Source organism: Gilliamella sp. wkB72, assembly GCF_001693745.1.
Classification (GTDB): Bacteria; Pseudomonadota; Gammaproteobacteria; order Enterobacterales; family Orbaceae; genus Gilliamella; species Gilliamella apicola_E.
In genome coordinates this window covers 57,672-115,342 of record NZ_LZEI01000011.1, presented here as the reverse complement: position 1 = coordinate 115,342, position 57,671 = coordinate 57,672, and the positions used below count along the sequence as shown (strand labels likewise).

At 33.8% G+C, this 57,671-nt stretch carries 54 protein-coding genes, 1 tRNA gene, 1 pseudogene and 1 riboswitch (2 of these 57 cut by a window edge); of the genes and pseudogenes, 40 read left to right on the top strand and 16 right to left on the bottom strand.

The genetic code is table 11. From position 1 onward, the window contains the following. The 21 genes from feoB to A9G07_RS06320 form a co-directional block, all read left to right on the top strand. A protein-coding gene (feoB, locus tag A9G07_RS06420; RefSeq protein ID WP_065734512.1) for a Fe(2+) transporter permease subunit FeoB crosses the window boundary here: on the top strand, positions 1-473 show its end. The gene continues 1,828 nt to the left of window position 1, outside the view; only the last 473 of its 2,301 coding nucleotides appear in the window; its start codon lies beyond the left edge, outside the window; the stop codon is at positions 471-473. 15 nt (positions 474-488) lie between these two features. After that, positions 489-725, top strand: coding sequence for a FeoC-like transcriptional regulator (locus A9G07_RS06415; protein ID WP_065561719.1), 237 nt, complete (start codon positions 489-491; stop codon positions 723-725). Positions 726-1,464: 739 nt separating this feature from the next. Then, on the top strand, positions 1,465-2,415 hold the full coding sequence (gene tal, locus A9G07_RS06410) for a transaldolase (protein WP_065734511.1): 951 nt from the start codon (positions 1,465-1,467) through the stop codon (positions 2,413-2,415). 115 nt (positions 2,416-2,530) lie between these two features. Continuing rightward, a complete protein-coding gene (gene tkt, locus A9G07_RS06405) occupies positions 2,531-4,537 on the top strand; it encodes a transketolase (RefSeq protein ID WP_065734510.1) in 2,007 nt (668 codons plus the stop codon). A gap of 299 nt (positions 4,538-4,836) precedes the next feature. After that, positions 4,837-6,951 carry a BglG family transcription antiterminator gene (locus tag A9G07_RS06400; RefSeq protein ID WP_065734509.1) on the top strand — a complete coding sequence of 705 codons (2,115 nt, stop codon included), beginning with the start codon at positions 4,837-4,839 and terminating at the stop codon, positions 6,949-6,951. Positions 6,952-6,956: 5 nt separating this feature from the next. Continuing rightward, positions 6,957-7,430: a PTS sugar transporter subunit IIA gene (locus A9G07_RS06395; protein WP_065734508.1), complete on the top strand. Its 474-nt coding sequence runs from the start codon at positions 6,957-6,959 to the stop codon at positions 7,428-7,430. Positions 7,431-7,450: 20 nt separating this feature from the next. After that, a complete protein-coding gene (locus A9G07_RS06390) occupies positions 7,451-7,732 on the top strand; it encodes a PTS sugar transporter subunit IIB (RefSeq protein WP_065734507.1) in 282 nt (93 codons plus the stop codon). Between the two features lie 66 nt (positions 7,733-7,798). Continuing rightward, positions 7,799-9,073 (top strand): PTS galactitol transporter subunit IIC, encoded by a 1,275-nt coding sequence (locus A9G07_RS06385; RefSeq protein ID WP_065734506.1) that lies wholly within the window; start codon positions 7,799-7,801, stop codon positions 9,071-9,073. 58 nt (positions 9,074-9,131) lie between these two features. Next, a complete protein-coding gene (locus A9G07_RS06380; RefSeq protein ID WP_065734505.1) occupies positions 9,132-10,181 on the top strand; it encodes a galactitol-1-phosphate 5-dehydrogenase in 1,050 nt (349 codons plus the stop codon). Between the two features lie 4 nt (positions 10,182-10,185). Next, positions 10,186-11,217: a zinc-binding dehydrogenase gene (locus A9G07_RS06375; protein WP_065734504.1), complete on the top strand. Its 1,032-nt coding sequence runs from the start codon at positions 10,186-10,188 to the stop codon at positions 11,215-11,217. A 108-nt stretch (positions 11,218-11,325) separates the two neighbouring features. Next, the gene (rpiB, locus tag A9G07_RS06370; protein WP_065734503.1) at positions 11,326-11,766 is read left to right on the top strand and encodes a ribose 5-phosphate isomerase B; all 441 of its coding nucleotides are present in this window, start codon (positions 11,326-11,328) and stop codon (positions 11,764-11,766) included. Positions 11,767-11,773: 7 nt separating this feature from the next. After that, positions 11,774-12,451 carry a ribulose-phosphate 3-epimerase gene (locus tag A9G07_RS06365; RefSeq protein WP_065734502.1) on the top strand — a complete coding sequence of 226 codons (678 nt, stop codon included), beginning with the start codon at positions 11,774-11,776 and terminating at the stop codon, positions 12,449-12,451. A gap of 13 nt (positions 12,452-12,464) precedes the next feature. After that, on the top strand, positions 12,465-14,468 hold the full coding sequence (gene tkt / locus A9G07_RS06360; RefSeq protein ID WP_065734501.1) for a transketolase: 2,004 nt from the start codon (positions 12,465-12,467) through the stop codon (positions 14,466-14,468). Positions 14,469-14,477: 9 nt separating this feature from the next. After that, positions 14,478-15,125, top strand: a complete 648-nt coding sequence (gene rpe, locus A9G07_RS06355) for a ribulose-phosphate 3-epimerase (protein WP_065734500.1) — start codon at positions 14,478-14,480, stop codon at positions 15,123-15,125. Between the two features lie 23 nt (positions 15,126-15,148). Beyond that, positions 15,149-16,099, top strand: coding sequence for a transaldolase (gene tal / locus A9G07_RS06350; RefSeq protein WP_065561718.1), 951 nt, complete (start codon positions 15,149-15,151; stop codon positions 16,097-16,099). Between the two features lie 481 nt (positions 16,100-16,580). After that, positions 16,581-17,528, top strand: a complete 948-nt coding sequence (locus tag A9G07_RS06345; RefSeq protein WP_065734499.1) for a sugar-binding transcriptional regulator — start codon at positions 16,581-16,583, stop codon at positions 17,526-17,528. Between the two features lie 217 nt (positions 17,529-17,745). Further along, on the top strand, positions 17,746-18,993 hold the full coding sequence (locus A9G07_RS06340; RefSeq protein WP_065734498.1) for an NAD(P)H-dependent oxidoreductase: 1,248 nt from the start codon (positions 17,746-17,748) through the stop codon (positions 18,991-18,993). Positions 18,994-19,072: 79 nt separating this feature from the next. Further along, positions 19,073-19,459, top strand: coding sequence for a transcriptional regulator GutM (locus A9G07_RS06335; protein WP_065734497.1), 387 nt, complete (start codon positions 19,073-19,075; stop codon positions 19,457-19,459). Between the two features lie 45 nt (positions 19,460-19,504). Continuing rightward, positions 19,505-20,026, top strand: a complete 522-nt coding sequence (gene srlA, locus A9G07_RS06330) for a PTS glucitol/sorbitol transporter subunit IIC (protein WP_065734496.1) — start codon at positions 19,505-19,507, stop codon at positions 20,024-20,026. 12 nt (positions 20,027-20,038) lie between these two features. Continuing rightward, on the top strand, positions 20,039-21,064 hold the full coding sequence (gene srlE / locus A9G07_RS06325) for a PTS glucitol/sorbitol transporter subunit IIB (protein ID WP_065734495.1): 1,026 nt from the start codon (positions 20,039-20,041) through the stop codon (positions 21,062-21,064). Between the two features lie 18 nt (positions 21,065-21,082). Further along, positions 21,083-21,436: a PTS glucitol/sorbitol transporter subunit IIA gene (locus A9G07_RS06320; RefSeq protein ID WP_065734494.1), complete on the top strand. Its 354-nt coding sequence runs from the start codon at positions 21,083-21,085 to the stop codon at positions 21,434-21,436. 120 nt (positions 21,437-21,556) lie between these two features. Here A9G07_RS06320 and A9G07_RS06315 read toward each other — a convergent pair whose 3' ends face one another. The 4 genes from A9G07_RS06315 to A9G07_RS06300 all read right to left on the bottom strand — a co-directional run bounded on the left by A9G07_RS06315 (position 21,557) and on the right by A9G07_RS06300 (position 27,139). Next, positions 21,557-22,648 (bottom strand): phosphoethanolamine transferase, encoded by a 1,092-nt coding sequence (locus A9G07_RS06315; protein ID WP_176713956.1) that lies wholly within the window; start codon positions 22,646-22,648, stop codon positions 21,557-21,559. Positions 22,649-23,328: 680 nt separating this feature from the next. Then, the gene (locus A9G07_RS06310; protein ID WP_065734492.1) at positions 23,329-24,717 is read right to left on the bottom strand and encodes an MATE family efflux transporter; all 1,389 of its coding nucleotides are present in this window, start codon (positions 24,715-24,717) and stop codon (positions 23,329-23,331) included. Positions 24,718-24,726: 9 nt separating this feature from the next. Then, positions 24,727-26,043, bottom strand: coding sequence for a 30S ribosomal protein S12 methylthiotransferase RimO (gene rimO, locus A9G07_RS06305; RefSeq protein ID WP_065734491.1), 1,317 nt, complete (start codon positions 26,041-26,043; stop codon positions 24,727-24,729). Between the two features lie 196 nt (positions 26,044-26,239). Then, positions 26,240-27,139: a siderophore ABC transporter substrate-binding protein gene (locus A9G07_RS06300; RefSeq protein WP_065734490.1), complete on the bottom strand. Its 900-nt coding sequence runs from the start codon at positions 27,137-27,139 to the stop codon at positions 26,240-26,242. Between the two features lie 194 nt (positions 27,140-27,333). Here A9G07_RS06300 and A9G07_RS06295 point away from each other — a divergent pair, with 194 nt between their 5' ends. From A9G07_RS06295 to A9G07_RS06285, 3 genes are all read left to right on the top strand, one after another. Continuing rightward, positions 27,334-29,307, top strand: coding sequence for a TonB-dependent receptor domain-containing protein (locus A9G07_RS06295; RefSeq protein WP_065734489.1), 1,974 nt, complete (start codon positions 27,334-27,336; stop codon positions 29,305-29,307). Between the two features lie 634 nt (positions 29,308-29,941). Continuing rightward, positions 29,942-31,501 carry a hypothetical protein gene (locus A9G07_RS06290; RefSeq protein WP_065734488.1) on the top strand — a complete coding sequence of 520 codons (1,560 nt, stop codon included), beginning with the start codon at positions 29,942-29,944 and terminating at the stop codon, positions 31,499-31,501. A gap of 547 nt (positions 31,502-32,048) precedes the next feature. After that, entirely contained in the window at positions 32,049-33,014 is a 966-nt protein-coding gene (locus tag A9G07_RS06285) for a sugar-binding transcriptional regulator (protein WP_065734487.1), read from the top strand. Between the two features lie 52 nt (positions 33,015-33,066). On the opposite strand, the gene pssA is transcribed toward A9G07_RS06285, so the two are convergent. Both pssA and ydiK read right to left on the bottom strand, forming a co-directional pair. Beyond that, entirely contained in the window at positions 33,067-34,422 is a 1,356-nt protein-coding gene (gene pssA, locus A9G07_RS06280) for a CDP-diacylglycerol--serine O-phosphatidyltransferase (protein WP_065734486.1), read from the bottom strand. A gap of 132 nt (positions 34,423-34,554) precedes the next feature. Beyond that, complete coding sequence (gene ydiK, locus A9G07_RS06275; protein ID WP_065734485.1) at positions 34,555-35,607, bottom strand: AI-2E family transporter YdiK; 1,053 nt, start codon at positions 35,605-35,607, stop codon at positions 34,555-34,557. A gap of 102 nt (positions 35,608-35,709) precedes the next feature. Here ydiK and eco point away from each other — a divergent pair, with 102 nt between their 5' ends. From eco to ribB, 6 genes and pseudogenes are all read left to right on the top strand, one after another. After that, positions 35,710-36,204 carry a serine protease inhibitor ecotin gene (gene eco, locus A9G07_RS06270; RefSeq protein ID WP_065563276.1) on the top strand — a complete coding sequence of 165 codons (495 nt, stop codon included), beginning with the start codon at positions 35,710-35,712 and terminating at the stop codon, positions 36,202-36,204. A 305-nt stretch (positions 36,205-36,509) separates the two neighbouring features. After that, the gene (locus A9G07_RS06265; protein WP_065734484.1) at positions 36,510-37,619 is read left to right on the top strand and encodes an extracellular solute-binding protein; all 1,110 of its coding nucleotides are present in this window, start codon (positions 36,510-36,512) and stop codon (positions 37,617-37,619) included. 100 nt (positions 37,620-37,719) lie between these two features. Next, positions 37,720-38,856 (top strand): putrescine ABC transporter ATP-binding subunit PotG, encoded by a 1,137-nt coding sequence (potG, locus tag A9G07_RS06260; RefSeq protein ID WP_081303362.1) that lies wholly within the window; start codon positions 37,720-37,722, stop codon positions 38,854-38,856. A 312-nt stretch (positions 38,857-39,168) separates the two neighbouring features. Further along, a pseudogene (gene potH / locus A9G07_RS06255) lies at positions 39,169-40,053 on the top strand (putrescine ABC transporter permease PotH); the annotation flags it as partial. Between the two features lie 243 nt (positions 40,054-40,296). After that, a complete protein-coding gene (locus tag A9G07_RS06250) occupies positions 40,297-41,055 on the top strand; it encodes an ABC transporter permease subunit (protein WP_081303377.1) in 759 nt (252 codons plus the stop codon). A 109-nt stretch (positions 41,056-41,164) separates the two neighbouring features. Continuing rightward, positions 41,165-41,303: riboswitch (FMN riboswitch) on the top strand. A 146-nt stretch (positions 41,304-41,449) separates the two neighbouring features. After that, the gene (gene ribB / locus A9G07_RS06245; RefSeq protein WP_065734483.1) at positions 41,450-42,088 is read left to right on the top strand and encodes a 3,4-dihydroxy-2-butanone-4-phosphate synthase; all 639 of its coding nucleotides are present in this window, start codon (positions 41,450-41,452) and stop codon (positions 42,086-42,088) included. 42 nt (positions 42,089-42,130) lie between these two features. On the opposite strand, the gene A9G07_RS06240 is transcribed toward ribB, so the two are convergent. From A9G07_RS06240 to A9G07_RS06230, 3 genes are read right to left on the bottom strand one after another with little or no spacing between them, the layout of a single operon-like run. Beyond that, on the bottom strand, positions 42,131-43,231 hold the full coding sequence (locus A9G07_RS06240) for a M20 peptidase aminoacylase family protein (RefSeq protein WP_065734482.1): 1,101 nt from the start codon (positions 43,229-43,231) through the stop codon (positions 42,131-42,133). Positions 43,232-43,245: 14 nt separating this feature from the next. After that, positions 43,246-43,719 carry a YjiG family protein gene (locus tag A9G07_RS06235; RefSeq protein ID WP_065734481.1) on the bottom strand — a complete coding sequence of 158 codons (474 nt, stop codon included), beginning with the start codon at positions 43,717-43,719 and terminating at the stop codon, positions 43,246-43,248. Then, positions 43,712-44,368, bottom strand: coding sequence for a nucleoside recognition domain-containing protein (locus A9G07_RS06230; RefSeq protein ID WP_065734480.1), 657 nt, complete (start codon positions 44,366-44,368; stop codon positions 43,712-43,714). Before A9G07_RS06230 ends, A9G07_RS06235 begins: the two co-directional genes overlap by 8 nt. 599 nt (positions 44,369-44,967) lie before the next feature. Here A9G07_RS06230 and A9G07_RS06225 point away from each other — a divergent pair. The 3 genes from A9G07_RS06225 (at position 44,968) to A9G07_RS06215 (ending at position 45,802) form a co-directional block, all read left to right on the top strand. After that, the gene (locus A9G07_RS06225; protein ID WP_065734479.1) at positions 44,968-45,291 is read left to right on the top strand and encodes a DMT family transporter; all 324 of its coding nucleotides are present in this window, start codon (positions 44,968-44,970) and stop codon (positions 45,289-45,291) included. 23 nt (positions 45,292-45,314) lie between these two features. Then, the gene (locus tag A9G07_RS06220) at positions 45,315-45,629 is read left to right on the top strand and encodes a DMT family transporter (protein WP_065563283.1); all 315 of its coding nucleotides are present in this window, start codon (positions 45,315-45,317) and stop codon (positions 45,627-45,629) included. Between the two features lie 97 nt (positions 45,630-45,726). Next, positions 45,727-45,802 (top strand) — tRNA-Lys (locus A9G07_RS06215). A 465-nt stretch (positions 45,803-46,267) separates the two neighbouring features. Here the strand turns inward: A9G07_RS06215 and A9G07_RS06210 are convergent. Beyond that, entirely contained in the window at positions 46,268-46,465 is a 198-nt protein-coding gene (locus A9G07_RS06210) for a hypothetical protein (protein ID WP_065734478.1), read from the bottom strand. Beyond that, positions 46,458-46,727 carry a hypothetical protein gene (locus A9G07_RS06205; RefSeq protein ID WP_065734477.1) on the bottom strand — a complete coding sequence of 90 codons (270 nt, stop codon included), beginning with the start codon at positions 46,725-46,727 and terminating at the stop codon, positions 46,458-46,460. The genes A9G07_RS06210 and A9G07_RS06205 overlap by 8 nt, the downstream gene beginning before the upstream one ends. Positions 46,728-47,268: 541 nt before the next feature. On the opposite strand from A9G07_RS06205, the gene A9G07_RS12085 reads away from it, so the two are divergent. The 4 genes from A9G07_RS12085 to A9G07_RS06195 all read left to right on the top strand — a co-directional run bounded on the left by A9G07_RS12085 (position 47,269) and on the right by A9G07_RS06195 (position 49,685). Next, positions 47,269-47,457: a hypothetical protein gene (locus tag A9G07_RS12085; RefSeq protein WP_218060019.1), complete on the top strand. Its 189-nt coding sequence runs from the start codon at positions 47,269-47,271 to the stop codon at positions 47,455-47,457. A 60-nt stretch (positions 47,458-47,517) separates the two neighbouring features. Continuing rightward, entirely contained in the window at positions 47,518-47,706 is a 189-nt protein-coding gene (locus A9G07_RS12195) for a phage integrase (protein WP_442903363.1), read from the top strand. A 413-nt stretch (positions 47,707-48,119) separates the two neighbouring features. Beyond that, positions 48,120-48,230, top strand: a complete 111-nt coding sequence (locus tag A9G07_RS12190) for a hypothetical protein (protein ID WP_218060018.1) — start codon at positions 48,120-48,122, stop codon at positions 48,228-48,230. 1,122 nt (positions 48,231-49,352) lie between these two features. After that, a complete protein-coding gene (locus A9G07_RS06195; protein WP_065563209.1) occupies positions 49,353-49,685 on the top strand; it encodes a DMT family transporter in 333 nt (110 codons plus the stop codon). A 149-nt stretch (positions 49,686-49,834) separates the two neighbouring features. Here the strand turns inward: A9G07_RS06195 and A9G07_RS06190 are convergent, their stop codons facing one another. Continuing rightward, complete coding sequence (locus A9G07_RS06190; RefSeq protein WP_065563210.1) at positions 49,835-50,437, bottom strand: peroxiredoxin C; 603 nt, start codon at positions 50,435-50,437, stop codon at positions 49,835-49,837. Between the two features lie 125 nt (positions 50,438-50,562). After that, complete coding sequence (gene srmB / locus A9G07_RS06185; protein WP_065734476.1) at positions 50,563-51,873, bottom strand: ATP-dependent RNA helicase SrmB; 1,311 nt, start codon at positions 51,871-51,873, stop codon at positions 50,563-50,565. 243 nt (positions 51,874-52,116) lie between these two features. Here srmB and trmA point away from each other — a divergent pair, with 243 nt between their 5' ends. The 3 genes from trmA (at position 52,117) to A9G07_RS06170 (ending at position 55,645) form a co-directional block, all read left to right on the top strand. Next, positions 52,117-53,217 carry a tRNA (uridine(54)-C5)-methyltransferase TrmA gene (gene trmA / locus A9G07_RS06180; RefSeq protein ID WP_065734475.1) on the top strand — a complete coding sequence of 367 codons (1,101 nt, stop codon included), beginning with the start codon at positions 52,117-52,119 and terminating at the stop codon, positions 53,215-53,217. Positions 53,218-53,568: 351 nt separating this feature from the next. Beyond that, positions 53,569-54,255: a heavy metal response regulator transcription factor gene (locus tag A9G07_RS06175; protein ID WP_065563213.1), complete on the top strand. Its 687-nt coding sequence runs from the start codon at positions 53,569-53,571 to the stop codon at positions 54,253-54,255. After that, positions 54,233-55,645, top strand: coding sequence for a heavy metal sensor histidine kinase (locus tag A9G07_RS06170; protein WP_081303361.1), 1,413 nt, complete (start codon positions 54,233-54,235; stop codon positions 55,643-55,645). Before A9G07_RS06175 ends, A9G07_RS06170 begins: the two co-directional genes overlap by 23 nt. On the opposite strand, the gene A9G07_RS06165 is transcribed toward A9G07_RS06170, so the two are convergent. The 3 genes in view from A9G07_RS06165 to rfaF are tightly spaced (at most 37 nt apart) and all read right to left on the bottom strand, a layout consistent with a single transcriptional unit that may run on beyond the window. Next, positions 55,638-55,838 carry a YaeP family protein gene (locus A9G07_RS06165; protein ID WP_065734473.1) on the bottom strand — a complete coding sequence of 67 codons (201 nt, stop codon included), beginning with the start codon at positions 55,836-55,838 and terminating at the stop codon, positions 55,638-55,640. The genes A9G07_RS06170 and A9G07_RS06165 overlap by 8 nt on opposite strands. A 37-nt stretch (positions 55,839-55,875) precedes the next feature. Continuing rightward, positions 55,876-56,838, bottom strand: coding sequence for a lipopolysaccharide heptosyltransferase RfaC (gene rfaC / locus A9G07_RS06160; protein WP_065734471.1), 963 nt, complete (start codon positions 56,836-56,838; stop codon positions 55,876-55,878). Positions 56,839-56,840: 2 nt separating this feature from the next. Further along, positions 56,841-57,671: the 3' portion of an ADP-heptose--LPS heptosyltransferase RfaF gene (gene rfaF / locus A9G07_RS06155; protein ID WP_065734469.1), read on the bottom strand. It continues 210 nt past the right edge of the window; the window shows 831 of its 1,041 coding nt (coding positions 211-1,041); its start codon lies beyond the right edge, outside the window — the gene reads right to left on this strand; the stop codon is at positions 56,841-56,843.

The window sequence follows — 57,671 nt, the reverse complement described above, 5'->3', positions numbered from 1 at the left end:
CAGCTTTTTCCACGATTCCTGCTCATCTTATTGATTTAGCAAACTCAATTGGCGATCCACTTGGGCTCGTTAATCAAGATAGCCGACAAGATGAATTATCTGTTGATTCGATTACGATAACTAAAATAAGCAATTCTTTCATTACTTCAACATCTGCCATTGCTTATCTCATTTTTATTCTACTATACACACCGTGTGCAGCAGCTTTAGGCACCATTTATCGTGAGGCAGGGCTAAAATGGATGATCTTTGTCGCAGTTTGGACATTTGTTATTGGGTGGTTATGTGCAACGATTTATTACCAATTTAGTTTATTAGGTCATTCAACATTTGCACCATATTGGCTAACTGGTATAGGGGTATTTATTATTCTGACTTTTGTTGTTATGCGTAAACTTGGGAATCTGCCATGCTTTAATCATTATCAGTTACCTAAACCACGCTCACACAATAAATCGGCTTGTTGTGAATAATAGACTTTAATTTTTATGCTGATAACATCAATCCGAGATTATGTTCAATTACGAGGGCGAGCCAATTTGCTAGATGTGGCTCGTCACTTTCGTTTACCTGAAAGCGCCGTTGAACCGATGCTTGATTTTTGGGTAAATAAAGGAGTCATTAAATTAGTAAATAATAATTTATTAACTTGTGCTGGTAAGCAGTGTTCTGCATGTATTAGTTGTAATTTAGCCGTTTATCCCAATTATGTTTGGGTTCAATAATTTATCTTCTTTTAACAATCTTAATTAATTAAATCAGGTTAATCTGCCTTAAATATACTAAATGTATCAAATGTATTAATCTTTAACCTTTGATTAAACCCTGTCACTTTTTTAAAAATTTAACCGCTTATTTTTGCCTATTTTTGTTATCTTTTAAATAAAAAGGTCAATATATTTTTTATTCAATATCTTTTTTCGAGACTTACATCACAAAATTGAATTTATTTATACCTCAAAGTAACAAATGATATTAATATGAACGCATGTTCATTTTGGTGTGATAAAACACAAAATATAAAACATGAAGCTATTGGTGCAGATGATGCTGTATGTAAAGTGAGACAAAGCGTTGTAGAATATTAAAACAGTATTTTAGTTTACATTGCTTAAATAAAGTCATGAAATACATGCAGTATAAGCCGTGATAGATTATCCGCCGTGAAAAATAGTGATCACATTATGGCAATGGATGGAAAAGGGTTGAATTTGCTAAAAATTGATTCAACTGAGATAAAAATCATAATTTAAAAGTGGTCTATTTTCTGAAGAAGTAGAACGTTTTTTATTACGATGAGTTTTAAAGTAACGAGTTGTTGAATTACGCTTAAATTTAGCTTTGTTTTTATACTATTTTTGATAAAAATAGCCTGAACTGAAACGACTTTATCCTGTCGTTTTATTACTTAATAAATGTTATTATAATTATGTTTAAAAAACATGTAGTAGAGGAATTTGAAGTATGAGCCAATTAGATGAATTTAAAAAATTAACTGTCGTGGTTGCCGACACAGGTGATATTGATTCGATTAAACAGTTTTCTCCAGAAGATGCAACGACTAATCCATCGCTTGTGTTAAAAGCAGCTCAACTTCCTCAATATCGTTCTTTAATTGATTCAGCTGTTGATACTGCTAAAAAATTAGGTGGCAGTAAAGAACAACAATTGGTTAATGCTTGTGATCAAGTTGCGGTGAATATAGGCGCCGAAATTCTAAAAACAGTTCCAGGCCGAATTTCAACCGAAGTCGATGCTAGATTGTCGTTTGATAAACAGGGATGTATTGAAAAAGCTCGGAAAATTATCGATTTATATAAACAAAAAGGCATTGATAAATCGCGAATTCTAATCAAAATCGCTTCAACTTGGGAAGGAATTAAAGCAGCGGAAGTTTTAGAGAAAGAAGGTATTAACTGTAATTTAACTTTACTGTTTTCTTTTGCTCAAGCGCGAGCTTGTGCAGAAGTTAATGCATTTCTAATCTCACCATTTGTTGGACGTATTTATGACTGGTATCAAGCAAAGAAACCAATAGAACCTTATGTTGCCGATCAAGATCCGGGCGTAGTATCTGTTCGTAATATTTATAACTATTATAAACAGCATGGTTATAAAACAATTGTGATGGGAGCAAGTTTCCGTAAAGTCGATCAAATATTAGCGTTAGCGGGTTGTGATCGTTTGACCATTTCACCAAATTTATTAGCGGAAATGCAACAATCAAATGCGCCAGTAGAACGCAAATTGAATCCGAATCAAACAATTGTAGAGCGTCCATCGTTAATGACTGAAGCTGAGTTTAGATGGCAACATAATAGTGATGCAATGGCAGTTGAGAAATTAGCTGAAGGGATTCGAGCCTTTGCGGTCGATCAAGGTAAACTTGAAGATATGATCAGGGCACTGCTTTAATTATTAATAAAAGGGGAGATAGTTCCCCTTTTTAATTTTGTTACAAACCTGTTTTATTTGTCTGCTGATAGCAGACTATCAATGAATTATTAAATATTTTTTGGAGATCATTATCATGAATGCAACCACACTATCCCACCGCGAATTAGCAAATGCGATAAGAGCATTAAGTATGGATGGCGTGCAAAAGGCAAAATCAGGTCATCCAGGTGCACCAATGGGGATGGCTGATATGGCTGAAGTACTTTGGCGTGGATTTTTAAAACATAATCCAACCAATCCAAATTGGGCAGATCGTGACCGATTTGTGTTATCCAACGGTCATGCTTCAATGTTGATTTATAGCTTGTTACATTTGACTGGTTATAACGTAACGCTTGATGATTTAAAAAGCTTTCGTCAACTAAACGCTAAAACAGCAGGTCACCCTGAATTTGGTCATGTTCCAGGTGTTGAAACCACAACAGGTCCACTTGGGCAAGGTATTGCTAATGCTGTAGGTATGGCAATAGCTGAAAGAACATTAGCTGCTCAATTTAATAAATCTGGCCATACAATTGTTGACCACAATACTTATGTATTTATGGGTGATGGCTGTATGATGGAAGGGATCTCTCATGAAGTTTGTTCTTTAGCGGGAACCCTTAAATTAGGCAAACTTATCGCTTTTTACGATGATAATGGTATTTCAATCGATGGTGAAGTTGAAGGTTGGTTTACTGATGATACTGCTAAACGTTTTGAATCTTATGGATGGCATGTGATTCGCGGTATTGATGGACATGATGCGAAAGCGTTAGCTGAAGCTATCGAACAAGCACAAGCTGTAACTGATAAACCATCATTATTAATGTGTAAAACTGTCATCGGTTTTGGTTCGCCTAATAAAGCCGGTAGCCATGAAAGTCACGGGGCTCCTCTTGGTGATGCTGAAATTGAAGCAACACGTAAAGCATTAGGTTGGTCTCATCCTGCATTTGAAATTCCAAAAGAATATTATGCTGCATGGGATGCAAAAGCTAAAGGTAAACAACGCGAAGATGAATGGAATGCTCGTTTTGATGCCTATGCTAAAGCTTATCCTGATTTAGCGAAAGAATTTAAACGCCGTATGAATGGCGACTTACCAAGTAATTGGCAACAAACAGCCAAAGATTTTGTTAATAAATTACAAGCAAATCCAGCAACAATTGCAACTCGTAAAGCGTCACAAAATGCCATTGAAGCCTTTGCTCCAGTATTAACTGAATTCTTAGGTGGTTCTGCTGACTTAGCGCCAAGTAATTTAACCATGTGGTCTGGTTCTAAAGAAATTTTAGCCAACCCTGCTGGTAACTATATCCATTATGGTGTGCGTGAGTTTGGTATGTCAGCTATTATGAATGGTATTTCTTTACATGGTGGCTTTATTCCTTATGGTGCAACCTTCTTGATGTTTATGGAATATGCTAGAAATGCAGTACGTATGGCAGCATTAATGAAGATTCGCTCTTTATTCGTTTATACTCATGATTCAATTGGATTGGGTGAAGACGGCCCAACACACCAACCAGTAGAACAAATGGCAAGCTTACGCGTGACACCAAATGTAAGTACTTGGCGTCCTTGTGACCAGGTTGAATCAGCCATTGCTTGGCAATATGCGGTTGAACGAAAAGATGGTCCAACTGCACTTATCTTCTCAAGACAAAATCTTAAACAACAAGAGCGTACAGCTGAGCAATTAGCTAATGTTTACCGTGGTGGTTATATCTTAAATGATTGTAGCGGTACGCCAGAACTTATCCTTATTGCAACAGGTTCAGAAGTTGAGCTAGCTGTTGAGGCTTATCACAAATTAACCGAAGCAGGTAGAAAAGTAAGAGTTGTTTCAATGCCATCAACTGATGCATTTGATAAGCAAGATCAAGCTTATAGAGAATCAGTATTACCATCTTCAGTAACAGCTCGCATCGCTATTGAAGCTGGTATTAGTGACTATTGGTTTAAATATGTCGGTTTAAACGGCAAAATCATTGGCATGACAACCTTCGGTGAATCAGGCCCAGCAGAACAACTATTTGCTAAGTTTGGTTTCACGGTTGAAAATGTTTTAAATCAAGCCAAAAGTCTATTGAAATAAATCATAGTTTCATTAACAAAATAAAACTTCGCTAATAACTTTAGCGAAGTTTTTTTATATTTCTATTTTATATTTTTTAGATCCCAATTCTTAAATCCCCCTTTATCTATTACATTTGTCGCTAATAACTCCATAACCAATTTATAACATTCTTTTTATAACTTAATATTTTTTATAAGGTTAGATATTTTTCTCCCATCTTGGCACAATCAAAATACCACACATTGGACCCAAAACAATTATCACTTTATTTCAAGCTACTTTAGACTTTTTATTAACAAATATGTGGAGGATGACACATGTATTTAGATGAACGAAGTGCTATATTGCTGAAAGAGATTTTGTCTCATCTCAATATAACTAGCATGGATTTGCAGGCAAGATTGAATTTAACCAGAAGGCAAATTGATTATAGTTTCAATAAAATTAATAGCTGGTTAGAAAGGCAAACTTATCCAAAAATACACCGAAGTTCAAATGGTCAATTTGTTGTTGAACCTGATTTATTTCAATTAGTTTCAGATTTAAAACCTCAAGAAAAAGCGAAACAACGCTACATTCCTTCTGAAAAAGAACGTATTAATTTAATTATTTTAATGTTAGTTGCGAGTAATGAAAAACTATCACTCAATCATTTTATTTTTGGTTTATCAGTAAGTAAAAATACTGTTTTAAGTGATTTAAAACTAGCACAAAATACTTTAATTAAATATAAATTAGATATTTGTTATTTTCGAAAAAAAGGTTATCAAATTAAAGGTGATGAGTGGCGAATTCGTACTGCTTTTATTCATGCACTTGAACATATCATGGACAGTTTTTGCGGTGAATTAGCTGTTAGTGAATTCACTGGTATAAATACAGACACCATCAAAAAACATCGTCAAAGTTTAGAACAAGTTGAGGAACAATTAAAAATCCGCTTTATTGACAAAAAAATGCGGGTTTTACCTTACATATTAGAAACAATTTTTAGGCGAATTGAAAAAAATTGGATCATTACAGCTGATTTTTTAATAGATTATAAAGAATTATCAGATACACGAGAATATAACGCGACTGAAATCCTTATTGGTAATCGAAATAATATCCCTCAACCAGAAAGATTTTATATTACCCTTCAATTATTGATTTCGAACGTACTTTTAGAACAATTACAAACCTCTAAGCCAACTAATAAATATAAACAAGAATTACGTGATGCATTAGTCAAAATTATTAATGAATTCGAAAAAAATGCTGTCGTTGTTTTACAAAATAAAGAACTCTTATTGGAAAAGCTTTATGCACATATTAAGCCCGCCTATTATCGAATCAAATATAAATTAGCTTCTGATTATACGGACGCATTTGATGAAATTGATAGTGAGTTCAATATTATTCACTTTTTTGTAAAACAATCTTTAAAACCCTTAGAAGATGTTATTGGTAATAAGATTCCTGATAATGAAAGTATGCTGATAGCATTGTTTTTTGGTGGTCATTTAATCGAGATAAATGAGAATTTTAATTCTCCTATTAAAGCCGTTATTGTTTGTTCTGGTAGTTTATCCATTATTCGAATTATGGATAAGACATTGCGATCTATTTTTCCAGAAATCATGTTTTATCCGGCAATGTCTGCCCGTCAATTTGAGCAAACCAATGTAATTTATGATGTGGTTTTTACCACTATACCAATTTATACCTCTAAAACGATGTTCTTTATTAATCAAGTCATGAGCGAAAAAGAGCAATATGATTTGAGATGTCGAGTAATGCGCACTGTATATAACATTGAAAGCAATATTATCGGTGTAGAAGAACTGATGAAATTAATTGATAAATATACAATTATTCAAGAAAGAAAAAAATTAGAAAGAGCAATCGTCGAGTCATTAGCATCAACGTCAAATTTGCAGGAACCCCCAAAAGAAGCTCAAAAAAGTCTTGCCGAGCTTTTAACATTAACACATATCACCAAAACCGATAGTGTTGAAACTTGGCACGATTCAATCCGTTTAGCTGCACAACCATTATTAAATGAAAATTTAATTTCGCAAACTTATGTAGATGCAATGATTTCTCGATATCCAGAAATCAGTGAAAGTATTGTTCTTCGACTAGCAATAGCTATTCCTCATGCTGAAATTGAAAAAGGTGCAAATCAACTCTGTATGAGTCTTTTACATATTAAACACGGTATTTATACAGAAAAACTAGGAAAACTCCATTTTGTCGTAGTTATTGCTGCGACAGATAGACGGTCACATTTTACAGCATTACTGCAATTAATGGAGTTAGCTAATGATCGTTCAATATTAAATAAACTGCATGATACCACTACTTCCGAACAGCTGTACCAAGAAATACAAATGTTTGTATCTCAAAATGATTTCAAATTAAAACAACAAATTATATTACAGGAGAATTAATTTCTATGTATTTAATCGATTTCTTAAAAGAAAAAATGATCTGGTTGGATAACCGGTGTCGTAACACGATTGAACTTTTTCAAATGGTCTCTGATCAAGCTTTACAACTTGATTTAGTTACAACCTCTTTCTTATCTAAGATTAATGAACGAGAAAGTTGTTTTCCAACTGGAATTCAACTTAATGGTTACGGTATTGCAATTCCACATACCGATCCAGATTGCATTAAAGAGCAATTCATCGGAATTATTATTCCACAAAAAACTATCTCGTTTAAGTCAATGGAGAATGAAAAGCAGGTGGTAAATGTCGATCTTATTTTCATTCTAGGTTTAAACCAACCTCATTGTCAATTAACTGTTTTACAACAAATTATGAGAGTAATACAAAATAAAAATCATGTTAATCAATTAGTTAAAGCGAAAAATAATAATGAAATAATTCAAATATTTCAGAATATTTCATTGGAAGATAAATAATATCATTAGGAGAGTTAATCATGAGCAAACTTAAAATATTAGTCGCATGTGGCGCAGGAATTGCAACTTCAACTGTTGTAACAGATAGAGTTGAACGTTTAATCAAAGAGCATCAAATTGATGCAGAAGTAAAACAAATAAAAATTGCAGAAGCTGCTTCACAGCAACATCAAGCAGATCTTATTGTTTCTACCACTATTTTACCAACCACTTATCAAATCCCTGCCATCATTGCTACAGCATATATCAGTGGTATTAACGAGGAGGCATTAGATGAAGAAATATTGTCTTATTTAAAATAAAAAAATTGAGTATCTAGGTAAGTCAATTTACCTAAAAGTTAAATATTACTGAGCAAGGAATAGAAAATGGATACATTATTAGCTAGCGTGCAATATGTACTTGGTTTAGGCCCTACTGTTATTTTACCAATTGCTATATTTATTATCGCTATTATTTTTAAAGTCCCTGTGGGTCGAGCTATTCGTTCGGCAATTATCATTGGTATTGGTTTTGTTGGCATCAATCTTGTCATTGGTTTACTTTCACAAAGTTTAGGACCAGCAGCCCAGCAAATGGTTGAACGATTCGGTTTAAGTTTAACGATTATTGATGTTGGTTGGCCAGGTGCTGCAGCCGGTTCTTGGGCATCTCCTGTTGCGGCTATTTTAATTCCTATCTGTTTAGTCGCAAATCTTATCTTAATTTTCTTCAAAATGACAAAAACTTTAGATGTTGATATCTGGAATTATTGGCATTTCATAGCAGCTGGTGCAACAGGTTTTATTGTCACAGGTGGAAACTGGTGGTTTGCGATTTTATGTGCACTTATTTATGAAGTGTTATGTCTATGGATGGCTGATAAAACCCAAAATCTGGTTGAAAATTTCTATGGTCTTAAAGGGGTCTCATTACCAACGGGATCAACTGCAGCGTTTGGTTTTGTCGGGATACCAATTGGTTGGGTAATTGGAAAAATTCCTGTTATTAAGGATTTACATGTAGATCCAGAAACAATTCAAAAACGATTTGGTATTTTTGGTGAACCAATGATTATGGGGTTGATATTGGGGATTGTCATTGGTTTGCTAGCTGGTTATGAAATTGGTGAAACATTTAAACTAGGTGTTTCTATGGGAGCTGTAATGTTATTAATGCCACGGATGGTAAAAATTCTTATGGAAGGTTTAATTCCAATTTCAGAAGCAGCCCGTGACTACATGAAATCACGATTTAAAGGACGTGAACTTTATATAGGTTTAGACGCAGCATTATCAATCGGACATCCAGCTAACATTTCAACTGGTTTATTGCTTGTTCCAATAACACTTTTTTTAGCGATTGTTATTCCTGGTAATAAAGTTTTGCCATTCGGTGATTTAGCTACTATTCCATTTTATGTCTCATTTGTTGTCGCATCTCGTAACGGTAACATTCTGCACTCCGTTCTTAGTGGTACGGTTGTTATTGCTTTAGCGTTACTGATGGCGACTGATTTTGGTGCAGTACATACAGCAATGTTAGATGGTGTTTATAAATTCCCTGAAGGTGCAAGTGAGCTTAGCACTTTAGATATGGGAGGCAACTTTTTTAACTGGATTATTCTTAAATTCTCTCAATTGTGGGAAGCGTTTTTTAATTAATTGTTAATGAGTATTTATATTTTAATTAAATGTTGGAATTAAGTGGTAAGGAAAAAATATGAAAGCAGCGGTTCTTTATCAAAACAAGATTATCAATACAGAAGATGTTAATCCTAAATTATGTGGTGCTGATGATGTTAGAGTCAAGGTTATGGCAGCTGGCATTTGTGGATCTGATATTCATAAGATGCAAACTCAATGGAAGTATCCATTACCAGCAGTAATGGGACATGAGTTTTCTGGTGTTATTACTGAGATTGGTGGAAATGTTAAATCATTATCAATTGGGCAAAGAGTAGCAGGTATCCCATTTTTACCATGCTATGAATGCTTCAATTGTAAAACAGGTAAGTATTCTCTTTGTGAACATTATCAAATGTTAGGTTCTCATTTCTTTGGAGCTTTTGCTGAAAATGTTGTTTTAAATGCAAATAATGTTGTTCCTATTGATGATCTTGATTTTGAAGAAGCGGCAATGCTGGAACCGCTTGCTATTGCACTTCATGCAACGTTAGGTATTCAACCTCAATTAGGTGATACCGCTGTAATTTTTGGTATGGGCGTTATAGGTATGTTAACTGCTCAATGTTTGATAACAAATGGTGTAACAACTGTTATTGCTGTTGATATTAGTGATAAAAAATTATCTTTTGCAAAGAGTTTAGGTTGTCACTATACCCTTAATCCGATTAAAGAAGATTTAAAAGGAAGGATTAATGAGATTACTCACGGTATTGGTGCTGATATTGTAATGGAATGCGCAGGATCAAGAGTGACACAAGAACAGTGTTTATTAGTGAGTAGAAAAGGTGGAAAAATTGGTTATGTTGGTATTGCTTATTCTGATGTGTTATTGCATGAAGAAGCATTTGAAAATATCTTTCGTCGTGAATTGATTCTTAAGGGATTTTGGAACTCATATTCAGCACCCTTTCCAGGTAAGGCATGGACGACAGCCATTGAACTTATTCGACAACAACGTATTAAGTTGAAACCTCTCATATCCCATCGTTATCCACTAGCGGAAACTAAAGAAGCATTTGACATGATTTTATCTGGTCAACATGACTATAACAAAGTTCTCATTTTGCCTTATATGGAGAAATAATATTATGAAAGCATTAGTAAAAACAGCTTCAGGTTATGATCAAATGGAATTAAGAGATATTGACGAACCTGAAGTATATGGAGATAGAGTAAAAATTAAAGTCGCTTATACTGGTATTTGTGGCTCAGATATTCATACATTTAAAGGTGAATATAATAACCCTAAAACACCCGTCGTATTAGGACATGAATTTTCTGGTGAAGTTGTAGCTGTTGGTCCTGATGTTAAAAGTATCAAAGTAGGGGATCGTGTTACGAGTGAAACAACTTATGAGACTTGTGGTACTTGTCCTTATTGCCTAAAAAAAGACTATAACTTATGTGGAAATCGTAAAGGTATTGGTACTCAAATTAACGGTAGTATGGCTGAATTTGTTTTGTCACGTGAAGAAAGTTGCCATGTACTTCATGACAATATTAGCTATAAATCAGCAGCACTTACTGAACCTTTAGCATGTTGTGTTCACGCAGCTTTAGAAAAAACAACTATATCACCAACAGATATTGTCCTTATTTTTGGTCCCGGTCCTATCGGTTTGCTTCTTGCTCAAGTCGTTAAATCACAAGGTGCAACAGTCATTCTGGCAGGTATTACTCGAGATCAACCCCGTCTAGAGCTGGCAGTTGAACTTGGCGTTGATCACATTATCGATCTACAAAAAGAAGATTTAACAAAATTTGTTTTATCAATAACCAATAATATTGGTGTTGATCGCATTTTTGATTGTTCTGGTGTGATTTCAGCTGTAAATCAAGGTTTACCTTTAATTCGTAAAAAAGGCGACTTTGTTCAAGTTGGACTATTTGCTAAGAAAAATAATGAATTAGATGAAGAGTCTATCATTCAACGTGAAATTAATTATATTGGTTCACGTTCTCAAAAACCTAGTTCATGGATTACCTCATTAGATTTATTAGCAAAACATAAAATTAATACTGAAAAGATGATCACTAAGATTTATGACCTTCGTGACTGGCGAAAAGGATTTGAAAAAGTAATGGAAGGTACTGAAATAAAGGTATTAATAAAATCATAATTCAACGTATTGATAATGTGGGCCTTTTTTTAAATTGATAACACACCTACTTTTAAATATTAAAAGTAGGTGCTTCAAATAACTTTTAGGTAGTTATGAGGTAATAATATGAAAATTGCAATTGGTTGTGATCATGGTGGAAAAAATTTAAAAGATACCATAATCAATCATTTAACAAACAATGGATATGAAATTATTGATGTCGGTTGTGATAGTTTTGAAAGTGTTGATTTTCCAATTTATGCGAAAAATGTAGCTGAGTTGGTTGTAAGTAAAAAAGCTGATCTGGGTATTTTATGTTGTGGCACAGGTATTGGTATGTCGATTGCAGCAAACAAAATAAAAGGAATTCGAGCATCAGTGGTTTCTGACTGTTTTTCTGCTAAAGCAACTAGAGAACATAATGATAGCAATGTGCTTTGTTTAGGTGAACGTGTTTTAGGTATTGGTTTAGCTCTCAATATTGTTGATATTTGGTTAACAAGCGAGTTTGCAAAGGGTCGACATAAAAAACGAGTTGATATGGTTATTGAACTCGAAAAAAAGTGAGGTTGTTATGAAACAGATTGCAGCTTCTATAATGTGTGCCGATCAACTTAACTTAAAGCACGAGCTATCACAACTAGAACATGCCAAGGTTGATTTATTACATTGTGATGTAATGGATGGTGTTTATGTTAAAAATCTTGCTTTAGGACCAGAATATCTTGCTAGAGTAAAATCAGCCACTACGATCCCATTAGATATTCATCTAGCGACAGTTTCTCCGTTAAAATATGCCCAACTGTTTGCATCGATTCAACCAATGTATATCTCTTTCCATATAGAGACTTGTGATGACGTATTTTCCATAATTGATTATTTACGTGATCAAAATATCCGTCCTTCTATCGCTATTAATCCATTATCACCAATTTCATTATTAGAACCCTATTTATCTCATATCGATATGATTTTATTAATGACAGTTAATCCTGGGTTTGCAGGACAAAAAATTCAGCTAAGTACTATAGATAAAATTGCTCAGCTAAAAATGAGATTACAAGAGTTAGAAAATCCTCCACTAATTGAAGTGGACGGTAATATTAATCTACAAACTATTAAGTTAATGGAAAATAGTATGCCTGATGTTTTTGTCTTAGGAACTTCCGCACTTTTTAATCAAAAAAATAATAATAATTACACAAAGCAGATTATGCAAATTAGAAAGCAAATAGAATTAAAAAATCAATAACAAGGAGTTAGTCATGTTAAAAAAAGATTTAGAACAAACGATAGTCAATACAGTTAGAACACTATCAATTGATATGATTGAAAAAGCAAATTCAGGTCATCCAGGAATGCCAATGGGGGCAGCGCCAATGGCTTATTCACTATTTTCTAATCATTTAAAATTTAATCCAAATAATCCTAATTGGTTCAATCGTGACCGTTTTGTTTTATCAGCTGGTCATGGTTCAGCATTACTGTACAGTCTATTGCATCTTTTTGGTTATGACGTGACATTAGATGATTTGAAGTCATTTAGACAACATAATAGTCGAACTCCTGGTCATCCTGAATTTGGATGGACCCCGGGTGTTGATGCTACTTCAGGTCCACTAGGTCAAGGTATAGCAATGGCAGTTGGTATGGCTCTTGCTGAAAGTCATCTAGCTGCTCAGTACAATAAACCAGATAATCAGATTGTTGATCACTATACTTATGCAATTTGTGGTGATGGCGATTTGATGGAAGGGGTATCTGCAGAAGCAGCATCTTTAGCGGGACACCTATCATTAGGTAAATTAATTGTACTATATGATTCAAACAATATCTGTTTAGATGGTGATTTGAATATTACTTTCAGTGAAAGCGTAGCAAAACGTTTTGAATCTTATAATTGGCAAGTTTTAACGGTATCTGATGGTAATAATTTATCACAAATAAATTCAGCTTTAACAGAAGCTAAGATATCTTCTCAACCAACATTAATTGAAGTCAAGACGACAATTGGTTACGGCGCGCCAAATAAAAGTAATAGTTCAGCTTGTCATGGCTCACCTTTAGGTGAAAAAGAAGCTCTTGCTACTAAACAATTTTATCAATGTAAAAATGTTGAACCTTTCTATATTCCAAAAGAAGTAAAACAACATTTAAAAAAATATTCTAAATTAGGTGATCAAAATAATATAGATTGGAATAAGCAGTATGAAAAATATTGTCAATCTTATCCTGATGAAGGAAAACAACTTGGGCGAGTTATTGCGGGTCATTTACCATCTAATTGGAAAAAAAATTTCCCAGAATTCAATGAAGTTAAACCAATAGCTACTCGTTCTGCTTCAGGTAAAATGATTAATGCAATTTCAGATGTATTACCTGAGTTTTTTGGTGGTTCAGCAGATTTAGGTTGTTCTAATAAAACCTTTATTGATTCAAGTGATGCATATAGTAAAAAATTTCCTGCTAATAAAAATATTTGGTTCGGTGTTCGTGAATTTGCCATGGGTAGTATATTAAACGGAATGGCTTTACATCGAGGTTTACGATCTTTCGGCGCAACTTTTTTTGTTTTTTCTGATTATTTACGGCCAGCAATTAGAATGGCGGCATTAATGAACCTTCCTGTTACGTATGTATTTACTCATGATAGTGTTGCCGTTGGAGAAGATGGCCCAACACATGAACCTATTGAGCATTTAGCTTCATTAAGAGCTATGCCGAATTTAACAGTTATTCGTCCTGCTGATGCTAAAGAAACAAGAGCTGCATGGGAAATAGCAATTGAAAATCAAAACGGACCTATTGCTTTAGTGCTATCAAGGCAAGACTTACCTATTTTAGCTAATTCTCAGCAAGATGTAACTAAAGGTGTTAAAAAAGGTGCTTATATTGTATCTCCTGCAGTTGAACAAACCCCCGATATTATTTTGATAGCAACAGGTTCTGAAGTTTCGTTAGCGATTGAGGCTCAAAGTAAATTACGTGAAAAAAATATTGATGCATCAGTTGTTAGTTTATCAAGTTGGGAAATTTTTGCTAAAACAGCTAAAAGTTATCAAGAATCAATTCTTCCAAGTACTGTTAAAGCCCGCTTATCCATTGAGGCTGGATGTTCATTTGGTTGGTCTCATTTTGTTGGTGAAGATGGCTACATGATAGGTATAGATCATTTTGGTGATTCTGCACCCGCAAAAGATCTGTTTAAAGCTTATGGGTTTACGGTCGAGAATATCATCCATCATGCCCAACGATTAGTAAAAAAATAGGAGACTAAAATGGTTTATATTGCACCTTCTTTGCTTGCAGCTAATTATATGCGATTGGAAGAAGAAATTCATAGTGTAGAACAATCTGGTGCTGATTATTTGCATCTAGACATCATGGATGGCCATTTTGTTCCTAATTTGTCATTTGGGTATGACATGCTTGCTCAAATTAAAAAAATAACCTCGTTGCCAATTGATGTTCACTTAATGTTAAGTCAGCCAGAATATTATATAGAAAAGTTTGTGCAAGCAGGCGCTGATATTATTTCAGTGCATGTTGAATCATCACCACATATCCATCGATTGATTCAACAGATTAAACAATGTGGTTGTTTAGCGGGAGTAGTATTGACTCCCGGAACGCCAGCTCATCGTTTAGATACTGTTTTGAGTGAAGTTGATCTTGTTTTACAAATGACTGTAAATCCTGGATTTGGTGGTCAGTCGTTTATTAACGATACGCTAATCAATATTCAATACTTAGCTGAATGGAAAAAAGAGCATAACCTCAACTATTTAATTGAAGTTGATGGCGGAATTAATATTGAAACTGCTCAAATATGTAAGGCAGCTGGTGCGAATATATTAGTTGCAGGTACCACATTCTTCAAAAGTAATGATAGAGCAAACATAGTTAATCGCCTAAGAGCGATATAGGATATATTTTTAAGGGGTATTTTATGAGCCAATTAGATGAATTTAAAAAATTAACTGTCGTGGTTGCCGACACAGGTGATATTGATTCGATTAAACAGTTTTCTCCAGAAGATGCAACGACTAATCCATCGCTTGTGTTAAAAGCAGCTCAACTTCCTCAATATCGTTCTTTAATTGATTCAGCTGTTGATACAGCTAAAAAATTAGGTGGCAGTAAAGAACAACAATTGGTTAATGCTTGTGATCAAGTTGCGGTGAATATAGGCGCCGAAATTCTAAAAACAGTTCCAGGCCGAATTTCGACCGAAGTCGATGCTAGATTGTCGTTTGATAAACAGGGATGTATTGAAAAAGCTAGGAAAATTATCGATTTATATAAACAAAAAGGCATTGATAAATCGCGAATTCTAATCAAAATCGCTTCAACTTGGGAAGGAATTAAAGCAGCGGAAGTTTTAGAGAAAGAAGGTATTAACTGTAATTTAACTTTACTATTTTCCTTTGCTCAAGCGCGAGCTTGTGCAGAAGTTAATGCATTTTTAATCTCACCATTTGTTGGACGTATTTATGACTGGTATCAAGCAAAGAAACCAATAGAACCTTATGTTGCCGATCAAGATCCGGGCGTAGTATCTGTTCGTAATATTTATAACTATTATAAACAGCATGGTTATAAAACAATTGTGATGGGAGCAAGTTTCCGTAAAGTTGATCAAATATTAGCGTTAGCGGGTTGTGATCGTTTGACCATTTCACCAAATTTATTAGCGGAAATGCAACAATCAAATGCGCCAGTAGAACGCAAATTGAATCCGAATCAAACAATTGTAGAGCGTCCATCGTTAATGACTGAAGCTGAGTTTAGATGGCAACATAATAGTGATGCAATGGCAGTTGAGAAATTAGCTGAAGGAATTCGAGCCTTTGCGGTCGATCAAGGTAAACTAGAAGATATGATCGGGGCACTGCTTTAATTATTAATAAAAGGGGAGATAGTTCCCCTTTTTATTTAAGCTATCTTTATAGCGAATTTTTCTGAATTTAATACTTCTAATGATAACTCGCATAAATCAATATATCTTAATTCATTGTTGATAATTAAACTAATTAATAGAAATCGATGATCATGTTTAAATGGGGTTTCAAATCTTTTGTATGTAAATGTTATAGAGAAGTTAAATTTACTCATCTATATCGACATATGAGAATATCTCAAAAGGTAGAATCATTGTATCGTTTTTATTTAATATAATTAAACTCATTACAAATTATGGTTATAGGAATAATTTGTTTATTTAAATTGATTATGCTTATTTTTTAATTAAGTTTGTTGTGGTGAATTGAACGATGTTAATGATTAATATATAACCTAATATATGATTTTTTTCCATTTATGTTACTATGGGTAAAACATTTGTTATATTAGCTGACTATTGTTAATTATAGGAGTGATTTATGAGATGGGAAGAAAAGCGAGATTTAGTCAAGATTGCGACTTGGTATTACCAATACGGTTGGACTCAGGCTCAGATAGCTCAGAAGATAGGTATTTCGAGATCAATTATTTCTAAAAAATTACAAGATGCGAAAGAATTGGGTATTGTCGAAATTTTTATCAAGGATGAAACAGCATATACAGTTGAATTAGAGCAAAAACTTGAAAGTAAATTCAAATTGGAAGAAGCGATTGTGGTTGCTACGCATGATCTATCTTATGAGGAATCTACCAATTGGTTAGCTAAAAAAGCAGTTTACGCATTGAATAAACGAATTTTGAAAGTTAAAACTTTAGGTATTTCATGGGGAAAAACGATTAGGAAATTCGTTAACGAGTTCCCTTATATCACTCATAAAGAGCTTGTTATTGTACCTTTAATTGGTGGCATGGGCGCCGAGGAAGTAGACTTACATTCAAATCAAATTTGTTATGATCTTAAGAAGAAGATGCAATGTACATGTAAATACCTTTATGCCCCCGCACTGGTTGAAGACGAAACAATGAAAAAAGATTTATGCAAAAATAAATATATAAATGAAGTTCTCAATGAAGGTAAAACGGTTGATATGGCAATCGTAGGTATTTCTAATCCTTATCATAATAGTACTATGGAAGAGATTGGTTATATTAATAATAAAGATCTTGAGGAGTTTCGTTATTACGATGTAGTAGGAGATTGTAATTCACGTTTTTATACTTCTGACGGGAATGAATCGAAAAGCCCTATAAATCATAGAATTATAGGTTTAGGGTTAGATGATTTACGTAAAATTCCAACAGTAGTTGCAATTGTCTCTGGTGAAAATAAAGAAAAAGCGGTCGTTGCAGCTTTAAATTCTAAGATTATTGATGTTATCGTTATGACTGACAAAATGGCAGAATATGTTTTAAATATTAATCATTAATAATTTTATAGTATTAATTTTAGTTAATAAGCCTCTTTATTTTATAAAAGAGGCTTTTTTATGTCCTAAATTTGTAAATGATGACAAATGTCATTTATTGTGACAAAAGTCACATAACGTTACTTTCCTAATTGTAGTTATGATTTGTTATGTTATCTTTATGATAAATAGTTAGTATATCTATTTAATTAAAAAAATTAATAAGGAGAACATAATAATGACCATATATAAACAATTGTTACAAAGAGAAGAAAATGACAACCCGATTAAAGTTGGTGTTATAGGTGCTGGTCAAATGGGAAGAGGAATGATAGCGCAAATAGCAACCATTCCAGGAATGAGTGTAACCGGAATTAGTGATATTAATTTAAAAGCTGCACAACAAGCAGCGAAAGATTATAAGGCTAGTGCTAGTAAGAAAAATAGTATTCTGGTTTCTAAAAATTTTAAAGAAGTGATCCAATCAAAAGATGTTGAAATAATCGTCGATGCTACTGGGGTGCCAGAAGTAGGTGCAAAAATTGCCTTAGAAACATTATTGGCCAAAAAACATTTAGTTCTTCTTAATGTTGAAATTGATATCACGATAGGTCCTTTGATGCATAAACTATTTAGTGCTGCAGATCTTATCTATACCGGTTCGGATGGTGATGAACCAGCTGCAACTCTTGAAATGTACGAATTTGCTAAATCAATGGGTATGGAAGTATTAGTTGTAGGTAAAGGGAAAAATAATAAATTAAAAATCGAGGCAAACCCTGATACTGCACAAGCTGAAGCTGATTCAAAGCATATGTCATCTCATATGTTAGCAGCATTCCAAGATGGTACGAAAACGATGGCAGAAATGAATTTACTTTCTAATGCAATGGGATTTATTCCAGATGTAGTGGGTATGCATGGTGTTAAAGGTGATTTAGATTCTGTTCTTAAAGATTTAAACCTTAAAGAAAACGGTGGTGTTCTTAATAAATTTGGCGTTGTTGAATATGTAGATGGTTTAGCACCTGGGATTTTTGTTATTGTTAAAGGACAAAATCCAAATGTTAGTAATGAATTGAATTACTTGATGAAAAAAGGTGATAGGGATCATCATATTTTATATCGTCCTTTCCACTTAGCTAGCCTTGAAACACCAATGACGATTGCTAAAGCGATTTTAAATCACGATACCGCCATTGTTCCTTGTGGCGCTCCTGTATCTGAAACTGTTGCGGTCGCAAAAAAGAATATTAAACGAGGTGAGAAACTTGATGGTATTGGTGGTTTTTGTGTCCGCGGTGTTATTGAAACACATGCAGATATGAAGAAAAACAAAAATATTCCAATTGGTCTTATCAGCGGTAATGTTGTTGCTAAACGAGATATTCCAAATGGTAAGTTTTTAACTGAAGATGATGTTGTTTTAGATGAAACAACAACAGTTTGGAAATTACGTAAACTTCAAGATGAAGTCTTTAGTTAAAAATATAAAAACTGCTGAGCAATAAGGCTCAGCAGTTTTTAAAGCGATGTGTTAACTAGATTTAATAGGGTTGAAAAATATGAATATTGTAATAATTGCCACTGTTATTTTTGTTTTACAGTCTATATTGAGCTTAATGCAAATTAAGTATTATCAAAGATATATATACAAAATAACTCAACAATATTCAAATTCTAAAAATTATCATCTTTATACAGCTATTGAACGTAAATGGTTTGGTTCAAGTGCGATTGTGGTTATGGTAATTGATGAAAATAATATGATTAAGGATTGTCAGATTTTAAAAGGAAAATCTGTATTTGCCAAATTTAAACCTTTACCAAAATTTAATGGGTGCTATCTATCACAAATTTTAACTAATTTACAAGAAGAGAGTGGAACTAGAAGACTCTCTCTTGAAGAAAAAGCAATTATAAAAATGGGAACAAATCAAGTTCCTATTTGATTAAACATTAATAAAAGCGTTATTACAACTTTAAAGGAGATAATAATGGAATATATTGAGTGGTTTGGAACCCATTTTATTGGGTTGTTTCAGGCTGGTGGGCAAGTCTTTGTTGGATTTATGACTGGAATTGTCCCGCTTTTAATTGTGCTATTGACATTTACTTATTCTTTAATTGCTTTTATTGGTGAACAAAGAGTCACTAAAGCTATTCAATTTTCTGCTAAGAATATGTTATTGCGTTACAGTTTAATGCCAATACTTTCAGTTTTAATGTTAACTAACCCAATGGCTTATACTTTTGGTCGCTTTGTTAAAGAAGAGCAAAAACCGGCTTTTTATGATTCGGTTGTTTCTTTTTTGCACCCAGTGACCGGTTTGTTTCCTTATGCAAACGCAGGTGAGTTATTTGTATTTCTAGGTATTGCAAATGGTGTTATGGATGCGGGTTATAACATTTCGAGTCTTTCTGTTCGGTACTTTTTAGCTGGTGTTATTATTATTTTAATGCGTGGTGTTATTACCGAAATGATTACTAAATTTTTGATGCGTAAAGAAAATCTGTAGGGGAGAGTCACTATGTATAAAACAATTTTTATCGAGAAAGGCCAAGGTGGCTGGGGAAAAGGTTTTTCTTTAACGCCAACTGCTGAAAAACATAAAATACTTTCTGTTACTGGTGGTGGTATTCATCCAGTAGCCCAAAAAATTGCTGAATTGTCAGGTGGTGAGGCTGTAGATGGCTTTAAAAATGCAATTCCAGAAGATGAAATTTTGTGTGCAATTATTGACTGTGGTGGTACTGCTCGAATTGGTGTTTATCCAATGAAAAAAATTCCTACCATTGATGTTATTCCATCTGCGCCAACTGGTCCTCTAGCAAAACATATTACTGAAGATGTTTTTGTTTCAGGCGTTAAACCCCAAAACATAATGTTATCAGAAGGTCATAATGAACAATCAACGACGACATCTTCGCAGGATCAACAACAGCAAACGGTTGAAGATCCAGTTTTGGATCGCGAAAAATTCAAAGAAAAATATGCACAAATAAAGAAAGAACATTCCCAAAATCAAAAGGAAAGCTTGTTGATTAAATTATCACGAGGTATTGGTAAGGCAATGGGGATCTTTTATCAAGCTGGTCGCGATTCGACAGATATGTTAATTAAAAACATTATTCCTTTCATGGCATTTATTAGTATGCTTATAGGGATTATTAATTACACAGGAATTGGTAATATTATAGCTACAACATTGTCACCTTTGGCAGGTTCAATATGGGGGATGATGGTTATTGCGTTTATTTGTAGCTTACCATTTTTATCTCCAATTCTTGGACCAGGAGCAGTTATAGCGCAAGTGATTGGGGTTCTGATTGGTTCGCAAATTGCAATTGGTGCAATTCCAGTTGCGTATGCATTACCTGCGTTATTTGCTATTAATGCTCAGGCTGGATGTGATTTTATTCCTGTTGGATTATCTTTAGGTGAAGCAAAACCTAAAACAGTTCAATTTGGTGTACCCGCAGTATTGTATAGTCGTATGATAACTGGAATATTGGCTGTTGTTATTGCATGGGTTATGAGTATTGGAATGTACTAAACTAAAAAAGGGTTAAATATGGCTAAAAGTATCATTACTGAAATCGGTTCAATTGTTCCAGAATTCAAGGAAGAAAAAGTTATCATTCTATTTGGTCCAATGGCAACACCTGATTTACGTGAAATTTGTGTTATTCATGAATTTCATAAAAAGCCTAATCAAACATTGGTTGAAGGTAAAGAGTTTACGTTAGGTAAGCATAAATATACCATTAAACAGGTTGGCAGTGAGGCAAATAAAAACTTTGAAGAATTAGGTCATATTTCTATTTATTTTAAACAAAGTGATGATGGCATTTTGCCAGGTGCAATAGAAGTTGAACCTGCTGTTTTTCCTGATTTAAATATTGGTGATGATATTTGTTTTGAATAATAGCTAGGAATTTATCCATTTAGTAGACAATAATTATTATTTTTGATTCAACAAATTTTGAAAAACCATCACTATTAATTTAGTGATGGTGAATTGATCTTAATCAGGAAACGTCAATGATTAATATGGATTAGGATCTTTTTTCAAATTATCAAATGGATATAACTTATTTTTCCAATCTTTAATTTGAATATCTTTTTGTTCGGGGATATCAATAAGATTATATTGCATATAATCATGGTGAACGTTTAAGTCAATCCCCATCCAATGACTTAGTAGATATACGAATTGATATCCGGTAATTTGTTTATTGATTTTAATTTGATTCTTTTCTGATGAATCAAAAAATATTAATGGCACTTGATAACTATTTTGGTATTCCCAATTATGCCTTAAATCTTGATATTTCTCAGCGTGAGAAAGCCCATGATCGGCAAAGTAGACTACAGAGTAGTCTTCATTGTGTTTTTTCAATATATCAATCGTAGATTTTATTAAGTCATCGGTTTCTTTAATACTACTGACATAACAAGATATATTTTCATTATTGAGATCGAACTGAATATCAAATTGTAATCTTTTACAAAAATGAGGATGTGAACCAATTAAATGCATAATAATAAGTTTTGGCTTATCTTGCTTTTTAGATAATAAGGAGTCTAATTCTGGTAGTAGTAAAGTATCATATTTACCACGAGTTGATTTACCATTGTACTCACCTTTTTTAGTGTAAAAGATATTTTTACTATAAGCGGAAATTCTTGGTACAGTTATTTCCATTCTACCTAATTTTCCTTGATTAGATAGCCAAAAGGTTTCAAATCCAGCATCATTAGCAATAGCAATAATATTATTATTTAATTGAGCATTGACTTCATTATCATCTAAATAGCTAGACTGACTAATTAAATGTGGAATTGAAGATTGGGTATTTGAAGCAGGAACAATTAATCCGTCCCAAATCACCGAGGCATTTTTATTGGTGAAAGGAGTATTATTATATTTAAAGCCATAAGCACTCATGTAATCTTTACGAACACTTTCACCAATGATAATAACATAGGTTTTATGTTTAGGATTGACAGAAACAATGGGTATTGTATTGGGTTGTTGTATTTGTCTAAGTTGTTCAGCTTGTTCAGTATGATATATTTTTGCACTTGAATATAAATCGAAGCAAAACTCAAATGCGGGATATTTGAAATTATCCATTATTAAAGTTGTTATCGATGATAAAGTCGTTGGCTGATATTTGATGGCACTTTTAACCGGTTTATAAAAACAAATCATTAATGCTAGTGCAATAACATAATAATTTTTTATTTTAGGAAATCTAAACTTTTTAAAAAAAAGAATAAAGAAAATTACTAATAGCAATGGTATTAAATAAAAATAAAGAGGTAGTTGCGAACAAAATTCTTGCATTTCATCGATATCAGTTTCTGATATGGCACTTACTACAGCAACATTGGGATATCCATAGTAAAATCCTATTGGAAAATAAAGCGCAGCTATGACAAATGTTAATCCGAATAAGAAACGAAAAAAGGTGAACCTTGCTAGAAAAATCAAAGAAAAATAGGTAAGAAGTATCCTATCAAATCTTAGCGGGTAACCTAATAAGTAAACCAATACTACTGAAAGACAAATACAAACAACATGCGATAGTAATTCTTTTTTTAACATTACAAATTTATATTAATAACAATCCATTGAAGAGGTCAAAAATTATATAAGTAATTAAATTTTAAGCAATATAAATTTATTTACAATTTAGTTTATTTTATGACTTTTATATTTATTAAGTTAGATTAAGTATACATATCAACAATTTTAGATAATATTTTGCCAAACTTACTCTGTTTATTGATAAGTTTGGCAAGAAATTTTTATTATCGTGAAGCTCTTTTCAGTATGATATCTTGCGGTTGTTTTTGAATGTAGATCATTCTACCGATAAGTAAGAACGCTGCTACAGCTAGTCCTAAAATAATTCCTATCCAAAAACCGGCAGCACCAATTGGCTGTATGACAAGATCGGTTAATCCTAAGATATATCCAACTGGTAACCCTACTACCCAATAAGAGATAAGCGTAATAAAAAATATACTTTTAGTATCTTTATAACCACGTAATACATTGCTTGCTACAACTTGCAAGTAATCAGATACTTGATAGATAGCGAGTAGAATAATAAGTTGTAGGCAAATAGTGATAACATCAATCTCATGGGTGAATATGGTAATAATTGGAGACCTAAATATCACCAGAATCAATGCTACCACTACGGCTATAATAAATGATATGGCTAAACTTACATAAGCTGTTTGTTTGGCTAATATAGGTTTATTTTTACCTAATAGGTAACCAACTCGAATACTGGTTGCTACCCCTAAAGATAAAGGTATTGCAAACGTTAAACTGCTAATCGTGAAGATAATTTGATGTGCAGCAACAGTTATTTGACCAAGTGGTGCAATAAGTAATGCAACTACCGCGAACAAGCTCATTTCAAAAAAATAGGCCAAAGCAAGGGGAGTACCTAATACAACTATTTTTTTGATGATAGCAAAATCAATGAGTTTTGTGAGTGGTGTTTTACGAATATCCCGTTGAGTAGTTGTCGTTAAGGTATAGATACGAATTAAAGCAAACATTAACCAAAAGATTATTGCAGCGGTAATACCACAACCAACACCACCAAATGCTGGCAATCCTAATTTACCGTAAATTAAAACATAATTAATGGGGATATTGGCAAGTAATGCAATGAATATAATCACCATAGCAGGCTTTGTGTTAGATAAACCTTCACATTGATTACGATAAACTAAAAATAGCAAGAAAGCAGGTACGCCCCACATAATTGAGCGTAAAAATGATACCGCTACATCAACCATTTCTGGATCGATTGGATGGTCAGCTGAGCTTCTAAAGCTTATTATTTTGTCAGAATTGTACAAAACTAGCATCATGATTATGGATAAGATCAAAGCAATCACAACACCTTGACGAGTCTGATCTGCAACTTGTTCACGTTTAGCTGCACCATTTAAATTGGAAATTATCGGTGTTAATACCGTTAATAAGCCTTGCCCAAATAAAATAGTAGGCAACCAAATTGATACAGCTATGGCTACACCCGATAGCGCTGTTTTACTGTAGTTACCTGCCATAATGGTATCAACAAACGTGATCGCGGTTTGTGATATCTGTGCAATCATAACCGGGATTGCTAACGTAACTAAGTTTTTTATTTCGTGTCGATAATGTTGCTTCATTGGATTTATTTACTGTTTTACAGTACCCCATAAATCATATTCATCTGAATGTTCAATATTTACTTGAACGATATCGCCGACTTTAACATCTTTTTCTTCATTTAGATAGACAACACCATCTATTTCTGGCGCATCGGCCATGCTTCGTCCAATAGCACCTTCCTCATCAACTTCATCAATCAATACAGATAATGTTTTACCTATTTTATTTTGAAGTTTTTGTGTTGAAATCGATTGTTGTAATTGCATAAAACGGTGGAAGCGTTCTTGCTTTATTTCTTCTGGTATTTGATCAGCTAGTTGATTTGCTGCAGCACCTTCCACTGGGCTATAAGGGAAACAACCAACACGGTCTAATTGCGCTTGAGATAAAAAGTCGAGTAATAGTTCGAAATCTTTCTCAGTTTCACCAGGGTAGCCAACAATAAACGTTGAACGTAAGGTAATTTCAGGGCAAATCTCACGCCAATGATGAATTCGCTCTAAGGTTCTTTCAATTGTGCCTGGGCGTTTCATTGATTTTAAAACGCTAGGGCTAGCATGTTGTAAAGGGACATCTAGATAAGGTAATATTTTTCCTTCAGCCATTAATGGAATCAAATTGTCGACACTTGGATAAGGGTACATATAATGTAGACGCACCCAAATACCAAGGGTAGATAATTGCTCGCAAAGGGTATGAATATCAGTTTTTAATGGCATACCGTTCCAAAAGTTTGTACGATTTTTGACATCGATACCGTAAGCAGACGTATCTTGTGCGATAACTAAAAGCTCTTTTACGCCACTATCGACTAAACGTTTTGCCTCATCAAGAACATTACCGATAGGACGACTAACCATCTCACCACGTAATGATGGGATAATACAAAATGTACAGCTATGGTTACAACCTTCAGAAATTTTTAAATAAGCATAATGTTTAGGTGTTAATTTTACTCCTTGCTCCGGTACAAGGCTTGTAAATGGATTGTAGCTAGGTTTTGGTGCATATTTATTAACATGTTCAAGTACAGCTTCGTAACTATGAGGCCCTGATATTTCTAGGACTTTAGGATGAACATTACGTATCTGATCTTCTTTCGCACCAAGACAACCTGTCACAATAACTTTGCCATTTTCATTAAGGGCTTCACCGATGGCCTCTAATGATTCTTGTACGGCACTATCAATAAAGCCACAAGTATTAACAATAACCAAATCAGCATTGTCATAACTTGGCACTACTTGATAACCTTGAGTACGTAGTTCAGTTAAAATTCGCTCAGAGTCAACTAAATTTTTAGGACAACCAAGGCTCACAAATCCAATAGTAGGGGATGACATATTCATAGTAATTTAAAATTTATTGAGGTATTTATCGAGAATCTAAAAAGTTTATTAATTTAGATTAAAATAATAGGTGAGCATTCTAACATAATTAAATTAGTCGAAATAAAAATTTTTAATTTGCAGTGATGAATATGGAGAGAAACGAGAAACAAGCCCTTATTGAAATAAGGGCCTACATTATGATAAAAAATTATTTCAATGCATTAATGACTTCATCAATTTGACGATCTAAACTTTCGACACCGCCACCCGATAAGTACCAAAGATCGGGTGTTAAATAGATAACCTCAGTTTTACTTTTCGCTAATACTTTTGGATTTAAAAAGTCGTTTTTCATTGCTGATTGACCAATAGCTTTACTTCGGTCAACGACATAAACAATATCAGGTTTTACTTTACTAATATAGCTGTTATCAATAAAGGTTGGTTTAGGTTTGCCACTAGGCTGTGGTGTTAGTGGTACAGCCCGTTTTACTTTCAACACATCATGAATTAATGCTGCGCTTGAACTGCCATTAATAAGAATCATTTTTCCATCATTATGAATAGCAACTATTGCTTTTTTGTGACTCGCTTGTGCAACAGCTTGTGCGTTGGTCACTTTTGTATCAAGCAATTGAATCAAATCTTCAGCTTTCTTTTCTGTTCCAGTTATATCTGCTAGAACATTGATATGATTTTTAGTTGATTCAAGATAATTCTTCGCGTCAACACTTAAATTAATTACTGGTGCAATTTTTGATAATTCTTCAGTTCGACTAGCTTGACGACCATCAATAACGATGAGTTGCGGTTTAACTTGTTTAATTGCATCGATGCTTGGTTCTTTCATACTACCTGTATCAGAGACACTTTTATATTGTTCAAGATAAGAAGGAAGAACGGAAAGAGGTGTTCCTACAACAATAGAACCTTTACCTAATGCATCTAAGGTATCTAAAGCACCATAGTTCATTACTACCACTTTACTTGGTGATTTAGGAACAACAACGGTTTGTTTATTATCTGGATTCACAGTGATTGATGATTGGCAACCTGATAACCCTAAAGTAAAAGCTATTAGAGTGCTTAATAATATTTTTTTATTCATATTGATACCTTTTGCTTTGATGAAAATGATAACCATTATTATTTAAATGGTGTGAAATGTCTAGATATAAATAATTTTTCGTAAAGATATTGATAATTATTATCGAAAAGTTATTGATAATTATTCTCACGTAGGTTATTGTAACGCACGGCTTGCTTTGCAAAATATCAATATAAATAATAAGGTTATAAAACATGAATACTAAAATTAAACTGGCAACACATGTCATAAATACAAGTATTTTATTATCATTATCTGGTTTAGCGATAGCAGACACTGATAAAAATACTGATACTATGGTGGTGACAGCATCAGGATTTTCTCAACAAATTAAAGAAGCTCCAGCAACAATTTCGGTAATCACGCCAGAGGAAATCAGCAAAAAACCTTATCGTGATGTGACTGATGCGCTTAAGGATATTCCTGGGATCACGATAACTGGTGGCGGTGATTCAACTGATATTAGTATTCGTGGTATGGATGCCAAATATACTTTATTATTAATTGATGGTAAAAAAGTTAGCACTCGTGAAACCAGACCTAATAGTGATAATTCTGGTTTTGAACAAGGCTGGTTACCGCCTTTAACTGCTATAGAACGTATTGAAGTTGTCCGAGGACCAATGTCATCGTTATATGGTTCAGATGCTATGGGTGGGGTCGTCAATATCATTACTAAGAAAGTTTCAAATAAATGGCATAGCGGTATTCGAGTTGAATCAATCATGCCTTATCGTTCAGATGAAAAAAATACCTATGTAGGTAGTTTTTCAACTATGGGACCAATTATTGATGATATTTTGGGGATTCAATTATATGGTCAATATAGTAAGCGTCATGAAGATAAATTTTTGAATGGCCATTCCGGACAAAGATTACGTAGTATAAATGGAAAATTATCGCTTAATGCTTCAGACACACAAAAATTTGATTTAGATTTTGGTCGCTCTAGACAAAATAGTAATGCATCAGCAGGAAAAACAAGACCTCTTAGTCGTGGTAATTTCAATCGAGATAATCGCCGAAACTCTTATGCGTTAACTCATAATGGTTTATTTGGTGATGTATCAACGACATCTTTTATTGCTCATGAAGACAATAATAATCCAGAAAGACAAATGAAAATTCGTAATACTGATGTTGACTCACGTATGACAATTCCATTTTCAATCAATATGTTAACTATCGGTGGTAAATATACTTATCAAGAACTTCATGATAAAGGCAACCAGTTAAAGAAAACTTTAACCAAAATCGATCGTTGGAACTATGCGTTGTTTGCTGAGGATGAGTTAAGTATTTTAGACAATTGGAGTATGACATTAGGTCTTCGCTATAATAAAGATGAAAACTATGGTAATAACTGGAATCCAAGGATTTATAGTGTCTGGAATATTAATGATAACTTTACTTTAAAAGGTGGCTATTCAACTGGATTTGCGACGCCTCAACTGCGTCAAGTTGTTTCTGACTGGGGGCAAGTTACTGGTGGTTCTGGAACGGGTAATAAAGGGATGATAATGGGTAATCCAGATCTTAAACCAGAAAAAACAAATGAATTCGAAATAGGTGTCGGTTATACCAATGAATATGGTATTGATGCTTCTGCAACGGCATTCTATACAAAATATAAAGATAAGATCCAATCTTATTATATTTGTCGTGGTGCAGCTGGTTCAAGAAATTGTCAAATTTCTGGTTATAGGGAAAAATTTGATTTTGTTCAAGGGCGAGAAAATGTTGATAAAGCCGATCTTAAAGGTCTTGAGCTTTCATTCAAAACACCATTGTTTACTGATTTCGTATTAAGTTCTAATTACTCTTGGATCAAAACAGAGCAAAAAACCGGTAAAAATAAGGGTAACCCTTTAAACCGTACACCAAAACAAAAATTCAATACTCAACTTGATTGGAATCTCACTCAAGAGTTGGATTTATGGACTAAGGTTGCTTATTACGGGGTAGAAACTACCACAGATCGCAGTGGTAAGAAAATTGAATATCCAGGCTATACCTTCTGGGATGTCGGTGCGTCTTTCCAAATAAATAAAAATGCTAAAGTATATGGTGGCGTTTATAACTTGTTTGACAAAGATGTTTCAAACGATGACTTTGGTAAAACATTAGAAGGGCGTCGTTACTTTATTGGAACAGAAATTAATTTTTAATATTTAACTCTCACCAAGTAGCTATACTTCATAGCTACTTGGTAAAACTGTTTATTTAATCCATAATAAAACCGATTTGAAATTTTAATAACTCTTCTTTCTTTATTTTATTAATCGTTTTTAATTAATTAACTCTCTTTTGAAATTATTTTTATTGATATTTGCAAAATGATCTTTGATTAACTAAAAATTATGTTTTATTTATTTTATTGATCAAATAGTTAAAATTATCCTTTCTTAACCTTTCTTAAACATTTTTTAATTCTTTTTATTAACTTATGATCTTATTATAAAAATTCTATATTAATTATTATTAATCATATAAATATAATTTTTGTAAAATTGTAGGCTAAATCAACTCCTATCTTATTTTAAACTTCTAAAGCTTAATTTGTACATTTGATAGCCAGTCACGATCAAATGGTTATTGATTGATCGGAAGTTTCGATCAATAATTTGATCGTTTTCAAATTTAAAAGCTTTAATGTCTGATCTTTAAAGAAACAATTTCATATAACAAGCTGTATAAATCATATCCAGTTTAGCTGTTTGATGTCGTGTATTAAAAGAGGACATATAAAGGAGTTTTATTAGATTTATTTGCAACAGCATGTTAATAAAAAGGAGATTTAGCTTGAACTGGTTAGCAATATTAAAAAATGGATACTTTAATTCAGTTTCTATCTCAGGCAATGGAGTATTCAAAAATAAACAAAATTATTTATTGGTCATCTTGCTATTGTCATTTGTTAATAATATTAACGCATTACTTCCTGTCTCAGCGACTCAATTGGTTCATGGTAATTCACCAATGATAGCGGTCAATGATGAAATGGTTGATTCAACTGGCTTTAAGGAAAAATTGAGTGTTGTTAGTATGCCTGATGGTCGGTTACGCACTTCAGAAAGTGATATTAACGATTTTAAATTGGAACCGGATACCACTCTTAGCCAAATAAGTTGGGTAATTCAAGGAAAAGAGGGTTCAAATGAAGTAAAAAAAGTTATTGAGGCCAATGGTCAAGATGTCAATTTGATGGATATCGCCAATAATCTCAATATCAGTATTTTTGATCAAGATGGTGATACAGGTATTCCTGATGGCGTATTAACGGCTACTTGGTATTATACTATTCCTGGTGGTTATAATGGTGATAAAAGAGGGCTAGAGGACTATCAAAAAGTACCTGAAAGTGAGTTAACTAAACAAATAGATCCCTGCAAAGCACCTTATAAATTAGAGCTTTCAATTAAGAATATAAAAGTGCAAACAGTATATGGTCTGCCAAATGAGTCAGAACATATTTATAACGATCTTTTTAAAACATATTATTTTAAATCCAAAATTAATCAAGTGTGTTATGCCCGGCCTTATCCAATGATGGATAAAACTAAATGGTCTTGGATTCAATATAATAATGATGAGCCTAGTGGTTATGGTTGGGGAGCATCAATAGATCCTACACCCAATCCAAAACATGGTGGTGGTTATAATAAAGATGAGTGGCATCCAGAATTAGGATTTTTACTCAATACCAGTGCAGGGCATAATAATCGTTTTCCTCATACTGCATTTAAAGGGGCATCATTTCAACTTTGGATGAGTAATGAACAGCAAGATTATTTGTTTTCAACAGATGATGATAATCTCTCAATTGATAAACGTGGTATTTTAACTTTTAATGGCAAACCTAAAAAAAGAACCATCCAAATTTTTGCATGGCCTAAAGATGCAACCGGAGAATCTGATAGGATTGTATTTTGGAGTGATTTAAATTTCTGGGCAAAACCCGGAAAACAGGCATTAACATATTCAGAAGATCTTTGCGGAGGAATTCAAAATCAATTAACGCTTACTGACTGGGTTAATACGCCTCAAGCAACCAACACAAATACTAACTCAAGTTTTAGAGAAACAGGTAATGCGCTCACCAGAAAAATGAATGGTGGTCTAAGTGGCGAATGGGGACAGTTAGTCGTTGATAATTATCCTAAATCTGAGTTTCCAACATCCAGTGCAATTAATGATACTTTCCAACGGCTTGCATGGGTATCTGATTTCACTTTCGAGCCGCAAGGAAAAATACATCGTGCTGTATTTATGTTAAATGGTGGGATTTTTAAAGCTTATAACAATCCTTGGCCTAGTGCACCTTTCTCTGTAACGTTTGAAGTTTGTAAAGAAACTTGGTAAGAACGTATAAATTTGATTAGATATAGACCCATGTGATAATCATCGCATGGGTTTGATTAATCTGTATGACAACCCTTTGACTATGAAAAAAAAGTTGAGGAACGGGGTTTTTGAACTTAAAAAAGCGAATATTTTTTATTAAAATCTAATTTTACTCCATTTGTATATAATGGTGAGAGTGCTAAAGAAAAATGATGTCTAAGCTCAAGCCGCTGTTATATAAATGAAGCTAGCTTTATTCTATTTCTATAAAATACTCGTTAGCTAAGTCATAATAGCTCATCAACCAATTTGCCATTACCAAACAAGATCTATTTCTCATCCTAATGAAGAAAAATATATATGTTAAATTATGTTCTGCATGGATTAAATTGATAATAATTTTAATAATTTAACTATACAAAGATAGTGCAAATCTCGAAAATTAAAGATTATTACTCGACAAACTAAACATTGCGAAATCATTTATTAGATATGGAGAATGGCAAGCTAGAGGATTTTGTAATATATTAACAATCAGCTAAGCTAATAATGAAAGGCAAGCCTAATGGATATATTTGAAGATAAACAAGAGTCAGAACTACTTACTGAAATTGCCGTTGCCTACTATGAGTATGAACAAACACAAGAAGAAATTGCCAAGAGATTTGGTCTTTCACGTATTAAAGTGGGTCGCCTGTTAAAAAAAGCGAGAGCGGAGGGGATTGTTGAGATTAATGTCAAATATCACCCGATTTTTAGCTCGCGTATTGAGCAGCAATTCGTTAATAATTTCGGTATTAAAAGAGCGTTAATTGCTTTAGATCACCAAGACGAGGATGAGCAACGACGACAAGTGGCGGCACTTGTTTCAAATTATTTATCCAGTACTTTGAAAAATGGTATGACGGTAGCGGTTGGGCAGGGGCGTAATGTGGCTGCAATTGCTAGTCATGTAGGCGTTTTTCCTGAAAAACAGTGTAAATTTATTTGTGGTATTGGTGGTACTCAGCGAGTTGGAGAGATTATTGATGCCGATCATATCAGCCGTAGCTTTGCGAGAAAATTTAGCGCAAGTAGCGAAACTTTATATGCGCCAGCTTATGTTGAGAATCGTGAACTGAAACGTGCGTTTATGCAAAATCGGGTTATTAAAGATACGATCGAACGCGCGAGTAAAGCTGATATTGCTTTAGTTGGTATTGGTGATATGAATGAAAATTGTTACATGGTACAGTTAGGCTGGTTTACCCCGCAAGAAGTCACATATGCTACTTTGAATCAAGGCGTAGTGGGTGATATTGCAGGTTATGGTTTTTTTGATATAAATGGAAATCCTGTTGATACAACCATGAATGATAGGGTAATTGGTTTAAGTATTGATGAGCTACGTAACATTCCTTGTGTTATTGCCATTGCATCAGAAAACACTAAAGCGACAGCAATTTTAGGTGCGCTTCGCTCTGGTGTCATTGATATTATTGCTACTAGTGCTTCAAATGCTAGAATGGTGTTGAACCTAAATAAAATTTAAGTTGTATATGAGCTATTTGTAGCAATGTAGCTATTTATTATCACTTTGTTAATTATAATAAGCGTTTAATAATTCTATCAACCCGAATTCGGCTTAATCGTTTAATTAATTTATGTACATTTTTGGGATAGAACACGCTAGCTTGAATTTGTTGAAAATGTGTAACTAAAGTCGTTTTTTCTCGAATTGCGACGAGTTCTTGTTTGATTTGTTTTTGTAATTCGTGTTTTGGATCGTGGATTAATATTGCATTTTCCAGATCTAAACGCCATGCTCTAGGATTAAGATTATTACCTGTGATCATCATCCAACTATCATCGACCCAAATACCTTTTAGATGATAGGTTTGATCGCCATCTTTCCATAACCTAATGATTAACTGTTCTTTGTCTATGAAATTTTGAAGGCGTTCAACAAAGCGTCTTAAGTTGATTTCATATAAATAGGGTAGTCCACCCGAAATATTAAATGGCTGATCTTCTGGAATATAAAAGTCGTTAGCAACTTTATCACCAATAATGATCTCAACTTGTTTTCCTTTTCTTAGGAGACGAATAATATCGCGCACTAATATATTGGGTAGATTGAAATACGGAGTACAAAATATAATTTTTTGTTCGGTGACATTTATTAAATGGTGAATGACCTTATTGAGCTGATTATTTCGCCCAAGACCAACGATTGGAGAGACCGATAATGTATCATTATCCGTATCTGCCGCATATTGATAATTTGCGTCGGTAAGATTTTGACGTAACGCTTTAATTTCTGGTTTAATTTGTTTGCGAGTTTTATGTTCACTAACATCTAAACGTTGCACACCTTCAGCAGAAAGGAAATTGTCATTGACGTAATTGACCATGGTGTCAGATAGCGCTTTATTGGTTATAAAGTGATATCTGTCATAGCGGTATTTATCCAGTTTATGTAAATATACATTGTTGATACTCGCACCACTATAAATGACGGTGTCATCGATGATCAAACCTTTTAAGTGCAGTACACCAAGTACTTCACGGCGATTAACGGGGACACCATAAATAGGAATATCAATATTTGGATGTTGCTGTTTTAGATCATAGTAATACCGTGCATTCGTTTGGGCTTTATCTTCACCTATTCGTCCACGTTGAGCACGATGCCAATCAACAAAAATCTTGATATCTAAATCTGGGCGAGCTGTTTTTGCTTGATAAAGTGCATCAAGTACCTCACGGCCGGCTTCATCTTTTTCTAAATAAAGTGCAACAATGTAGATACGGTGCTTAGCTTTCATGATATGCTCAAGCAATGTAATTCGATAAGATTTTGGATCGTATACAATATGATATTGCTCAGCATTTTGCTGAAGTTTTGCTAATTCATTTAGATGCTTTTGATGGTTGTATTTAATAAATGGTATTCGCATGATTTAAATATCATTAAAACTGACACAAAGTGTAGAATATCACAATTTATGTCAGAAAATAACACTCCTATTTTTCATAGGTTATCCTATGTTTAAATTAATCTGTTTTTATTCAGTCTATTAACTCAATATTTAAGATTGTTCATTAACCCAAGTTTGAATAATTTTATAGCTTAATGCAAGAACGACTGGACCAATAAATAGTCCCATAATACCAAAAGCCAGAATACCTCCAATTACACCAAAAAGTATAAGTAAGAAAGGTAGATCGGCCCCTTTTTTTATCAAATATGCTCGCATTACGCTATCTAGTGTGGTTAATATGATGGCAACTACAATTAATACAATACCTGATACGATATGACCATCCCAAAATTGCCAAATAATACAGCCAATCATTACGATAACTGGTCCAATTTGAGCAACACAGCAGATGAATAAAATGAGGGTTAATATGCCTGGAAATGGCATTTTGGTAATAATAAAGCTTAAGCCACCAATTAAAGCTAATGTAATGGCGGTGACAACCACGCCTAATGCAACCGCTCGTATAGATTGACCGGCTAATGTAACGGTAGTTGTTCCATATTGTTTAGATAAACGATTAGCTAAAACATAAACATATTTAGTAATGCTTTCACCTTTAAGAAATAGTAATAAACTAAATATAATCATCACACCAGCATGGAATATGAAAACGCCAATGTTGGTGACTTGTTCTAATAGCCAGCCAATCATTGTACCAATATAGGGTTGAATATCAGATACTAATTCCGACCCATCGGTTTTAATAATTTCGAGCCATTTTTGGTGTAGCTCCTCACCAAACATAGGAACGTTTATTAACCAGTCAAAAGTAGGTAATTCTCTATGAGATAGGTTTCTAACCCATTCGATAAGGTAATGCCCATTTTGAGCGACACTACTAATGATGAGAAGAAAAGGAATGACACAAACAAATGCCAATATTAATGCCATAACTAACAGTGATAACCAACGTTTATTAAACAGCTTTTGTTGGATTTTTATCATTAATGGCCAAGTAGCAATAACCACCATAACAGCCCAAAAAAAGCCAAACAAAAATACTTCTATCACTCGATAAGTTACTGTTATAAGTAAACCTATCAGTAATAGATTTAAAATTAGCTTTAGTAAATCATCGGTTTTTTTTTCTGCTGGCATTTTTACCTCATATTCTTTAATCTAGATAATGTTATTATACGCATTATGTTTTGAAAAGCATACGATGTCGTATCAATTAGACAATTTTCTTGGAGATATAAAATGAAAAAATTAATGTTGTTAGTTTTGATGGGTGTAACATTATCAGCGTGTGCAAATACACAAAAAGTCCCTCAAGTTGCGCAAAAATTGAATGAAATCGCGCCATATCCTAACGCTAAAGTCGGTGCTACGCGTTATGTGATTCATCTTCCTAGCTTAAAAGATGAAGCTAACGCAAAAGTAGAAATATTAGTTGGTAAAGATATGAATGTAGATTGTAATGCGCATAATTTAGGTGGGGTAATTAAAGAAAAAGAGCTTAAAGGATGGGGATATTCTTATTACGAAGTTGAAGAAGTTAAAGGAACGCTTTCAACCATGATGGCTTGCCCTGAAAGTGCTAACAAAAACCAGTTCGTTACAATCAGACATAATTTAGGTTTATTAAATTATAACAGTCAGTTACCATTGGTATTTTATGTACCAAACGATGTAACAGTTAAATATAGAATTTGGCAACCAGATTCAAAAGTTTTGCAAGCCACTGCCGAATAAAAAACGTTAATTAATTGTTAATAGCTCGCTAACAAAGGGCTGATTGATTAAAATATAGTCATTCGGTCCTTAATCTAAGTTTATTTGATTTTTTATGTAGACATCTGTAAAAAAAAAGGTATTTTATCCCTCGTAATGCAAGGTTAGCTCTACTTGTTCATTAATTCAATTAATGACTCGTAATTGCCTGATTACCTCGGTTTCGCCGTTAATTAAGATAATGGTAAAATTTGGGGGTCCGTTGTGTTTCACAATGGGCTTGTGTCTAACATGTAATATCCCTAACTAGAGGAGAAGTGGTGAGCATGTTTACTCAACGTAAAACAATTCTTTCAATCATAGCTGGTGTTTCACTAGCATTATCTCAATCTGCTATAGCTAAAGATCGCGTTGTGCATTTTTATAATTGGGCAGGTCAAATTGGTAACGATACTATCACTGATTTTCAAGAATCGACTGGTATCAAATTAGTTTATGATGTGTATGACTCTAATGAAGCACTTGAAGGTAAATTAATGGCCGGTCATTCTGGCTTTGATGTCGTTTCACCTTCTGATAGTTTTTTAGCAAGACAGATCAAAGCTGATATCTATCTGCCATTAGATAAAAGTAAATTACCAAATTGGAAAAATCTTGACCCTAATTTGATGAAATTGATGGCAAACCATGATCCTGATAATAAATATGCAATTCCTTATGTATGGATGACGACAGGTATTGGTTATAACATTGATAAAGTTAAAGAACGTCTTGGCGATAATGCTCCAGTTGATAGTTGGGATCTAGTCTTTAAACCTGAAAATATGGAAAAACTTAAAGATTGTGGTGTTGCTTACTTAGATGCGCCAACTGAAATCTTTGCGAGTGCACTTAAATATTTAGGTAAAGATCCGAACAGCACTGATGCGAAAGATTATACCGGTGCCGCTTACGAGTTGTTAGAAAAAGTAAGACCAAATATTCGTTATTTCCATTCATCACAATATATAACTGATTTAGCTAACGGTGATATTTGTGTAATTTTAGGTTGGTCAGGTGATATATTACAATCTCGTGACAGAGCTAACGAAGCAAATAATGGTGTGCATATTGGCTACCATATTCCTAAAGAAGGTGCATTAGTATTTTTTGATACATTTGCTATTCCTAAAGATTCAGCTAATCCTGATGAAGCTCATGAGTTTTTAAACTTCGTTATGATTCCAGAAATTGCTGCACAGGTAACTAATGATGTTAACTTTGCTAGTGCAAATAAAGCGGCTAACGATCAGTTTGTAAAACCAGCAGTGAAAAATGATCCTGCGGTTTATCCAAAACCAGAAGTTATGGAAAAATTATTCACCCTTACAGTAAAAGATCCTAAGCTTGAACGTGTGATTACTCGCACATGGACAAAACTTAAAACGGGTAAATAACCGTTTGAACGTCAAATTATTGACTTATATATTCTAGGCGGAGAGGTTTAATAACCTTTCCGTCTCGTTTTTTTTGGCTTGTTGTTATGAGGAAAAAAGTGTGAACGATAAAACAACAAATCAGGTACAGCCTAAAAAAAAGATGATAACTCCATTATTGGAGATCAAAAATTTAACTAAAGTTTTTAATGACGACTATTATGCCGTCGATGATGTAAATTTAACCATTTATGATGGGGAAATTTTCGCCTTATTAGGTGCATCGGGTAGTGGTAAATCGACCTTATTGCGTATGCTTGCAGGGTTTGAACAACCAACATCCGGACAAATTATTTTAGATGGTAAGGATTTATCGCAAGTTCCTCCTTACAATCGTCCAATTAATATGATGTTTCAATCGTATGCTCTTTTTCCTCACATGACGGTTGAGCAAAATATTGCTTTTGGTCTTAAACAAGATAGATTAGCTAAAAGCGACATTAAACAGCGTGTAGAAGAGATGTTAGTGCTTGTACACATGGAGCAATTTGGTAAACGTAAGCCTCATCAACTATCTGGTGGTCAAAGACAACGAGTTGCTTTAGCAAGAAGTCTAGCCAAAAGACCAAAACTTCTATTATTAGATGAACCGATGGGCGCTTTGGATAAACAACTTCGTGATCGTATGCAACTTGAAGTGGTTAGCATTTTAGAACAAGTTGGTGCGACCTGTGTAATGGTAACCCATGATCAGGAAGAAGCGATGACAATGGCAGGGCGCATTGCGATTATGAACAAAGGTCAATTTGTGCAAATTGGTGAGCCTGAAGAGATTTACGAGCACCCAAATAGTCGTTATAGCGCTGAGTTCATCGGTTCAGTAAATGTATTTGATGGCATTTTACAAGAAACATTAGAAGATGGATTAATTATTAGTTGTCCTATGATTAAGCACTCTTTAAAAGTTGATTATGATTCACCCGCTGTCGAAGGTGTTCCAATTCAAGTTGCCTTAAGACCTGAAAAAATCAAACTTTGTGATGAAATTGCTGAAGATGCCTATAACGTTGCAACTGGTGAAGTTGTTGAAATTGCTTATTTAGGCGATCTTTCAATTTATCACGTAAAATTGCAAAGTGGTCAGATAATTATTGCACAGCTACAAAACGAACATCGCTATCGTAAAGGTATGCCTACTTGGGGTGATATTGTCAACCTTAGTTGGGAAATCGATAGTTGTGTTGTGCTTACTGAATAAACACAAGAGGATATATTGATGCGATCCATTATATGGGGTTTGTTATTAAATGCCTTGGTGTTACTCGGTATTTATTTACGTTTTGTAACAACAAATGCATTTGACAATCTTTTTTTAGATGCGTTATTTACATCAATGGTATTAAGCTTTTTATTATCATGTTTAGGTGCATATTTAGCGCATTATAAACCATCTAAATTTGCTTATCGGTTGATAATAGCTGGTAGTATTTTATATATACCTGAATTAGTCGGTTTGGTTGCTATCTATTATGCTTATAAAAAGATGCGACAACAACGTGATGATTCTGACTTAATGACATTATATGGTCGTTTATTAGTTATCGCGATTCCTTATTTTTGGATGCTGTTACTCTTTTTATTACCATTTTTAATCGTATTTCGAATCAGCTTTTCGGAAGCGGTGATAGCCGTTCCTCCTTATACTGAACTTTTTAGTTATGAAGATGGGCAGGTAAATATTGTTTTAAATTTTGGTAATTATCTAAATTTATTAGCTGATACTATTTATCTAGACTCCTATTTACAGTCATTGAAAGTGGCTGCAATTTCGACATTATTATGTATTTTGATTGGTTATCCATTAGCATGGGCTATATCGCAATGCAAACCATCTACTCGAAATATTTTATTATTGTTGATTATATTACCATCATGGACATCATTTTTAATTCGTGTTTATGCGTGGATTGGAATATTAAATCCTAATGGTTTGTTAAATCATTTCTTAATGTGGTTAGGTGTTATTGATCAACCGCTAATCATTATGAAAACTTTTCTAGCTGTTTATATCGGTATTGTATATTCTTACTTACCATTTGTTGTGTTACCAATTTACACGTCATTAAGTAAAGTCGATTCAACCCTAATTGAAGCAGCTCTAGATTTAGGTTGTAAGCCAATCAAAACCTTCTTTAGGATTATCGTACCATTAACTAAAAATGGTGTTATTGCTGGAGCCATACTGGTATTTATTCCGGCGGTTGGGGAATATGTAATCCCTGAACTGTTAGGACCTTCAGATAGTCTAATGATTGGTACTCAACTATGGACTAAATTCTTTAATAATCACGATTGGCCAGCTGCATCAGCTGTCGCAACAGTGATGTTATTGATATTAATTGTCCCTATCTATTACTTTAACAAATTCCAAAACCGACAAATGGGGCGTAAATAAATGAATAATTTACCATTAATCGTGCGATCAGCATTGATTGTTTTTATCTCCGCATTCTTAGGTTCATTGGTGCTATCGGTTTTGATTTCAGCATCGGGTTTTGCTTTATTAAGTAGTAGTAGCTTATATGTGGGATGTTTTGTCTTCAGTCTTATTTTGACAATTATTGTAACGATATCATTGCTAGGTAAATTTTTAAAAGGATTAATTCTATTATTAGTGTTTTCCTTTTTATATATACCGATGATCATTTTGATTGTTTATTCGTTCAATAGTTCAAGACTAGTAACTGTTTGGTCTGAATTTTCAACTAAATGGTATTTTGAATTGATCCATAATGAAGCCTTACTTAAAGCGGTAGGATTGAGCCTTTCTATTGCTGCTTGTGCTGCATCATTAGCAATTGTACTTGGTACCTTAGCTGCTTATGCCATAATACGATATAGACGGTTCCGAGGTTCTAATTTGTTTTCGTTTATGACAACGGCACCATTAGTTATGCCAGATGTAATAACCGGTTTGGCATTACTATTGTTATTTGTTGGAATGGGACAAGTACTTGGTTGGCCAAAACAAAGAGGCGCTATAACTATTTGGCTCGCTCATGCAACATTTTGTACCGCTTATGTGACAGTCGTTATTAGCGCAAGATTACGAGAGTTAGATAAGTCAATTGAAGAAGCGGCATTAGATTTGGGTGCTAATCCATTGAAGGTATTTTTCATTATCACGTTACCGATGATTGCTCCAGCTCTTGTTTCTGGTTGGTTATTAGCATTCACCTTATCACTTGATGATGTGGTGATCGCTAATTTTGTGACAGGGCCTGGTGTGATGACGTTACCAAAACTAGTATTTTCTAAAGTCCGATTAGGGGTTGATCCTCAAGTTAATGCCTTAGCGACAATTATTTTATTAATTGTTGGTATTATTGGCTTCATTTCATGGCTTTGGATGCGTCGAGCTGAAAAACGGCACTTGCGTGAAATTCGAATGCATTAATTGCCTCATCAAAAATTGCCGCTTTATGCGGCAATTTATTTATCCACCTAAAATATACGTGTTTTTTTTATTGATTTATATTATAGTGTTTGATGTCAGTTCACTGACAAAAAATTCTCAGGGCGGGGCGTAATTCCCCACCGGTGGTATAGCCCACGAGCGCTTAATAAAATAGATTTTATTAAGGACAAGCAGATTTGGTGAGATTCCAAAGCCGACAGTTAAAGTCTGGATGAAAGAGAGTAGCTTATCTTTTCAATATTTGCGCAATAGCAAAATCACTATGGTCAAGCACTTGCCCTGATTCTGGTATTTAATATATTTATAACTTAATAAATTTAAATTAATTAAGAATAAATATAATTAGTTTAATAAAACAGGATAGGTATTTACCATGAATCAGTTTAACTTAAATGAATTCGGAACACCCATCGAGCGTGTCAAAAAAGCAATCGCTTCAATCAAAGCTGGATCTGGCGTATTAGTGCTAGATGATGAAGATCGCGAAAACGAAGGCGATATTATTTGGGCTGCACAAACAATTACAACACAACAAATGGCGCTAACGATTCGATATGGAAGTGGTATAGTTTGTCTATGTATGCCACAATCCTATTGCGATAAATTAGAGTTACCAATGATGGTTGCTAACAACACCAGTAAAAACCAGACCGCTTTTACTATTACTATTGAAGCAGCGAAAGGCGTAACAACTGGCGTATCGGCTGCGGACAGAGTCACTACGGTAAAAGCTGCGGTTGCAGATAATGCAAAACCAAGTGATTTAAATCACCCAGGCCATGTCTTTCCATTAGTCGCAAAAGAGAATGGCGTCTTGAGTCGTCGAGGTCATACAGAAGCTTCTGTAGATTTAGTTTCATTAGCAGGCTTTAAACCAGCTGCTGTAATTTGTGAATTAACGAATGATGATGGAACAATGGCTAGAGCACCACAAGTTGTCGAATTTGCTAAAAAGCATCAGTTACCAGTAGTTACAATTGATGATATTGTGGCCTATCGTAAATCATTATAAGCCTTTCAAGAAACCGCCGAAATATTCGGCGGAATAATTTACTTAACCCAAAACTTTTAAAGCACAAGTTTTAGTGATTTTTACACCATTTTCTAATGCTGATGTATCAAAAGTCATATCTGGATGATGTAGACCTGGTGTTAAGTCAACACCCAATCCCCAAAAACCTGATTTTACATCTCTTTCACGAGGATAATTGAAGAAATCTTCTCCACCTGGGGTAAAAATAGGATCTTTTAATCCATCTTTGCCAAGCACATCTATAATAGATTCAGCAATAATTTTTGTGACTTCATCATCAATTTCAGCTGCTGGTATCTCTTTTGATACTTTGATATCAGCTTTAGCCCCAATTGATGCAACACTGAGTTCGATTGCTTTAAGTGTTTTTGCTTTTAAATCATCCATGGCAGGATTCGTTGGGGCTCTTAAATCCCAACAAACATAGGCCTCTGATGGAATAGCATTCGTTACACCTGCATCACATATACAACGCGTTGCTTTCACGCTATAAGTTAAGCTAGGCGCTAGATGAATAGTATTCACAGCTTGAATTGCCATAGTTGCAGCATCTAATGCATTTACGCCTAAATGTGGTCTTGCACCATGAGCAGGAATACCATGAATATTTACTTCAACTGTCGTTGAGGCTGAATAAAACATGGCAGCTGATGCAAAGCCTTTTGGGCATTCATCTTTAGGACGTACATGTAAGCCAATGATCATATCAACATCATCAATAGCACCGCCTTCTATCATTGCTAAAGCACCTGAACCTAACTCTTCAGCAGGTTGAAAAATTAGCTTTAATTTTCCTTTTTTTATATTACCTTCTTTAATGAGTTCTTGGGCTGCAGTTAATAACATTGATGAGTGACCGTCATGTCCACAAGTGTGTCTCGCACAGTGTTCACCATCAATGATATGACCTAGCGCGTCCATATCAGCTCGTAATGCTAACACCGGACCAGGTTTTCCACTGTCATACTCAGCAACAATACCTGTGGTATTGTTAATGTTTCGTGTTACTTTATAGCCAGCAGCTTCAAGTTTATCCGCGATATAGGCTGAGGTTTTAAATTCTTCAAAACCCAACTCAGGAATTTGATGTAAATAGTGGTAATGTTCAAGTACATTAGACATAGATATCTCCTTTATCACACTATAAATCGCATGATGATCATCGCAATTAAAGCATTAACTATACTGTTAAGCATTAATAGTGGCCAATATTTTTTAGGTACATCAGCAACACCCAATAAACGTCCCATATATTGTAATTGTGAGCCCATTAAGAAAATTGCTGGTGCTAAAATCGTGATATCAACACCACTTAAAATACCGCCAGAAATTAAATTTACAGCAACACCCGTACCTGCTGAAGCTGATAGCCAAGCGGTCAACAATACCGTTATCGCTTCACCCGGTAAACCAAATAGCCCCATAACGGGTGCAAATACCTCACCGATTACTTGCATCAAACCTAATCTTTTTAATATTTCCGTGATGACAAATGCCATAATAATGTTAGGCATTAAATTGTTGATTGCAATATTGAAGCCTTTGCGAGCACCAATAACGAAAATATCTAATGGATTGTTAGTCTGTTTTTGATTGGTTGAGTTATTCATTGATAAAATCCTTTTTATAAACTGAATTTAAAATCATGCGTACTAAAATTGCACCAACGAATTTCAATACAATCATAATGACTAATGGTGTAAATATTGCGACAGTCATTGAAGCGAAAAGCGCAGAACCAATAGAAAAATAGTTATTAATTAAGCCAGCTCCTGAATATTGCCAGGCGCTGATAATGATAAGATCTTTTTTACTGATCTGTTTTTCATCATACAACTCTTTAGTTAATACGGCTCCAGCGTCAGTACTTTGTAAATCAGTAATTAACGCAAGACCCGTTTTACCAGGAACCCCTAAAATAGGTTTAAGAAGGGGAGTTAATAGTTTGTGAGCTGCACGAATTGTGCCGTAATGGGTAAAAATTTCTAAAACACCTAACGCAAGCATCACTGTCGGTATTAGTGATAAGGCAAAAATAAAGCCGGCTCTGGCGCTATTTCCACCTTCACCAACAAAAGTATTTTTTTCAGGGTGAAGCATCGTACCAAATTTACCACTTAAGCTAGTAAAATCAAATGCACCTAACCAAGCTTTTCCATCCACGTTATAAAATAGCCCGGAAAAAAACAGTATGGCAACAACTAGTGACACATAGGCCTTTATTCCGACTTTAAACTCATTGTCCGATTTATTTGACATTGTCTATTCCTTTTTGATTTATCTGACTTATTTTCTAATATAAATATTAAATAAGTTACACTTAAAGTACTTGAATTATTTTGATTTAAAATGAATTAAAATACTAAGCGACGTATTCTATATTGATTTAATTGAAAAAAAACCCCTTTCCTCAACTTTTTTTTAAAATTAGATAGATTTTATTCGTCAATTACGCGTTGAGTAAGATTGATCATTTGCTGGGATTAAGGATAGGATCTAAGCTATATTAAGTTATCATTTTTGGTAATTGATTTAAGTTAAATGGATTAATTTTATTTCGGATTTTCTCTCAATTTTTGAGAAAGTTATTTAAAAGCATACAATTATCAATAATTCTAGGCTTGCCATTTTTCATCCGTCATTATAGAATTGTTAATAAATAGTAAGAAATAGCATTAAAGTGTTTCAGAAACTATCGATATTATATATAAGGTTGAACTGTTTCTCTGCATAAACATCATAATCTTTAGGTGGCAAATGTTTTAGTTTGCGAACCGTCTTTTGTTTTCATTAAGCACATTAATGAAATAATAAAATTAAGCAATATAAACAAAAAATAAAAAAATAATGAGGTCATTATGTACAGCAGGAATAAAGAGTGGGTATTTGTTGTTCTCACCTGCTTTTTTGAATTGTGTTGGGTATTTGGTTTTACTACTGCGAGCCAGTGGTGGCATTGGGTGATTGTTGTATTAGTCATTATTGTTGATTTTACGTTTTTAACTAATGCATGTAAGACTATTCCTACAGGTACTGTCTATGCAATATTTTCTGGTGTTGGCGCGATTGGCTCATTACTGATTGATATGGTTGTATTTGGCAAACAAATTAAACTGATTGAAATATTTTTTGTAGCATTAATTATCATTGGTGTTGTGCAATTAAAACGAGCTGATAGCTAATTAACTAAAATTTGGATTGAGATATGGGATGGTTATTTATTTTAACTGCTGCAATTTTCGAAGTTATTGGCGCTATAGGTCTTAAGCTATACTCGCAACAAAAAAGCTTGTTGCGATTAATGTTTTATTGGGGCGGTTTTTTTGTTTCATTTATACTATTTTATTTTTCACTCAAGTATCTGGATTTAAGTATAGTTTATCCAGTGTGGGTAGGGCTAGGTACTTCAGGTGCGGTTTTGGCTAATATGCTCATCTTCAATGAACCGAAGAATTTCACTCGAATATTTGGTCTGAGTGTGATTATTATCGGTATCGTTGGTTTACATGTTACCGTTTAGTTGTAAATGAGTTTTCATTCTCAGAATTATATTAATTTGAGAATAGAGGATTTGCATTAGAATATAAAGTTATATAGAATATCCCAACTAACTAAATGGGTTGTTAGCTCAGTCGGTAGAGCAGTTGACTCTTAATCAATTGGTCGCGGGTTCGATCCCCTCACAACCCACCATTTTTATCATTAATAATCAATTCATTACGTAATTTATCACTTCTGTTAAGATTATCATAAAAAAACAAATGGCGGTTGATTTTATTTATTGAGTATAAGAAAGGCTGGTAACCGCGCCTTTTTGTTTAATGAAAATCAATCCCACATATCGAAGCAACATGCAAAAATCTCAGTTGAATTGTACGGCTTGTTCGGCAACCCTTTGTTTTAGTTTACTTTTAATTCAACAATATTAGTGCCATGAATTTTTGAGCCATTTTCTTGTTCAACTAACTTGTAGATCGTTTTGTCAACATTGCAAGATGCTACTATTGATATGCTATTTAGTGCTATATTTGAAACGAAATAGTAAAATTTAAATTTTTATGAACTTACCTTTTAAGTAAGTCCGGAATTTGCTGGGGCAGTCGAGTTGCTTATTAACTCTGGATATATAATGCAATAACGCGCGCCATTAGTCAGCGATTATTTTACTTTTTTTAATTTTTCTTTTAAAAGTTTTAGACCTTCAAATATTGCTGCTTTCTGAGTGCCACAGATTATAGCCAACTCTTTTAATAGCTCAGACTCATCTTCGGTTAAATATGTGCCCGGCAGGCGAGGACGCCCCGCATTCCTATCTCTGTATGCTTGTTCATTTTTGCGTTGTTTTTCTCTATTCATAATTTAACTCTGAATCTGTATTGATATAGCAATCGTCATCAGGTTTTGATTGGTAACGGTATACATTAATTTTTTTACTATTACATGTCATTAGTAACAAATGTCTATTATCATAATTTTGATTGTATAATTGCCAAAATGCCGCTTTTGCTATTTCAAAACTGGTAGTATTTGTTCTAGTTTCTATTAGAATATCACTACCTCCTCGGCGTTGTTTTAATACATAGATTCTATATGTTTTTAGATTCTCAGATACCGCCATTTTCTGCCTCTGCTTTCATTATTTTTATTTGTGATTTGCTGGGATTTGTGACCTAACAAATTCATTGTATCAACACCCTGTGCACGGTACAACCGCTCTGATAGAGATCTGATCTCATGATATGAGGGAGGGGTGCCAATCCAATAGTTTCGGTCATAAAAAAACTTATTACTAAATTCTGAAAAATATTGAGTTAGCGAAAACAATTTAACTTGTTTTCTGTTATTTTTATTAAAAGTTTTTTACCCGTACAAATGTTGTTTATTACATGTTTTAATGTCATATCTAATTTTTCACAATATAAATTGAGGGGCAACACTATTTTTGCACCGGTTTGTATTGTTCTATGAACAAGTACACGTCTTTTATATCCGACCTCTGTATAGCAACTATATCAGATCGTCGTTGGCCTGTTACTAATGCTATAATCATTACCTGATAAAAATATTGTTGTCTCGATTTTTAGCAGAATCAAAAATTTTCTAAATTAATTAAATGTTAATCGGCTACGTTTTTGTGGCGTTCTTGGGGGCTTAGTGGAATGGTTGAATCTGTCGGAAAATGGCTATTTGAAAAATATTTAAAGGGCGGTAGGCGTATTCGTAAAACGTTCGCATCCAAGGGCGAAGCGTTGGCATATGAAGGCTATATCGAAGAACAAGTAGCTACCAAACCTTGGATTGATGAAAAGCAAGATAGGCGTAGGCTGTCAGATCTGATCGAGCTGTAGCACAACGCGCATGGAAAAACATTCAGCGACGGTGAAAATGTCTATAAAACGCTATTATTTATTGATGAAAGTATAAATAATCCAATAGCCGCAAATTTTGCCGCTAAAGACTTTACAGAACACAGATCTAAAAGGCTAAGCTGTGAAATTTATCGAAGTGAGCGAGTTAAGACAGATTCACAACAGACATTAAACTTAGAGCTAACCTACGTCAAGGCGATGTTTAACGAACAGATCAGGTTGGACTAATAGACATAAAGACCAGTCGAGCTCATTAGAAAATATAGAATTGACAAGCAGAAAATGGGGTATATAACACCCGATCAAATCAGAAAATTGTTAGCCCTCAGCAAAAGAGAGCAAAATCAAGGATTTGTTGACGATCATAAGAATCTGTTTAGCAACCGGTGCACGCTGGAACGAAGCCGAATCATTGCAAGATAAACAGCTGAAAAACCAGTCTATTACATATTTAAAAACAAAAGTTAAATAGTTGAACAATACCCATCGATGAAACATTATTTAACGAATTCGACAAAAGAAAATGGGCATTATTTACTCCATGTTATTCAGCTTTCCGATCATCAATTAAACGCACACAGATAGAATTACCAGTTCGGTAACTATTCCTCGTTTTGCGCCATACATTTGCAAGTTATTTCATGATGAACGGCAGCAATATTTTAGTATTACAAAAAATACTAGGACATTCCGATATAAAAATGACAATAAGATTTGCGCATTTTGCCCCGATCTCTTCTAAGATGCAATAAAATTAAACCTGTTTAATAACATTTAAAAATGGCGGTAAAGTGGCGGTTTAGCTAATCTATACATTATTTTATGAATGCTTATTAGTCTTTTAACTCATTGACTATTTTGTAATTTATTGAATTTCAAAGTGTGTACATAGAACTCTTAATCAATTGGTCGCGGGTTCGATCCCCTCACACCCCACCATTCACCAGATTTATCCAATAAGATGATAACTCTTCTTCGAAAATAATTATTGATTTATTAAGGCGTTACATATACTATTTCTCTTTTATGAAGTTGAATCATAAATTTGTTATGATTCTTAATAACACGTTATAATTATTTAAGTATATAAATTTCAAATGTTTTCACTAACTACAGGCCAAGCAATTCTAATTCTGTTAATAGTTGCACCGTTTTATTTTTGGTATATCTATTTACCGATTCTTCTCATAGGTATTTTTTTGCTTTGTTTCAATAGAAAGAAGCGGGAAAATCAAAAAAATAGATTTTATTACAAAGTTGGTAAATTTTTAATTGGATTTATCATTGTTAGCTTAATTATTTCATTATTAAGCATTTTGTGTTTACTTAATAGCTGAATCTTTTTTGAGATGATGCTGATAAGATAAGAGTATTGAATGCTAATTGAAGTGCAGGTATTTAATTGAACTTGAACAATTTTTTCAATGTATGAGATTGAATAGACCACTAAAATCTTTTAGTTAAGTATTTGTATTTTATCAAAAATAATGAGCAATTGTTGTACTGAGTAACCTATTAAATAGTTCAGTTTGATTATAAAAAGTTCTGAATCAAGTGTATAAATCAATGAAAATTGATAATTACTTTAAGGGACTCATCACTCGAAAAGTAATATACTAAAAAGTAATCCGTTTTCTTTTAACTTTTTACTTTATTATTGAGGAGTGATATATTACATCAAGGTATTGAGTGGATGATAAACGTTATATGTTTAATGGGTATTTTTTTAATAGCTCTTTTCTGATCCCTCATACACCAGCATTTATTCTATTTTTTCCTGAATTGTGTGTTTATTGAGTTTGTATAGATCATTTTTACACTAAGATTTTTGGCGAGTCTTCATTTTTTATTTCAACTAACTTATGAGTCATAATATGAATTCATATCTATTACTTTTTATTGCGATTATTTGTGAAGTGATTGCAACTTCTTCATTAAAGCTTTCTAACGGTTTTACGCATTTAATGTATTCAATAATTACTATTATTGGTTATAGCGCGTCATTTTATGTTCTTTCATTGGCCTTAAAAACTATTCCTGTCGGTATTGCTTATGCGATTTGGTCGGGAATCGGGATTATTATTATCAGTTTGATAGCTTGGATCTTTATGAAGCAATCTTTAGATCTAGCAGCATTAATTGGTATGGGCTTTATTATATTTGGTGTGGTTATTATTAACCTATTTTCAAATGTTAGCGGGCATTAATATAAACATATTGCGTTGATAATAACTTAAATACTATATGAACGTTATCTGACTGTAGTTCGCGTTTGAACATAAAAAAACCGGAGTTGTACTCCGGTTTGCGTTTTTCATAATATTTCTAAGCTGATTATAATAGCTTGTTTCTCAACTTAGATTTCATTAGCGTGTTGTTTTAAGTAGCTAGCAACGCCATTTGGATTTGCTTGCATACCTTGCTTTCCTTTTGTCCATTGTGCAGGGCAAACTTCGCCATGTTCTTCATGGAATTGGAAAGCATCAACAATACGTAGCATTTCATCAATGTTACGACCGATTGGTAAATCATTAATTGTTTCATGACGAACAACGCCTGATTTATCAATAAAGAATGATGCACGAAGAGCAACACCAGCTTCAGGATGTTCAACACCATAAGATTGCATAATGCTATGCTTTATATCAGCAACGATAGGGAATTTCACTTCTCCAATACCACCTTTATCTTGTGGTGTGTTACGCCATGCATTATGAACATATTCTGAGTCCATTGAGACACCAATTACTTCGACACCACGTTTTTTGAACTCTTCTAAACGGTGATCAAATGCAATAATTTCTGATGGGCATACAAAAGTGAAGTCCATAGGCCAGAAAAATACTACAGCATATTTACCTTTAATATGCTCAGCTAAATTAAAATTATTTACAATTTCGCCAGTACCTAGTACTGCTGCTGAAGTAAAATCTGGTGCTTTACGAGTGACTAATGTCATAAAATTTTTTCCTTGTGTAGCAAATGTATATACTGAATATGCGTTTTATTATATCAATCTTAGCCAATACGCCAAGTTGTTATCAGCAATTGATTTCATAAGTTTAACCTATGGTAAATAAATTATTATTCGGTTTTAATTATCGTTTTATTGGGTTTTCCCTTATTTTTAATGTCTCGGTGACGTTGTTTTAGCTTTTTCTTTTTAGTCTCTTCTTGCTTTTTGGCCGCATTTTTCTGTTTAGCTTTTTGCGAAGGTTTCTTTTTTGTTACTGGTTTAGGTGCTTTGGTTTTTGGGCGTAGTTCATCAATTGTTCTTAATTTGATAGGCTCACGAATATAACGTTCAATTTTTTGTAATAACTCATTATCGTGTGCCTCAATCAACATAATTGCTGTACCTTTTTTCCCTGCTCTAGCGGTTCGACCAATTCGATGTAGATAAACATCAGCCGTTTTAGGTGCATCAAAAGTTATAACATGGGTAATATCGTTAATATCTATCCCTCTAGCAGCAACATCAGTTGCTACCAGTACGTTGACCGTGTTGTTATTCATCCGTTTGATGGCTTCGTTACGTTTGGCTTGAACCATTTCTCCTTCTAAATAACAACTATGAATTCCAGCTTGATGCAGCAGTGAAACCAATTCATGTACACGTTCACGTTTACGAACAAAGACGATAGTTTTTTTAACTTCTTTCTGCTTTAATAAGTGAGTTAACAACGCGACTTTATGTGTTAAATCATCAGCACGATAATAAAATTGTAAAATCTTCTTTCGTTCTTTTCGAGAAGGATCTGCATTGATTTCAATAGGTTCGTTAAGAATTCGATTAGCAAAACTATGTAAACCTTCTCCTTCTAACGTTGCTGAAAATAATAATGTTTGTTTACGCCAGCGTGTTTCAGCTGAAATGGTTTCAACGTCTTGAGCAAACCCCATATCTAACATGCGATCGGCTTCATCCAAAATGAGCATTTCAACTGCACGACAATCAAAGTTTTCTTCTTTAATGTATTGTAATAGGCGTCCGGTTGTTGCAATGACTATATCCTGATTTTTGCTGAAAACTTCGGCATGATTCATATAAGCAACTCCACCTGTAATCGTGGCTATACTCAAGTGTGTTGACTTGGTTAGTAGTTTTGCCTGTTCAGCTATTTGCATAGCTAATTCTCGAGTGGGGGTTAAAATTAATATTCTTGGAGGTCCAGGTTTTCGACGTGGAAAATCAAGCAGATGTTGTACCGCTGGAATTAAAAATGCCAATGTTTTACCGGTTCCTGTCGGGGCTGATCCTAAAACATCTTTACCGTCTAGGGCTACAGGGACAGTTTGTGCTTGTATTGCAGTGGGTTCGTTAATGTTTTGCGCTTGCAGATTTTCAATTAAAATTTCATCTAACTGTAAATCAGAGAAAGTTTGCGTTGTCATAGTGCTCTTCTAATCTATCATTTTGCCCCACATTATAACGGCAATCGCTATAACTACAATCTTTATCAGCAACCAATCATATTATATGAAAGTAAAAATTGTTTTAATTGCAGACGCTTTATTTGATAGGCAACTACTGGCGTATGAGCTTATCATAAGCTGGGGATTATGATAGAATTATGATTTTTAGAAATTATAAAATACTATTCACTCTTTATCAAAATTGATGGTCGAATTATAAATATGACAGAATCTTTTTCGAACGATAAATATAACCAGCAGTTACAAAATAAAATAATCAATTTAAAAACGATATTATCTGATTTTCAATTACCCGAGTTAGTGACTTATTCTTCACCTATTAGTCATTATCGAATGCGTGCTGAATTTAGAATTTGGCATAATGGTGATGAGCTTTATCATATAATGTATGATAAGAAAAAAAGAGTCAGAATAGATAGTTTTCCTATTGCCTCAAAACTGATTAACAAGGCAATGCAGTCGATTTTACCTTTAATTCAATACAACGATAATTTACGTCATAAGCTTTTTCAAATTGATTATTTCTCTACACTTAGTGGGCAGTTATTAATAACGCTTTTGTATCATAAAAAATTAGGTGAGGAATGGATAATTGCTGCTGAGCGTTTAAAACAACAATTAGCTGAACTAGGGATTAATGCTAATCTGGTTGGTCGAGCAAGTAATCAAAAAATTGCCATTGATGCTGATTATGTTGATGAGGTTTTACCAATATTTGATAAGACTTTTAAATATCGACAAGTTGAAAACAGTTTTACTCAACCTAATGCGGCTATCAATATAAAAATGTTGGAATGGGCTATTTCGGTAACTAAAGAGTCTAAAGGTGATCTTCTAGAGTTTTATTGTGGTAACGGTAATTTCTCTATTGCATTGGCTCAAAATTTTAATAAAGTCTTAGCAACTGAGATTGCAAAAGCTTCCGTCTATTCAGCACAACATAATATCAAAATCAATAATATTGATAATTTAATTATTGTGAGATTATCTGCTGAGGAGTTTACTTCTGCCATTAGGAAAGAGAGGGATTTTAATCGATTAAATGGTATTAATTTAGATGATTATCATTGTCAAACTGTGTTGGTAGATCCTCCTCGAGTGGGATTAGACGATAAAACGATTAATATCATTCAAAGTTATGATCGAATTGTCTATATTTCATGTAATCCTTATACTTTAAAAGATAATTTGCAACAACTTACTCAAACGCATTATATAGAACATTTTGCTATGTTTGACCAATTTCCTTATACTGATCATATTGAAACAGGTATTGTATTACGTAAAAAGGAATATCAATAATATTCCAAAACGGTTAATCTGGTTTAAATAAGATAAATTTTATGCCAAATTAACTGTTTTATTCCAATTATTTCATATTAAGTGGTTTAAAATGCAAAAAAAAACCCTAGATAAACTAGGGCTGCATTAAATTGCAAGGAATGGATGAAAGGAAATAAAACAATGAAACAATACTGTCTAGCCTCATGAATCATTGTGGTGCTACTATAGCAAACCTAAACAGACGTTTTAATGACTGTAAAATTACAAAATAGTCACTGAAATGTCATGATGTCATTTGACTTCCTGATATATCCTATAACTGCATTATGCAATTTCGATAACCTGATAAAACATTAAGGAATATTCAATATGAAATTGTTAGTTGTTGAAGATGAACAAAAAACCGGTGAATATCTTCGTCAAGGTTTAGTTGAATCAGGATTTATTGTAGATCTTACTGATAACGGACTCGATGGTTATCATCGAGCAATGACTGAAGATTATGATCTGATTATTCTTGATGTAATGCTACCTGATATTGTGGGTTGGAAAATTGTACAGTCTTTGCGTGAAGCAGGGAAAGATACTCAAATTATTTTACTTACAGCAATGGGAAGTGTTGAAGATAAAGTGAAAGGACTCAATTTAGGCGCAGACGACTATTTAGTTAAACCTTTTTCTTTCGCTGAATTGTTAGCAAGAATTAAATCCTTATTAAGACGAAACGTTCCACAAGTCAATAATTATCAATTAAGCATTGCTGATTTAATTATGGACTTACCTAAACGAACAGTAACCCGAGGTGATAAAAGAATTGATTTAACGAATAAAGAATTTTTATTACTAGAATATTTTTTACGTTATCCCGGAGAAGTTTTACCAAGATCACTTATTGCTTCACAAGTATGGGATATGAATTTTGACAGCGATACCAATGTAATTGATGTAGCAATTAGGCGATTGAGGAACAAGATCGATGCCGATTTTGAACCTAAATTAATTCATACAGTCCGTGGAATGGGATATAAATTAGATGTCTTGGATGAAGCAGAGTAACATCATATCGTTTCGTATACCACTTATCGTATGCCTGCTAACCTGCGGGCTACTTTATTGTTTTAGCTACCTTATTGAGCATACGTTTGAAAAAATTTCAATTCAGCAAAATGTTTCGGAACTGAATTCAGTTATTACCTCAATCGAACGAGAACTTACCTATTATTCACCCGATGAAAATCGAGATGAATTCTTTCAAAATCTACTACTCATCTTGACCGGTCATCATCATCTATTTGTTTATATCATTGATGATTCAGGAAAAATTGTGTATCGCACTCGTGGTCCTAATTTATCTATTGCTTTATCACAAGAAGATTTTGAACGATTGATTACCGAAAATAGTACGGCGATTTGGAATATCGATAAATCATCTTATCGTATCGGTGCTTCCAGAGTTCTACTGGATGAAGGGCGTCAATATACGACAATAGTTGCAGTAGCGCGCAATTTACAGCTTGAATTTATTAATCGATTGAGAAATGGATTAGGTTTACTAATTGCTATTTCTTGTGTGTTAGCATTGATTGGATCGTTAATTTCCATTTATTACACACAAAAACCAATTAATCGTTTAATTAAAAAAATTGAACGAATTAATATGAAAAGCTTAAATTATCGTATTTCAACAGCCTCGGTTCCTGTAAAATATGTGAGTTTGGTTAAGGCGTTTAATAATATGCTTCATCGAATGGAAGATGTCTTTGAACGACAACGCAATTTTACCGCAGATATTGCCCATGAAATGCGAACACCAATCACAAATCTAACGACACAAACGCAAATTGTTTTAAATAATGCGCGCTCTACAGAAGAGTACCGAGAAATTTTATATTCTAATTTAGAAGAGTATGAAAAAATGTCTCAGATGATCTCGGATATGCTTTTTTTAGCACAAGCCGATAATCATCAGCTAGTACCTAATCTTATCGATATAGATTTACATTCGATGATTAGTTTAATGTGTGAATATTTTGAACCTTTGACTGATGAGAAAAATATTACTTTTGAACTTGAAGGTAATTGTTCTCATATTCAAGGCGATAAAATGATGTTAGGGCGGGCGATAAGTAATATCATCTCCAATGCGATTCGTTATACCCCTGAAAATCAAACAATTAAGATTAAATTGGGTCAACTTACACAAAAACGAATTCAAATTATCATCTCTAACCCTGGTAAAAAGATTGAAAGTCGTCATTTACCTCATCTTTTTGACCGCTTTTATCGAGTTGATGAATCGCGTCATCGAAATAACAAAGATAGCTCAGGTACCGGAATTGGTTTGGCTATTGTAAAATCGATTATCGATACACATAAAGGTCATATTTATGTTGAATCAGATGATCTGTCTACACGTTTTATAATCAATCTTCCGACCGTTATTTAACATCATAATCACTTATTAAGAGATTAGCTGCAGCGTATGCGGCTTTTTCTCTTAGATCTTGCGGTACTAGTTGATTATCGACTACTTCATTAAGTACCATCATTACCGCACCTAACGCATCTTCAATATAACCTAAATCATTACTGCCAATTTGAGCATATCTTTCACGAATTAGCTCATGATATTTGTTCATATTATTATCTTCCTATTTATTGAAACTCAAATAAAATTTAAATAAACGCAGTTAACATTTGATAAACTTCATTGGATGTGATTGATTGCATTGTTTTATCTTTTGAAATGATGCTGTGTTGGTTTTTGCCATATCCTCCAATTAGGTTTGGATCGGTTTTTCCAAATAAAGTTATATTAGGACGATCTAGTGCCGCTGTTAAATGGCTTAATCCTGTATCTACTGACACTACAGATTTTGAACCCGCAATAATCGTTGCGATTTCGTTAAGAGAAAGCTTTGGTAATACTTCAACGTGATTAAATCCTTGTGCTAAGCGTAAAGCCCGTTCTTGCTCATGAGGAGCTCCCCATGGTAGTTTAATCCTTAGTCCTGTTGGTTGAATTAATTTAATTAATTCTCGCCATGCTTCTTCTGTCCAGTGCTTTTCTTCACGAGTAGTAGCATGAAGGAATACTAAATATTTCTGGTTATCATCAGGTAATGCAGTTAAGAAATGACGAGCAATAGCATAATCACCGATTGAATCAGGTTGCAAATAATTAAGACTTTTAGCAAACAGCATCCGAACACGTTCTATGGCATGCATCTGTTTAGGGACATGATGTTTAACATCATAAAACCAACTAGCGATGGGTTCTTTGATGCTTTGTCGATCTAAGCCATGCTTAATACCTCGCGCTTTACGAGTAATTAAAAATGCGCTTTTTATTAAACCTTGTGCATCAATGATGCAATCATACTGTTGTCGTCTTAAATGTTCTATAAATTGGTGGCGTTCTTGACGAACCGTTTTAGCAAACCAGTTTTTTCGCCAACGCCTTATTGCAACTGGGATAACTTCATCTACAGCAAAATGCCAACTTGGAATCTGTGAAAAGTTTTCTTCAACTACCCAATCAAATGTAATATTTGGTAGATTGTTTGCGGCATCTGTTAAAGCCGGTAAAGTATGCAATACATCACCCATTGATGAAGTTTTAACAACCAATACACGCATAATTAATTACTCTTTTCACAGCGAACGATAAGTTTCATCAATGTTTCAAAAACATGCTCGGGTTTTATATCAATTAGACTTTGATGATAACCTTGCTCACTATCACCTTTACGAACTCGGTGGTAGCCAGTAATGAGTCTAATGACTTCTGCTTTATTTGATAATGGGGGAGTAAAATCAGGACTACTTGGTCCATAAAGTGCAACTAAAGGCTTATCAAGTGCAGCTGCAACATGCATTAAGCCTGAATCATTAGTGACAATTGCTTTACATGCCGCAATCAAGTTGATCGCTTGTTCTAATTTTGTTTGGCCAGCAAGATTAATACACTGATCACCATGCGCCATTTTGGCAATAATCTGTTCTCCAACAGCTTTATCTTTTTCTGAACCAAAGATAATAATTTTAGCATGTTGTTTTACTATCAAATCAGCCAATGCAGCATAGTGATAATCAGGCCAACGTTTAGCAGGGCCAAATTCAGCGCCAGGACAAAATCCAATTAAAGGAACATCTGTAGGAATATTAAAGTTTGATAATGCTTGCTCAACCTCATCCTTTTCAACACTCAGTTTTGGCCATAAAATTGGTTGAGGAATATCTTTTGCTGAATGGATATCTTGTTTAGGGTAGGCAAGGGCGACATAACGTTCGACCATTAATGGAAAAGCTTTTTTATCAAGTATGCGCATATCATTTAATAAACCATAACGCATCTCACCCTTCCAGCCAGTGCGTTTAGGAATTTTAGCAAAGAAAGGAATCAGTGCTGATTTAAATGAGTTAGGTAAAATGATTGCTTGGTCGTATTGACGTAATTCTTTTCCTAGTTG

Bases quoted from the DNA above. Each gene is read 5' to 3' on its own strand.
- A9G07_RS06205 (WP_065734477.1), bottom strand. From the start codon at position 46,727: ATGGCGGTATCTGAGAATCTAAAAACATATAGAATCTATGTATTAAAA.
- A9G07_RS06340 (WP_065734498.1), top strand. From the start codon at position 17,746: ATGACCATATATAAACAATTGTTACAAAGAGAAGAAAATGACAACCCG.
- pssA (WP_065734486.1), bottom strand. From the start codon at position 34,422: ATGCGAATACCATTTATTAAATACAACCATCAAAAGCATCTAAATGAA.
- tkt (WP_065734501.1), top strand. From the start codon at position 12,465: ATGTTAAAAAAAGATTTAGAACAAACGATAGTCAATACAGTTAGAACA.
- A9G07_RS06220 (WP_065563283.1), top strand. From the start codon at position 45,315: ATGGGATGGTTATTTATTTTAACTGCTGCAATTTTCGAAGTTATTGGC.
- A9G07_RS06235 (WP_065734481.1), bottom strand. From the start codon at position 43,719: ATGAATAACTCAACCAATCAAAAACAGACTAACAATCCATTAGATATT.
- A9G07_RS06250 (WP_081303377.1), top strand. From the start codon at position 40,297: ATGATCATTTTGATTGTTTATTCGTTCAATAGTTCAAGACTAGTAACT.
- ydiK (WP_065734485.1), bottom strand. From the start codon at position 35,607: ATGCCAGCAGAAAAAAAAACCGATGATTTACTAAAGCTAATTTTAAAT.
- A9G07_RS06225 (WP_065734479.1), top strand. From the start codon at position 44,968: ATGTACAGCAGGAATAAAGAGTGGGTATTTGTTGTTCTCACCTGCTTT.
- A9G07_RS06400 (WP_065734509.1), top strand. From the start codon at position 4,837: ATGTATTTAGATGAACGAAGTGCTATATTGCTGAAAGAGATTTTGTCT.
- A9G07_RS06310 (WP_065734492.1), bottom strand. From the start codon at position 24,717: ATGAAGCAACATTATCGACACGAAATAAAAAACTTAGTTACGTTAGCA.
- A9G07_RS06265 (WP_065734484.1), top strand. From the start codon at position 36,510: ATGTTTACTCAACGTAAAACAATTCTTTCAATCATAGCTGGTGTTTCA.
- rfaC (WP_065734471.1), bottom strand. From the start codon at position 56,838: ATGCGTGTATTGGTTGTTAAAACTTCATCAATGGGTGATGTATTGCAT.
- eco (WP_065563276.1), top strand. From the start codon at position 35,710: ATGAAAAAATTAATGTTGTTAGTTTTGATGGGTGTAACATTATCAGCG.
- A9G07_RS06415 (WP_065561719.1), top strand. From the start codon at position 489: ATGCTGATAACATCAATCCGAGATTATGTTCAATTACGAGGGCGAGCC.
- A9G07_RS06240 (WP_065734482.1), bottom strand. From the start codon at position 43,231: ATGTCTAATGTACTTGAACATTACCACTATTTACATCAAATTCCTGAG.
- rpe (WP_065734500.1), top strand. From the start codon at position 14,478: ATGGTTTATATTGCACCTTCTTTGCTTGCAGCTAATTATATGCGATTG.
- A9G07_RS06295 (WP_065734489.1), top strand. From the start codon at position 27,334: ATGAATACTAAAATTAAACTGGCAACACATGTCATAAATACAAGTATT.
- A9G07_RS06390 (WP_065734507.1), top strand. From the start codon at position 7,451: ATGAGCAAACTTAAAATATTAGTCGCATGTGGCGCAGGAATTGCAACT.
- rimO (WP_065734491.1), bottom strand. From the start codon at position 26,043: ATGTCATCCCCTACTATTGGATTTGTGAGCCTTGGTTGTCCTAAAAAT.
- A9G07_RS06395 (WP_065734508.1), top strand. From the start codon at position 6,957: ATGTATTTAATCGATTTCTTAAAAGAAAAAATGATCTGGTTGGATAAC.
- trmA (WP_065734475.1), top strand. From the start codon at position 52,117: ATGACAGAATCTTTTTCGAACGATAAATATAACCAGCAGTTACAAAAT.
- A9G07_RS12190 (WP_218060018.1), top strand. From the start codon at position 48,120: ATGATGAACGGCAGCAATATTTTAGTATTACAAAAAATACTAGGACAT.
- A9G07_RS06375 (WP_065734504.1), top strand. From the start codon at position 10,186: ATGAAAGCATTAGTAAAAACAGCTTCAGGTTATGATCAAATGGAATTA.
- A9G07_RS06165 (WP_065734473.1), bottom strand. From the start codon at position 55,838: ATGAACAAATATCATGAGCTAATTCGTGAAAGATATGCTCAAATTGGC.
- A9G07_RS06195 (WP_065563209.1), top strand. From the start codon at position 49,353: ATGAATTCATATCTATTACTTTTTATTGCGATTATTTGTGAAGTGATT.
- srlA (WP_065734496.1), top strand. From the start codon at position 19,505: ATGGAATATATTGAGTGGTTTGGAACCCATTTTATTGGGTTGTTTCAG.
- tal (WP_065561718.1), top strand. From the start codon at position 15,149: ATGAGCCAATTAGATGAATTTAAAAAATTAACTGTCGTGGTTGCCGAC.
- A9G07_RS12085 (WP_218060019.1), top strand. From the start codon at position 47,269: ATGGTTGAATCTGTCGGAAAATGGCTATTTGAAAAATATTTAAAGGGC.
- A9G07_RS06385 (WP_065734506.1), top strand. From the start codon at position 7,799: ATGGATACATTATTAGCTAGCGTGCAATATGTACTTGGTTTAGGCCCT.
- A9G07_RS06320 (WP_065734494.1), top strand. From the start codon at position 21,083: ATGGCTAAAAGTATCATTACTGAAATCGGTTCAATTGTTCCAGAATTC.
- tkt (WP_065734510.1), top strand. From the start codon at position 2,531: ATGAATGCAACCACACTATCCCACCGCGAATTAGCAAATGCGATAAGA.
- A9G07_RS06230 (WP_065734480.1), bottom strand. From the start codon at position 44,368: ATGTCAAATAAATCGGACAATGAGTTTAAAGTCGGAATAAAGGCCTAT.
- A9G07_RS06210 (WP_065734478.1), bottom strand. From the start codon at position 46,465: ATGAATAGAGAAAAACAACGCAAAAATGAACAAGCATACAGAGATAGG.
- A9G07_RS06175 (WP_065563213.1), top strand. From the start codon at position 53,569: ATGAAATTGTTAGTTGTTGAAGATGAACAAAAAACCGGTGAATATCTT.
- A9G07_RS06335 (WP_065734497.1), top strand. From the start codon at position 19,073: ATGAATATTGTAATAATTGCCACTGTTATTTTTGTTTTACAGTCTATA.
- A9G07_RS06345 (WP_065734499.1), top strand. From the start codon at position 16,581: ATGAGATGGGAAGAAAAGCGAGATTTAGTCAAGATTGCGACTTGGTAT.
- A9G07_RS06170 (WP_081303361.1), top strand. From the start codon at position 54,233: ATGTCTTGGATGAAGCAGAGTAACATCATATCGTTTCGTATACCACTT.
- srmB (WP_065734476.1), bottom strand. From the start codon at position 51,873: ATGACAACGCAAACTTTCTCTGATTTACAGTTAGATGAAATTTTAATT.
- A9G07_RS06380 (WP_065734505.1), top strand. From the start codon at position 9,132: ATGAAAGCAGCGGTTCTTTATCAAAACAAGATTATCAATACAGAAGAT.
- rpiB (WP_065734503.1), top strand. From the start codon at position 11,326: ATGAAAATTGCAATTGGTTGTGATCATGGTGGAAAAAATTTAAAAGAT.
- A9G07_RS06365 (WP_065734502.1), top strand. From the start codon at position 11,774: ATGAAACAGATTGCAGCTTCTATAATGTGTGCCGATCAACTTAACTTA.
- srlE (WP_065734495.1), top strand. From the start codon at position 20,039: ATGTATAAAACAATTTTTATCGAGAAAGGCCAAGGTGGCTGGGGAAAA.
- A9G07_RS06315 (WP_176713956.1), bottom strand. From the start codon at position 22,648: ATGGATAATTTCAAATATCCCGCATTTGAGTTTTGCTTCGATTTATAT.
- A9G07_RS06285 (WP_065734487.1), top strand. From the start codon at position 32,049: ATGGATATATTTGAAGATAAACAAGAGTCAGAACTACTTACTGAAATT.
- A9G07_RS06190 (WP_065563210.1), bottom strand. From the start codon at position 50,437: ATGACATTAGTCACTCGTAAAGCACCAGATTTTACTTCAGCAGCAGTA.
- A9G07_RS06300 (WP_065734490.1), bottom strand. From the start codon at position 27,139: ATGAATAAAAAAATATTATTAAGCACTCTAATAGCTTTTACTTTAGGG.
- ribB (WP_065734483.1), top strand. From the start codon at position 41,450: ATGAATCAGTTTAACTTAAATGAATTCGGAACACCCATCGAGCGTGTC.
- tal (WP_065734511.1), top strand. From the start codon at position 1,465: ATGAGCCAATTAGATGAATTTAAAAAATTAACTGTCGTGGTTGCCGAC.